This is a genomic window from Kitasatospora sp. NPDC004745 (assembly GCF_042873275.1).
Classification (GTDB): Bacteria; Actinomycetota; Actinomycetes; order Streptomycetales; family Streptomycetaceae; genus Kitasatospora.
On sequence record NZ_JBIALK010000001.1, the window covers coordinates 691278 to 748668 of the forward strand.

A 57391-nucleotide genomic window follows, 5' to 3' on the forward strand; every position below is an offset into this window, starting at 1 on the left:
GGCGGGCCCCGGCACGGCCCGCGCCCGGGTGGTGCAGCCGGTACATCTCGGCGAGTTGGGCGCCCACGCCGTGGAAGGGGCTGAGCGAGGTGAGCGCGTCCTGGAAGACCAGCGCGGCCCGGCCGCCCCGGACGCCGCGCAGCACGGACTCCGGCGCGCCCACCAGTTCCGCTCCGCCCAGCCGGATCGAGCCGGTGACGGCGGTGGTGCGCGGGTCGTGCAGGCCGAGCACGGCCAGTCCGGTGGCGGACTTGCCGGAGCCCGACTCCCCGACCAGGCCGAGGACTTCACCGGGGGCGAGGTCGAAGGACAGCCCCCGAACGGCGGCCACCGGGGCACCGCCGCGCGGATCGGCGAAGGTGACGGTCAGGTCGCGGACGCTCAGCACCGGCTCCACCGCGGGCGGCGTACCGGGCCCGGCGGACCCACGGGACGGGACGGCCCCGGGCGGCCGTACGGCTGCAAGGCGCCGGCCAGCCTCAAGGGAGCGGACGGCCTCAAGGGGCTGAACAGGCCCAAGGGGTTCAACAGGCCCAAGGGGTTCAAGGGGTTCAAGGGCGGACGTCATCGGAATCGGCTCCAGTCAGCTCAGGCGGATACGCGGGTCGAGCCAGGCGACCACCAGGTCGGCCAGGGCGACGAACAGCACCACGAAGCAGGCGGCCAGCAGCACCGCCCCGACCACGGCGGGCAGGTCCTGGCCCGAGACCGCCTCGGCGGCGAACCGCCCGACGCCGTTCAGTCCGAAGACCGTCTCGGTGATCACCGCCCCGCCGAGCAGCACTCCGGCCTCCAGGCCGATCAGCTGCACCAGCGGTCCGGCGGCGCCGCGCGCGGTGTACTTGAGGTGGGCGCGCAGTCGGCCGAGGCCCTTGCCGCGGGCCGTGCGGACGTACTCCTCGTTCATCGTCTCCAGCAGCTGGGAGCGCGAGAGCCGGGCGAACACCGCGGAGTTGACGAAGCCGAGGACGAGCCAGGGCAGCAGCATGCCGCCCGCCCAGGCGGCCGGGTCCTCGGCCGGCGGGGTGTAGGAGGGCAACGGCAGCAGCCCGGTGGAGTAGACCAGCGCCCACTGTGCGACGTACCCGAGGAAGTAGATCTGCACGCTGGCGCCGACGAGGGTGAACCCGGAGAGCAGCCGGTCCGTGCGGCCGCCGTGGCGCAGCGCGGAGACGAACCCGGTGCCCAGGCCGAGCACCAGCAGGACGGCGAGCGCGCCCGCGGTGAGCGAGAAGGTGACCGGCAGGTGGTCGAGCAGCGCCTCGGTGACGGGCTGGTGCAGCCGGTAGGAGTAGCCGAGGCAGGGCGCGGTGCAGTGGATGACCGAGCCGTCCACGTCGCTGATGTCCCGCCCGGCGACGATCCCGGACAGGTAGTCGCCGTACTGGGTGAGCAGGGGCTGGTCGAGGCCCATGCTCTGGCGGACCGCCGTGACCTGGCCGCTGTCGCAGCGCGGTCCGCAGGCCGCGCGGGCCGGGTCGGCGGGGGCGGCGTAGAAGAGGGCGAAGGCGGCGGCGGAGACCGCGACCAGGACGGCGAGCGCCTGGAGGGCCCGTCGCAGGGCGAAGGAGAGCATGACCGGTCCGGGGTCGTCGGGAACAGCGGGCGTCGGGAACAGCGGGCGTCGGGAACAGCGGCCGTCGGAGAGAGCGGCGGTCGGAAACGGGGCCGTCGGGAACGGCGGCCGGGCAGGAGGGAACGGCGGGGGACCGCCAGGGAGAGGCGCCCGCCGGCCCGCCGGCCCGTCCCCGCCACCTCTCGCGACGGCAGCGGGGACGGGCCGGCGGTCGGCTCAGGACTTCAGGTACAGCCAGGCCAGGCTGACCGTGCCGTAGATCGGGTGGATGAACGCCCCGCCGACGTTGGAGCCGTGCAGCTGGTTGACCGTCGGGTAGGCGAACGGCAGCACCGGCAGGTCCTTCATGACGGTCCGCTCCAGCGCGTACAGCTCCTTGGCCTTGGCGCGCGGCTCGCCGATCTGGTTGATCCGGTCGATCTCCTGGTCGACGGCCGGGTTGCGGTAGCGCGCGGAGTTGAGGTCGCTGCCGGCGCGCCCGTCGAAGGAGAACGGGATCAGCGTGGACGGGGTCGGCCAGTCGACGGAGCTGGTCTCCTCGAACAGGTCGTAGGGGGAGTCGGCGCGGTGCACCTCGTCCAGCAGCGCCTTGGGGTCGATCGGCTTGGGCACGACGGTGATGCCGGCCTTGGCGAAGCCGTCCACCAGCACCTGGGCGACGCGCTGCCCGACGGGCGTGTTGGCGTAGCCGTAGGTGAGCGGCGCGGGCGGCTGCTTGGCCGCGGCGAGGGCGGACTTGGCGGCCTCCGGGTCGCCCTCGGGCTTCACGGGGTCGAGGTCGTACTTCTCCCAGTCGAGGAGGGCGGGCGAGCTCAGGGTGGTGGCGAGCTCGCCGACCCGGGAGCCGCCCTGGACCTGCCGCGCCTGCTGGCGCGGGTAGGCGAGGTGCAGGGCCCTGCGGACGGCGACGTCCGGCACCCGCTCGTTGTTGATCACCAGCTGGGTGACGAAGGCGCCCTGGCGGCCGGAGACGACCAGCTCCCTGGCCTTCGGGTCGGTGTCGGCGGTCTGGTACAGCTCGGGGGAGAGGGCGGTGGAGACGGTGGTGGCGTCGGCGCCGCCGTCCCGGCCGGAGAGGATCTCCTGGTTGATGTTGAGCGCCTCCTTGCCGAAGGTGAAGACGAACTTCTCCGGGTACTGGCTGCGGATCGGGTCGGTCTCGGCCTTCCAGTACGGGTTGCGCTCCAGCACCAGCCGGGTGTTCTGGACGTGCTCGACGATCCGGTACGGGCCGCTGGCGAAGGGCTGGCGGTCGTAGTCGGTCCCCGTGTCCTTGTCCTTGCGGACCGGGGAGGAGGAGGACTGCGCGGCCATGTAGGGCACGTCGGCCTGCGGCTGCGGGAAGTGGAGGACGAGGGTGCGGTCGTCGGGGGTCTCGACGGCGGCGAGGTCGCCGTCCTGCGGCCCGGCGTACTTCTTGCGGGCGTCCTCGTAGCTGGCCTCGCCGGTGAGCCACTGCGGCCAGTAGGGCGGGCCGACCTCGTAGCCCTTGCCGAAGCTGCGCTCGATGCCGTACTTGACCTGCTGGGAGGTGATCGGCTGACCGTCCTCCCAGGCCACGCCCGGCTTGAGCCGGTACGTCCAGGTGCGGCCTCCGTCGGTGGAGGTGCCGGTGTCGGTGGCCAGGTCGCCGACCAGCTTGGCCTTTCCGTCGACGACCTGGTACTGCGTCAGCTGCCGGCCCCAGAGCAGCGAGGCGTTGTAGGCGGCGCCCGCGTAGACCTTCTGCGGGTCGAGGTGGCGGAAGTCGGTGGCGTTGTAGACGTTGACGGTGCCGCCGGCCCGGGCGCCGGAGACGGCGGGGGCCGGGCCCGCGCTGTCCTTCTCGCTGCCGAGGGCGGCGGTCAGCGGGGCGGTATCCTTGGCGGCCGCGCCGGCGGGGGCCGGGCCGGTGCCCGCACCGGCCGAGCAGGCGCTCGCCAGCAGGGCGGTGGCGACGACGGCGAGGGACGGTTTGGTCCAGCGCATGGCGAATCTCTCCTTGCCCCCTGACCGGGGGTGGACGCGGGGTGGACGTCGGACACGGGTGTCCGACGGGGGATGACGGGATGGCGGGAAGGCGGGCTGAGGGGAAGGCGGGCTGAGGGGCTGAGGGAATGACGGCAGGACGGTGGCCTGGTGATGTGTTGACCTGCCCGGCCTGGCAGACCTGCCCGGTCAGGCGGACCCGGCGGACCCGGCGGACCCAGCGGACCCGGCGGCCTCGCGGCCCCGCCGTGGGCCGTCCGGACTCAGCGCCCGGAGCGCGGGTCCAGCGCGTCGCGGACGGCGTCGCCGAGCAGGTTGAAGGCGAGCACGAAGACCAGCAGCGCCACACCGGGGAAGACCATGTAGGTCGGGTCGGCCTGGAAGACCTCGGAGCCGCGCGAGATCATCCGCCCCCAGTCGGGGACGGGTTCGGTGATGCCGACGCCGAGGAAGGACAGCACCGCCTCGGAGGCGACGAAGGCCGGCACCGCCATGGTGGCGTGCACCAGGAGTTGCGAGCGGACGTTCGGCAGCAGTTCGTGGACGACGACGTGGAAGCGGCTCGCGCCCTGGGCCCGTGCGGACTGCACGAAATCCCTTTCCCGGAGCGAACGGACGGTGGCCCGGAGGGAAAGTGCCAGCGGAATCCAGCCGAACGCGGAGAATACCAGGATCAGGACCAGGAACTGCATCCACTCCGGTTCCGCGGCGCCCGGGTCGACCAGTCGGGACTGAATGACCGGGCTGAGCGCGAGCAGCAGGAGCAGGGTCGGGAAAGCGAGCAGCACATTGGCCAGGAAACCGAACATCCGGTCGGCGGCCCCGCCCAGGTAGCCGATCGCGACCCCGGCCAGGACGCCGAGCGCGGTGGTCACGGCGGCGGAGGCGAAGGCGATCAGGAGCGAGGTGCGGATGCCGTAGAGCAGCTGGGTCAGCACGTCCCGGCCCAGGCCGGGCTCCAGACCGAACCAGAAGTCGCCGGAGATGCCGCCGTTCGGCAGTACCGGCAGGCCGCCGTCGCTGAGCAGGCCGGGAGCGTTCTGGCCGTAGTGCTCGACCGGGTTCCTCCCGTAGAGGGCGGCGATCAGCGGGGCGGCGAGCGCGAGCAGCAGGAACAGCAGGACGACGGCGAGCGCGGCGGCGCCGACCCGGTCCCGGCGGAGGCGGCCGAGCAGCCCCGGCGCGGCGGGTGCGGGGCGGGGCCCCGCGGGTGTTTCGACCACGGCCATGAGAGGCGTACTCCCCGAATTCTCCGCCGCCCTGTGGGTGAGGGTGCGCTGGTGTGCATTTCCGAAGGGGCCTCCGGGGGTTTCCCGTCGGCCTTCGAAAAGACATCAGATCGGATGCCGCGGGCGCTCCGCAAATCACCCGGACGGAAATTCCTGGGCACTGTTACGGGAAATGTGGCGGCTTCATTTCGCCGCAACACGGGCGTTGCACGAGAAAGGACATAGCCCGCCAAAACGGGCGGCCCGTTCCGCATTCTGAGACCTCCGCCACAGTCCGTCCGATGTTGATACGATCCCGGTGGGCTGCGACTGGCGCGTAGGGATGGAATCAACCATCGGGAAGCGGCTCCGTGGAGTGTCACGTCAAGTTGCCGAGCGCCTGGGCCGTCCGCATCCCCTTGAGGAGACAGCCTTGGCCACTCCGCACGCAGCCCGCCCCCACACCACCGCCGACGCCGCGGCCGACACCGCCTTCCGCAGCGCCCTCGACGTCGTCGCCGGCGTCGAGCCCCGGATCGCCGCCGCGATCGGGCAGGAGCTCGAGGACCAGCGCGCCTCGCTCAAGCTGATCGCCAGCGAGAACTACGCCTCCCCGGCCGTCCTGCTCGCCATGGGCAACTGGCTCAGCGACAAGTACGCCGAGGGCACCGCCGGCCGCCGCTTCTACGCGGGCTGCCGCAACGTCGACACCGTCGAGACCATCGCCGCCGAGCACGCGCGCGCCCTGTTCGGCGCCGACCACGCCTACGTCCAGCCGCACTCCGGCATCGACGCCAACCTCACCGCCTTCTGGGCGGTCCTCTCCCAGCGCGTCGAGAGCCCGGCGCTGGAACGGGCGAAGGTCCGCAACGTCAACGACCTCACCGAGCAGGACTGGGCCGAACTGCGCCAGGCGCTCGGCAACCAGCGGATGCTCGGCATGTCCCTGGACACCGGCGGCCACCTCACCCACGGCTTCCGCCCCAACATCTCGGGCAAGATGTTCGACCAGCGCAGCTACGGCACCGACCCGGTGACCGGCCTGATCGACTACGACGCGCTGCGCGAGACCGCCCGCGAGTTCCGCCCGCTGATCCTGGTGGCCGGCTACTCCGCGTACCCGCGGCTGGTCGACTTCCGCCGGATGCGCGAGATCGCGGACGAGGTCGGCGCGACCCTCATGGTCGACATGGCGCACTTCGCCGGCCTGGTCGCGGGCAAGGTGCTGACCGGCGACCACGACCCCGTCCGGCACGCCCACATCGTCACCACCACCACCCACAAGTCGCTGCGCGGCCCGCGCGGTGGCATGGTGCTCTCCACCGCCGAGCTGGCCGAGCACGTCGACCGCGGCTGCCCGCTGGTGCTCGGCGGCCCGCTCTCGCACGTCATGGCCGCCAAGGCCGTCGCCTTCGCCGAGGCCCGCCGCCCGGAGTTCCAGGCCTACGCCCGGGCCGTCGTCGACAACGCCAGGGCGCTCGCCGAGGGCCTGCTGCGCCGCGGCGGCAAGCTGGTCACCGGCGGCACCGACAACCACCTCGTGCTCGCCGACGTGACGGGCTACGGCCTGACCGGCCGCCAGGCCGAGGCGGCGCTGCTGGACTCGGGCGTCGTCACCAACCGCAACTCCGTCCCGCAGGACCCGAACGGTGCCTGGTACACCTCCGGCGTGCGCCTGGGCACCCCGGCACTGACCACCCGCGGCCTCGGCACCGCCGAGATGGACGAGATCGCCGCGCTGATCGACACCGTCCTGCGTGCCACCACCCCGGCCACCGGCGCCGGCGGCGCCGCCTCCAAGGCCCAGTACCGGCTCGACGACGCGGTGCGCGACGGGATCGCCAAGCGCGCCGCGGACCTCCTCGCCCCCTTCCCCCTCTACCCGGGCGTCGACCTGGTCTGACCGGGCCGCGAGCGGGCCCGGGACCAGGCCCGGACCCAGGCCTGATCCCGGGCCCGCCAGTCCGTCCGTGCAGCTGCAGCCGTTCCCGGGCCCGCCCGCGCAACCGCGGGCGGGCCCGGGAGGATCCCCGCGGGGGCCTGTCCGGCCTAGAACTGAAGCGACTTGTACTGCAGGAACTCCTCCAGGCCGTGGCGGCCGAGCTCGCGGCCGAGCCCCGAGCTCTTGTAACCGCCGAACGGGGCGAGCGGGTTGAACCGGCCGCCGTTGAGGTCGACCTGGCCGGTGTCGAGGCGGCGGGCGAACGCGGCGGCGGTGGCGGTGTCCGCTGCCCAGACACCCCCGGCCAGGCCGTACTCGGTACCGTTGGCGAGTTCGACCGCGTGGTCCTCGTCCCGGTAGGGCAGGATCACCAGGACGGGCCCGAAGACCTCCTCCTGAGCGATCGTCATGTCCGGTGTGACGTCCGCGAGTACGGTCGGCAGGACGTAGAAGCCGGTGGGAAGTCCGGGGACGGGCTCCGCGCCGCCGGCGACCAGCCGGGCGCCCTCGGCGAGCGCCCCCTCGACGTGGCGGCGCACCCGGGCGAGCTGGGCGGCGCTGACGAGCGGGCCGATCCGGGTCCGCGGGTCGGCCGGATCGCCCGGGAGGTACTTGGCGGCGGCCTTGGCGGCCGTCGCGACCGCCTCCTCGTAGTGGTCCCGGTGCACCAGCAGACGGGTCCACGCGCTGCACGTCTGGCCGGAGTTGGCGAAGACGTTGGCGATGTTCACGTTGACCGCCCGGGCGAGGTCCGCCCCGGGCAGCACCACGTTGGCGGACTTGCCGCCGAGCTCCAGGGCGACCCTCTTGAGCCCCCGGCCGGCCGTCTCGGCGACCTGCCGGCCGACGGCGGTGGAACCGGTGAACGAGACCACGTCCACTCCGGGGTGGGCGGCGAGCGCCGCGCCGGCCACCGCTCCGGTACCGGTCACCAGGTTGAACACGCCTGCGGGCAGGCCCGCTTCGTGCACCAGGCGGGCGAACAGTCGGGCCACCAGCGGGGTGTCCTCGGCCGGCTTGAGGACGACCGGACAGCCGGCCGCGAGCGCCGGGACGACCTTGGCGACGATCTGGTGCAGCGGGTAGTTCCACGGCGTGATCGCGGCGACCACCCCGGCGGGTTCGGCGAGCACCAGCGAGTTGCCGATCCGCTCCTCGAAGGGGTGCTCGGCGAGCAGTGCCAGGTACGAGGTCGCGACGGTCAGGGGCAGCCCGGCGTGCACGGCGGCGGCGAAGCCGACCGGGGCGCCGAGCTCGGCGACCACCGTCGCGGTGATCTCCTCCTGGGCGGCGGCGATCCCGTCCCGCAGCGCGGTGAGCAGGGCGAGCCGGTCCTCGCGGGTGGTCGCCGCCCAGGCGGGGGCGGCCCGGCGGGCCGCGGTGACCGCGGCGTCGACGTCGGCGGTGCCGCCGGCCGGGACGGTGGCGAGCACCTGCTCGGTCGCCGGGTTCAGCACCGTGATCGTCCCGGCGCCGTCCCCGCAGGGCCGCCAGGCGCCGTCGATGTACTGGTCGCGGTACTCCGCGTACTGCTGCACCGAGTGTCCTCTCATCCGATCAGCCGATTAACTAACAGTGCTAGTAGGTAGGCCAGTCAAGGCGGCCGGAGCGGCCGCGCGCAAGAGTCAATCCGGTCCGGTGGACCAGCCGGTTACCTCGGTGCGAACCCCGTGCTGCACTCCCCGGACGGCTCGCCCCGCGCCCGGGCGCGCCATCGCGGGACCACCCCGGTCACCTGCGGCCAGACCCTCCGCCGCCGGGCCCACCGCCCCTCGCCCGGAACGGAGTTGACGGACGGGCTGCTGCACCGCCGGCCGATCGGACCGGGGCCCGGCGCCCGCGCCGACCGGCCGGGACCGCGCCGCGCGGACGAGGCCGGAGGGGCCGCCGCGGCGCGGTGGCCGAAGCCTCCCGAAGGCTCCGTGCTCACCCTCCGGAAGCGAACCGACCGATCACGAAACTCATCGCGCGAAAAGCTCCTCACGGTGGCGGGCGTCACTGTAGATTGCAGCGAACTCAGCCACGGGGCACTACTGTTGCCAGTGGTTCGTAGTGGTGTGCATGGCCGGGACACGCGTGTCCGGGGGAGCCGCCGGGATGCTGCCACCGGGCTGAGGTCTGGCTCAAATCCGCAGGTCATCCGTACCGCATAAGGAGCATCCCGTGACCGATGCCGCGTTGAAGGACGAGTCTCAGCGGCCTGTCGAGCCGGCTGTTCTGGACGACGTCCCGGGCTGGTTCTGGGACCACGACCGGCACTCGTTCGACTGGTTCATGGCGCGGCAGGAGAAGGCCGGGGTCACCGGCGACCTGCTGGAGATGGGTGCGTACCTGGGCCGCAGTGCGATCGTGATCGGCGAGCACCTCCAGCCCGGTGAGACGTTCACCGTCTGTGACCTCTTCGACTCGGACGCGCCGGACGACGAGAACGCCGCCGAGATGGACATCTCCTACCGCAAGTCGCTGACCCGCTCCGCCTTCGAGTCCAACTACCTCTCCTTCCACGAGCGGCTCCCGGAGATCATCCAGGCCCCGACCTCGGTCCTGGCCGGCGGGCGGATCCCCGCGGGCGCGTTCCGGTTCATCCACATCGACGCCTCGCACCTGTACGAGCACGTCGTCGGCGACCTCCAGGTCGCGCGCGTCGCGCTGCAGGACCAGGGCGTCGTGGTGCTGGACGACTACCGCTCGCAGCACACCCCGGGCGTGGCCGCGGCCACCTGGGGAGCGGTCTTCAACCACGGGCTGAAGCCGATCATGCTCACCGAGTGCAAGTTCTACGGCACCTGGGGGGACCCGGAGCCGTTCCAGCGGGACCTGCTCGAGCGGGTGGACCTGGCCGCGGGCTGCTACCTGAGCACCGAGACCCTGAACGGGCAGCAGGTGCTCCGGATGACCGGCAGCTCGGAGGGCATCGAGTCCTTCCGTCCGTCGCGGCACCAGCACCGGCTGGCCGCGGAGGCCGCCCGCCGCGAGGCCGAGGAGTCCCGCCGCGCTGTCCAGGAGGCGCAGGAGGAGGCGGCCCGCGACCTCGCCGCCCGCCGCGCCCGTGCGGCCGACCAGCGCCGCCCCGCCAACGTCGCCAAGCGCGCGGCCAGGGACCTGCTGCCCCCGGTCCTCACCTCGGCCATCCGCCGCGCCCGCCGGGGCTGACCGCGTCGGTCAGGGTGAGCGGAGCAGCCGGAACGCCCGGAGCGCCGATGGCGACCGATGGTGGACGGCCGACAGCCGGCAGCTGACAGAATTCAACTGACAGATGTCAGCGAACAGAATATGAAATCTGTCATCTGAAATCTGTTCGCTGAAACCTGTCATCTGTTACTCCCCGCCTCCCCGCCTCCCTACCCCCACCCCCCAGGCCCGCCCCCGAGCCCGGGCCCCGCCAACGCCGAGGGGCCGGTCGGACAATCCGACCGGCCCCTCGACTCCTACAGGGATCAGGGATCAGACCTTCGACGGCTCCCGGCCGCTTCCGGCGCCCTCCACGGTGCCGGCGCCGGCCGCGCCCTCCGCGGTGGCCGCGGTCGCGGCCTCGGCGTCCAGCTCCCGCCGGACGGCGGCCAGCGACGGGTTGGCCCAGGCGCTGGCGACGCCCCAGTAGTAGAAGGCGAGGCCGATGGCGGCGACGACCAGGAGGTCCCAGCCCTCGGGCAGGTAGCCCTGGCCGCCGAAGTCGGTGCTGCCGGCCCAGGAGATACCCGCCATCACGAACAGGTAGGCGACCATCCAGGCGCCCGCCTTCAGGTTCGGCCGCAGCTCGGCCCACGGCTTGCGCAGCTCGTACCAGGCCCAGATCGGCAGGCCGGCGGCCATCAGCAGGATGACCTTGCCGGTGAGCGGCCAGCGGGCCCAGTAGAGGACCAGCGAGCCGAAGACCATCGCGACCGGGGCGATGACGGGCATGGCCCGCAGCCGGACCGGCCGGGGCAGGTCGGGGGCGAGGCGGCGCAGCGCCATCACGGCGACCGGGCCGGTGATGTAGGAGATCACGGTGGCCACCGAGACGATCTCGGCCAGCGAGCCCCAGCCGCGGAAGACGGCGAGGAAGAGGAACGCGACCACCAGGTTGAGGACCAGCGCGGGGCGCGGGATGCCGGTGCGCGCGTCGACCTTGCCGAAGACCTTCGGCAGGTGGCCGTTCTCCTGCACGCCGTGGATCATGCGCGAGGTGGTGGCGGCGTAGATCATGCCGGTGCCGCTGGGGGAGATGAACGCGTCCGCGTACAGCAGCAGGGCGAGCCAGTTGAGGCCCCAGGCGATCGAGAGGTCGGCCAGCGGCGAGGTGTAGCCGAGGCCGCTCCAGCCGTTCGAGAGGTCGGCGGCCGGGATGGCGCCGAGGAAGGCGACCTGCAGCGCGACGTAGATCACCAGCGCGATCAGGATGGAGCCGATGACGGCCTTCGGCAGCGACTTGCCGGGGTCGCGGGCCTCGCCGGCGAGGTTGAGCGGCGACTGGAAGCCGTTGAAGGCCCAGACGATGCCGGACACCGCGACGGCGGTGAACACCGCGCTCCAGCCGTTCGGCGCGAACCCGCCGTGGTCGGTGAAGTGGGCGGTGTCGAAGTGGGCGAACAGCAGGGCGCCGGCGGTCAGCGTCGGCACGACGACCTTGAAGACGGTGATCGCGGTGTTGGTCTTGGCGAACAGCGTGATCGCGAACCAGTTCAGGACGAAGTAGCCCACCAGCAGCACGCTGGCCAGCGCCACCCCGCTGAGGGTGAGCTCCTTGCCGTCGTACAGCCCCTTCGCCCAGTCGAAGTGCCAGGAGCTCATGTACTGGACGGAGGCGGTGGCCTCGCCGGGGATGACCGAGACGATGGCGATCCAGTTGGCCCAGGCGGCGAGGTACCCGGCGAGCGAGCCGTGCGAGTACTGGCCGTACCGGACCATGCCACCGGCCTTGGGGAACATCGAGCCCAGCTCGCTGTAGGTCAGGGCGATGGTCAGCGCGACCGCGGCCCCGATCACCCAGGCCAGGATCGACGCCGGGCCCGCCAGCCGGGCGGCGCGCTCGGCGCCGAACAGCCAGCCGGATCCGATGATCGACCCGAGCCCGACGGCGGTCAGGCTGATGGTGCCGAGCGATCGGCGGTAGTTGTGGTGTGATGCCGTCGGCGACTCTGGCTCACTCAACGTATCGGTCCTCTCGCTCGGGGTTCATCGGGTGGTGTCGGCGTATGTGCGGCTTTGCCTCGGTATTCCGGACAAACGGAAAGCAGCCTATGGGCCGAAATCGGGCGAATACCTCAGGGGAAGCTCAAACCGTCCGATCGTTGCCATCTCGTGTCCGGTTTTCGGTTGTGCCGGACACCTCGGAGGCTCTGCGAACCGGCCCGCCCAGCCCCCACCGGCCGACGCGGCCCGAGCGGCCCGCCCAGGCCTCACCGGCCCACGCAGCCCGAACAGCCCTGAAGATCCCCGGGGAAAACAAAAATTCCCTGTGGGTTCCTTTCGGATCCCACAGGGAATTCGGCTGTGTCCGAGGGGGGACTTGAACCCCCACGCCCGATAAAGGGCACTAGCACCTCAAGCTAGCGCGTCTGCCATTCCGCCACCCGGACAGGGTGTGTGCTTCGGGGTTTTTCTCGGCCCCTCGGCGACAGAGAGAACATTACCAGGGTTCTGGAGTGCTTCTCACCTGCGTTTCCCCGGTGCCGGTCGCGCGCCCGGGGCGCCCGGGCCGGTCGGGAGGTCCGACTGGCTGGGACGGGTCGCCAGGGCGCGCGAACCGCGGCCGAAGCGGTGCCGAGCGCGAAGGAAACGGTCGGCCCCGGTGGCGGGCGCGGTCGGATCCGGCCGGAAGCGGTCCGACACGGGCAAGTTGTCGACGGTGCCGTGGTGCCGCCGACGCCTCTCCTAGCCTCTGTGGACCGAGGGCGCCATGAGCGGAACGCCTGATTCCCGGGTCGCGGACATCCCCGGGTAGCGGACGAAGGGCGGCTGGACGTGGAGCAGATGAGCGGGGCGGCGAAGGCAGGTCCGAGACGTGGCGCCCCGGGCCGCGCTCCGGTGGCCCCCGTGGAGGGCGTGTGGCGCTTCCCGGTGCCGGCGGCCGAGTCCTCGGTGCCGCTCACCCGGCACGCGGTGCGCGACCGCCTGCTGGCGCAGGGGATGGCCGGGGTGCGCTACCAGGAGCTGGTGGACGACCTGCTGCTGATCGTCTCGGAGCTGGTGGGCAACGCGGTGACGCACGCCGCCGAGCTGTCCCCGGAGGTGACCACGGAGCTCTCGGTCCGCCGGGGCTGGGTGCGGGTGTCGGTCGAGGACGGCGACCCGTACCGACCGAAGGCCCTGGAGAGCGACACCGGCCGCACCGGGGGCCGGGGTCTGCTGTTGGTGAAGAGCGTGACGCTGCAGGCCGGCGGGGTGTGCGACGTGGAACGGACCGGGGAGGGCGGCAAGGTCATCTGGGCCTCGCTGCCCATCCCCCCGGAGCTCGACGAGGACTGAGGCGGCGGCCCGCCCCCGGACCCGCCCCGCAACCGACCGGACCCGCGCCACAACGGACCGGGGCCCCGCCCCACAGCGGACCGGGGCCCCGACGAGCGGGTCCCGGCCGGCCACCAGTCCCCGACCGGCTACCAGTCCCGACCGGCGATCTCCCGGATCCCCGGCAGCGCCCCCTCGAGGACGGTGTCGAACCAGACCGAGAAGGGCCGCTCGGCCCGCAGCTCCCGCAGCTCCTGCGCGGTCACGAAGGCGAAGTCCTCGACCTCGTCCGGGTTGGGCGTGACCGGAGCGGTGACGAGCCCCACGAACAGGTGGTTCCACTCCCGCTCGATCAGCCCGGAGGCCTCGTCCGGGAGGTCGTAGCGGACGGTCCCGGCCTCGCAGAGCAGCGCCGGTGCGACGCCGAGCTCCTCCGCGGTGCGGCGGGCGGCGGCGACGAACGGCGGTTCGTCGGGGTAGGGGTGGCCGCAGCAGGTGTTCGACCAGACACCGGGGGAGTGGTACTTGCCGAGTGCCCGCCGCTGGAGCAGCAGCCGCCCCTGGCGGTCGAAGAGGAAGACGGAGAAGGCGCGGTGCAGCCGGCCCGGCTGCTGGTGCGCCCAGTGCTTCTCGGCGGTGCCGATGGTGTTGCCCTCGTCGTCCACGAGCTCCAGCAGGATCTCGGTGCCGGTGGCGTCGCCGGTCCCGGCCGAGATCCCCCGGGCGACCGCCACGTCGGTCTCGACGTCCAGACCGGTGTCGATCTCGGAGTCGAAGTGGGTCGGGTTGGTCGGGTCGGTCGGCAGACTCTGGGGCATGAGGCCTCTTTCGGGAGCGGGAGCAACGGGGGCATCGGGTGCGTCCGGTACACCGGTTGCATCGGACGCAGCGGGGGCACCGGCGCCGGCGTCGGGCTCCAGTCTGCCGTATGGGTGGCGGTCGGTAGGGGTCCCACGCACAACCGGGCGGATCATGACCGCAGGGAGGCCGAATCCGGGCGGAGACGGGCACGGGCCGGCCCCGGAAGGGGCCCTGGAATAGCAGGACTGTTCGGTAGGCGTTCGAATTGCGTTCGATCGACGCTCCGCCATCCTCCCGTCACCTCCCGGCCCCCCGGCCGCGTTCGGGCTGGTCGCCCCGGTCGCCTACCATCACTTACGACACGGTGCCCGCATCTGCGACGGCACCGGCGCGCCGACTCGCGGCCCGGCCGGACGGGGGAGACCCGGACGGGGACGGGCCCGGGAGCCGGACGGGACCGGCGCGCCGGGCCCGGCCGGAGGGCCCCGGACGCAAGCCGGTGCCCCGGCACGCCCGCGCACCGCACGACGGATCAGGAGACCCCGCATGATCGGCCTCGTTCTGGCAGCCGGCGCCGGCCGGCGGCTGCGCCCGTACACCGACACCCTCCCCAAGGCGCTGGTGCCGGTCGACGGGGAGCGGACCGTGCTGGACCTCACCCTCGCGAACTTCGCCGAGGTCGGGCTGCGTGACGCGGCGATCGTCGTCGGCTACCGCAAGGAGGCGGTGTACGACCGCAAGGACGCCCTGGAGTCCCGTTACGGCGTCAAGCTCCACCTGGTCGAGAACGACAAGGCCGAGGAGTGGAACAACGCCTACTCGCTCTGGTGCGCCCGCGAGCTCTTCACCGAGGGCCTGCTGCTGGCCAACGGCGACACCGTGCACCCGGCCTCGGTCCAGCGCACGATGCTGGAGGGCAACGCCCGCCTCGTCGAGGCGGGCCGGGAGCCCGGCATCCTGCTCGCCCTCGACACGGTGAAGAAGCTCGCCGACGAGGAGATGAAGGTGGTCGTCGACCCGGCCGCCGGGGTGCGCCGCATCACCAAGCTGATGGACCCGGCCGAGGCCACCGGCGAGTACATCGGCGTGACCGTGATCAACCCGGCCGCCGCCGCCGACCTCACCGACGCGCTGCGCGCCACCTACGAGCGCGACCCGCAGCTGTACTACGAGGACGGCTACCAGGAGATGGTCGACCGGGGCCTGCGGATCGACGTGCAGCCGATCGGCGAGGTGTCCTGGGTCGAGGTCGACAACCACGAGGACCTGGCGAAGGCGCGGGAGATCGCGTGCCAGTACTGACCCGGCTGGTCCCGTCGCCGCTGTTCGTCGAGGTCCGTCCGGGCGCGCTGGACGCGCTCGGCGGCATCCTCGCCGACCAGCGGCTGTCGGCCTCGGGCCGGATCGCCGTGGCGATCAGCAACGGCTCGGGCGCGGCGATGCGCCGCCGCCTGGAGCCGGCCCTGCCCGGCGCCGACTGGTACAACGTGGACGACGGCAGCCTGGACAGCGCGGTGCGGCTGGCCGAGGCGATGCGCGGCGGGCACTACGACGCGATGGTCGGGCTCGGCGGCGGCAAGATCATCGACGCCGCCAAGTACGCGGCCGCCCGGGTCGGGCTGCCGCTGGTGGCGGTCGCCACCAACCTGGCCCACGACGGCATCTGCTCGCCGGTGTCCACGCTCGATAACGACGCCGGGCGCGGCTCCTACGGGGTGCCCAGCCCGATCGGCATCGTCGTCGACCTGGACGTGATCCGGCAGGCGCCGCCGCGCTTCGTGGCGGCCGGGATCGGCGACGTGGTCTCCAACATCTCGGCCTGCGCGGACTGGGAGCTGTCCCACGCGGTCACCGGCGAGCCGGTGGACGGACTGGCGGTGGCGATGGCCCGTTCGGCGGGCGAGAACCTGCTGCGGCACCCAGGAAACATTCAGGATCAGGACCTGCTGACAGCCCTCGCGGAAGCCCTGGTACTGTCCGGCATCGCGATGAACATCGCTGGCAGCACCCGGCCCTCCTCGGGCGCCTGCCACGAGATCTCGCATGCCCTGGACGTGCTGTACCCCAAGCGTTCCGCCCAGCACGGCGAACAGGTCGGCCTCGGCGCCGCGTTCGCCAGCTTCCTGCGGGGCGAGCGCGAGCTGACCGGTCTGATCGTGGAGCGCCTGGCGCGGCACGGACTGCCGGTGACCGCGGCTCAGATCGGCTTCACCGAGGCGGAGTTCACCGATGCGGTGCACTACGCTCCGAACACCCGCCCGGGGCGCTTCACCATCCTTGAGCACCTCGACCTCTCCCCTTCCGCAATCAGGGACGCGTACGCCGACTATGTCCAAGCCCTCAACAGCTGACCCCTCCACCGCGGGCGCCGAGCGGCCCCCGGTGGACCTGAGCCGCCGGCCCTCGATCGAGGAGCTGCGCGCGGTGATCCACCCGGAGGGCATGCTCCAGCGCCGCAGCGCCGAGCACTGGGCCGGGCGCCTGTACATGCGGAAGATCTCGCTGCGGATCACCCGCGTGCTGTCCACGGTGACGGCGATCACGCCCAACGGCCTGACCTACCTGATGATGTTCACCGGCATCCTGGCCGGTGCCGCGCTGGTGGTCCCGGGCATCGTGGGCGCCGTCCTGGGCGCCCTGCTGATCCAGGTCTACCTGCTGCTGGACTGCGTGGACGGCGAGGTGGCCCGCTGGCGCCGGCAGACCTCGCTCACCGGCGTCTACCTGGACCGGGTCGGCCACTACATGTCCGAGGCGGCCCTGCTGACCGGTCTGGGCCTGCGCGCCACCGACCTGCTGCACCGCGAGGGCGGCGGCTCGCACTGGGAGTGGGCGTTCCTCGGCACGCTGGCCGCGCTCGGCGCGATCCTGATCAAGTCCGAGACGGACCTGGTGGACGTGGCCCGGGCCCGCAGCGGTCTGACGGCGGTCGAGGACAGCGCCTCGGTGCCGCGCTCGTCCTCGGTGGCCAGGGCCCGCCGGGCGGCCTCCTTCCTGAAGTTCCACCGCCTGGTCGGCGCGGTCGAGGCCTCGCTGTTCATCCTCGCGGCCGGGGTCGCCGACGCCGTCCACGGGGGGCTGTTCTTCACCCGGGTCGCGGTGGTCGTGCTGGCCGCGATCGCCATGCTGCAGACCGTGCTGCACCTGCTGAGCATCGTCCTGTCCAGCAGGCTGCGATGAGCGGGCCCGGCGAGTCCGTCCTGGAGGGGGCGCATGAGCGAGCAGAACGAGGTGACCGGGTGAACGCCGGGACGGGTGCCCAGGGGTTCCGCCTCGGCGCCGTGATCATCACCATGGGCAACCGCCCCGCGGAGCTGGCCGCCCTGATCGATTCGGTCCGCGCCCAGGAGGGCCCGGCCGTCGAGCTGGCGGTGGTGGGCCAGGGCGCCAAGCTGCCGCCGCTGCCCGAGGGCGTGCGCAGCGTGGAGCTGCCGGAGAACCTGGGCATCCCGGGCGGGCGCAACGTCGGCATCGAGCTGTTCGGCCGGGACGGGAAGGACGTCGACGCCGTCCTCTTCCTGGACGACGACGGGCACCTGCCGCGCACCGACTCCGCCCGGCTGCTGCGGGAGGCCTTCACGGCCGATCCGGGGCTGGGCATCGTGTCCTTCCGGATCGCCGACCCCGACACCGGCGTCACCCAGCGCCGTCACGTCCCCCGGCTGCGCGCGCGCGACCCGCTGCGCTCCTCCCCGGTGACGACCTTCCTGGGCGGCGCGAGCGCCGTGCGCTGCACGGTGTTCGAGCAGGCCGGGCAGCTGCCCGCGGAGTTCTTCTACGCCCACGAGGAGACCGACCTCGCGTGGCGTGCGGCGGACGCGGGCTGGGGCATCGACTACCGGGCCGACGTGGTGCTGCACCACCCCGCGACGTCGCCCGCCCGGCACGCCGCCTACTTCCACAACATCGCCCGGAACAGGGTCTGGCTCGCGAGGCGGAACCTTCCGGGCCTGTTGGTGCCTCTCTATCTGGGAACCTGGTTCCTGCTGACCCTGGCCCGCCGCCCCTCCTCGGAGGCGCTGAAGGCCTGGTGGGGCGGGTTCCGGGCAGGCTGGCGCGAACCCTGCGGTCCGCGGCGGCCGATGCGATGGCGTACCGTTTGGCGACTGACCAGGCTGGGCCGGCCACCGGTCATCTGATCGAATGATCGATCGCTGCGGTCGGTGGTCACACACCGGCCGGACTTCCCCCGTGATCCCAGTGGATCCCCATCGGCGCAAGGCCGGCGGACCCCCGTCGACCGGCCGCCCCGACCGATCCCGCGTGAAGGACGAATGTGTCGACAGTGAGTGAACCCGTCAGCCTCTCAGCCCCCAGGGGGGCGGACGCGGGCCTGACCCCCAAGCAGCTTGCGGACAAGTACGGCCTGTCGGTCAGCGGCAGACGGCCCGGCCTGATCGCCTACACCAAGCAGCTCTGGGCCCGGCGCCACTTCATCTGGGCCTTCGCCACCGCCCGCCTGGTGGCGCAGTACACCGACGCCAAGCTGGGCCAGCTGTGGCAGGTCGTGACCCCGCTGCTGAACTGCGCGGTCTTCTACCTGGTGTTCGGTGTCATCCTGGCGAGCAAGGACAACTTCCCGCCGGACACCTACATCGCCTGGCTCTGCATCGGCGTCTTCGTCTTCCAGTTCACCCAGAACGCCGTGCAGTCCGGCACCCGGGCGATCTCGGACAACCTCGGGCTGATCCGGGCGCTGCACTTCCCGCGCGCCTCGCTGCCGATCGCCTTCACGGTGATCCAGCTCCAGCAGCTGCTGATCTCGATGGTGGTGCTGGTCGCCACCGTGCTGATCAGCGGCATCGAGCCGGGCCGGACCTGGCTGCTGATCGTCCCGGCGCTGCTGCTGCAGATGATGTTCAACACCGGCATCGCCCTGGTGATGGCCCGGATCGGCGCCAAGACCAGTGACATCTCCCAGCTCATCCCGTTCGTGATGCGGGCCTGGATGTTCCTGTCCGGCGTGATGTTCAGCATCCAGGACAAGATCAGCACCTGGCCGCACTCGATCCAGGTGCTGATGCAGGTGAACCCGGCGTCGGTCTACATGGACCTGCTCCGGCACGCCTTCGCGCCGATCATCTACAACAAGCACCAGCCCCAGCACCAGGACCTCCCGCCGCACCAGTGGGCCTACGGCATCGGCTGGGCGGTCGTGATGTTCGTGATCGGATACGTCTTCTTCTGGAAGGCCGAGGAGGAGTACGGCCGTGGCTGACATCGACCTGAGCAAGACGGCGACCGTCCGCGACACCGACGTCGCCCGCGAGCCCACCGTCGTCGTCGACGACGTGCACATCGTCTACCGGGTGCACGGCGCCGGTTCCGGCAAGGGCAGCGCCACCTCTGCGCTCAGCCGCATCGTCAGCCGCAAGCGCGGCTCGGGCGTGCGCGAGGTGCACGCGGTGCGCGGCATCAGCTTCACCGCCTACAAGGGCGAGGCGGTCGGCCTGATCGGGTCCAACGGGTCCGGCAAGTCGACGATGCTCGCGGCCATCGCCGGCCTGCTGCCGACCGAGAAGGGCGGCATCTACACCAACGGCCAGCCCTCGCTGCTGGGCGTGAACGCGGCGCTGATGAACGAGCTCACGGGTGAGCGCAACGTCATCCTCGGCTGCCTGGCGATGGGCATGCCGCCGGCCGAGGTCCGGCGCCGCTACCAGGACATCGTCGACTTCTCGGGCATCAACGAGAAGGGCGACTTCATCTCGCTGCCGATGCGCACGTACTCCTCCGGCATGGGCGCCCGGCTGCGGTTCTCCATCGCCGCCGCGAAGACCCACGACGTGCTGCTGATCGACGAGGCGCTGGCCACCGGCGACCAGGCGTTCCAGCAGCGCAGCAAGAAGCGGATCGAGGAGCTGCGCCAGTCGGCCGGTACGGTCTTCCTGGTCAGCCACGACAACAGCTCGATCCGCGAGGTCTGCGAGCGGACGATCTGGATCGAGCACGGCGAGCTGGTGATGGACGGCCCGACCGAGGAGGTCGTGGGCCGCTACGAGCGCGGCGAGCGCCCGTAGCACCGAACGGTCCGGGGGGCCGGTTCCGGGGGTTCCCGGGGCCGGCCCCCCGCGTCGTGCCCGCCGCCGGTAACCCGGGTGGCCCGCCGCCGGCGGGGTGAGCGCCCCGTGCGCCGGGCGGGGCGCCCTTCTCCGGCGCGGCCCGTGGTGTCAGGCTGTAGGCGCGGGGGCGGTGTGCCGGACGGGACGCCCCTGCTCGGACGCGTGTCCGAGTCGGGCCGGTGGTGCCGAGCGGTGTAGAACGGGGGAGTGACAGCAGTGTCGGCTTCGGCCCAGCCCAGAGATACGTCGGTGAACCGGTCCGCGGGCCGGACCCTGGACAAGGCGGCCGCGGAGAACTTCCCGGTCGCGCCGTTCTTCCTGCCCGCGGCGTGGCGGGGCGACCTGATGGCCGTCTACGGCTTCGCCCGGCTGGTCGACGACGCCGGCGACGGCGACCTGGCCGATCCGGCGGCCACCGCGGCCCTGCTCGGGGTCGACGGCGGGCCCGGCACCACCCCTTCGGCCCAGTCCGGCCCGCCGACCGCGCAGGAGACCGCCTTCCGCCTCGCCCTCCTGGACGGGCTGGAGCGCGACCTCGACCGGGTGTTCGAGACGGCCCTCCACCCGGGGACGGCCGACGGGCCCCGCCACCCGCTGATGCGCGGCCTCGTCCCGCTGGTCGACCGGCACGGGCTCACCCCGGAGCCGTTCCGCCGTCTGATCGAGGCCAACCGGGTGGACCAGACCACCGCCCGCTACGCGAGCTACGACGACCTGATCGGCTACTGCACGCTGTCCGCCGACCCGGTCGGCCGCCTGGTGCTGGCCATCGCCGGCGTCTCCACCCCCGAGCGGATCGAGCTCTCCGACGCGGTCTGCAGCGCCCTCCAGGTGGTCGAGCACCTGCAGGACGTCGCCGAGGACCTCGCCCGCGGCCGGATCTACCTCCCGACCGAGGACCTCGACCGCTTCGGCGTCACGGAGGCCGACCTCGCCGCCCCCACCGCCTCCGGCCCGGTGCGCGAGCTGATCGCCTTCGAGGTGCACCGGGCCCGCACCCTGCTCGACCGCGGCGCGCCGTTGGTGGGTACGGTTCGGGGGAGGCTTCGACTGCTCCTGGCGGGATTCACCGCCGGCGGTTACGCGGCCCTGGCGGCCGTCGAGGACGCCGGGTACGACGTGCTCGCGCGACAGGCGAAGCCGGACAAGCGCCGCCTCGCAGCGAAGGCGGCGGCCATCTTCGCGAAGGGAAGGTGAACGCCCGCGTGGCGGCATCACCACTGGCGTCGGCCCAGGTCATGGCGGCGTACCGGTACTGCGAGGCAGTCACCGGACTGCAGGCGCGCAACTTCAGCTACGGCATCCGGCTGCTGCCGGAGTCCAAGCGGCTGGCCATGTCGGCCCTGTACGCCCTGGCCCGCCGGGTGGACGACATCGGCGACGGGGAGCTGCCGGCCGACCGCAAGGCGGAGGCGCTGCTGCGCACCCGGGAGCTGGTGGACGAGGTCCGCGCCGGGGTGGTGGCCGACGACGACACCGACCCGATCAAGGTCGCCCTGGCCGACGCGGCCCGGCGCTTCCCGATCCCGCTGGGCGGCTTCGACGAGCTGATCGACGGCGTCGAGATGGACCTCAAGGGCGCCGAGTACCAGACGTACGAGGAGCTGAAGGTCTACTGCCGCTGCGTGGCCGGCGCGATCGGCCGGCTCTCCCTCGGCGTCTACGGCTGCGAGGACCCCGAGCGCGGGGCGCAGTACGCGGACACCCTGGGCCTGGCCCTGCAGCTCACCAACATCCTGCGCGACCTGCGCGAGGACGCCCTGAACGGCCGCACCTACCTGCCGAGCGAGGACCTCGCCCGGTACGGCTGCGAGGACGGCTTCGCGCTGCCCAGGCCGGCCGCGGGCGCCGACTTCGCCGGTCTGGTGGCCTTCGAGGCCGCCCGCGCCCAGGCCGCCTTCGAGGAGGGCCTGCGGCTGCTGCCCCTGCTCGACCGCCGCAGCCGGGCCTGCACCGCCGCGATGGCCGGGATCTACCACCGGCTGCTCGGCCGGATCGCCGCCGACCCCGAGTCGGTGCTGCGCGGCCGGGTCTCGCTGCCGGGCTGGGAGAAGGCGTACGTGGCGCTTTCCGGGCTCGCCGGGGGGCGTTCTTGATTCTCGTCCCAGTTCTGTCACGCTGTGTCAGCGGGGAATCACATGCGGGCCGAGCCGTGTCGACCGCGACCTGGCCGGCCGAGGTGACCGCCGCGGTGCGGTCCAGCGACGTCGAGGGGGAGGGCCGATGACCGGGCGAGCCGATGCCGCGCGCCCGGCCGCCGTCGTGGTCGGCGGCGGCCTGGCCGGGATCACCGCCGCGCTGCGGCTGGCCGAGGCCGGTCACCGGGTCACCCTCGCGGAGGGCCGCCCCCGGCTCGGCGGCCTCGCCTTCTCCTTCCAGCGCGGGGAGCTGACCGTCGACAACGGCCAGCACGTGTACCTGCGCTGCTGCACCGCCTACCGCGGCCTGCTGGACCGGCTCGGCGCGACCCGGTTGGTCCACCTGCAGGAGCGGCTGGACGTCCCGGTGCTCTCCGTCTCCGGGTCCGAGTCGGCCCCGGTGCGCACCCTCGGCCGGCTGCGCCGCTCCGGCCTGCCCGTGCCGCTGCACCTGGCCGGCAGCCTCGCCCGATACCCGCACCTCGGGCCGGCCGACCGCGCCCGGGTCGTCCGCGGCGCGCTCGCCCTGCAGGGCCTGGACCTCGCCGACCCCGCTCTGGACCGGATCTCCTTCGGCGAGTGGCTGCGCGGGAACGGGCAGAACACCGCCACCCTCGCCGCGCTCTGGGACCTCGTCGGGGTGGCCACCCTGAACGCCCGCGCCGACCAGGTTTCGCTGGCGCTGGCGGCGATGGTGTTCAAGACCGGCCTGCTCTCCGACCCCGGCGCCTCCGACATCGGCATGGCCGCCGTCCCGCTCGGCGTGATCCACCACGACCGGGCGCTCGCCGAACTGGAACGCGCCGGCGTGAAGGTGCTGCTGCGCACCCGTGTCGCCGGGCTCAAGCCGGCCGCGCCCCAGCACGCCGTCCTCCTGGAGGACGGCGAGCCGCTGGCCGCCGAGACGGTGGTGCTGGCCGGCGCCCAGGACACCGCGGCGGCCCTGCTGCCGCCGAACGCGATCCCCGGCCAGGACCGGCTGGACGGGTTCGGCACCGCGCCGATCCTCAACGTGCACGTGGTCTACGACCGCAAGGTGCTGCGCCGGCCGTTCTTCGCCGCGCTCGGCTCCCCGGTGCAGTGGGTCTTCGACCGCACCACGCACTCCGGCCTGGCCGGCACGGAGCTGGGGCGCAGCCACCCCGGAGCCCAGTACCTGGCGCTCTCGCAGTCCGCCGTCCAGGACGAGATCGACCTGCCGGTGGCCGAACTGCGCCGCCGCTACCTGCCGGAACTGGGCCGGCTGCTCCCGGCCGCCGAGGGCGCCGGGGTGCTGGACTTCTTCGTCACCCGCGAGCGCACCGCCACGTTCGACCCGGCACCCGGGAGCGCGGCGCTGCGCCCGTCGGCGGCGACGGGCGTCCCCGGTGTGCTGCTGGCCGGTGCGTGGACCGCCACCGGGTGGCCCGCGACCATGGAGGGCGCCGTGCGCAGCGGCCACGCCGCCGCCGACGCCGCCCTCGCCGCGGCCGGCGGCCGGATCCCGGCCGACCGGGGCGACGGGAGGTGGCCCCGGTGACGGCGGGCCCCGCCGCCGGAGAGCCCGCCAGAGCCGTTCGCTCCACCGTCGGCGGTACCGGCCGCCCCGGCCGTGGCGACAACGGCGACACTGGGACCAGCCCCACCGACACCGGCCCCACCGACACCACCCGCACCGACAGCGCACAGACCCGGCCGCCCCGTGCGGTCCGGCACCACGAGGGAGAGGGAACGCACGTGGAGTCACGCACCGGCATCGCCGTCGGAGGCACGGCGCACGCCGAACCGGTCTCGGTGCCGGAGCTGCTCGCCCGCAGCCGTACGCTCTGCACCCCGCCGCTGCGGGCCGCCGTCGCCCGTTTGGCCGCACCGATGGACACCGTCGCGGCCTACCACTTCGGCTGGATCGACCGCGACGGCACCGCCGTCAAGGGGGACGGCGGCAAGGCCGTGCGCCCGGCCCTGGCCCTGCTGTCCGCCCAGGCCACCGGAGCCCCGGCCGAGGCCGGCGTGCCGGGGGGCGTGGCCGTTGAACTGGTGCACAACTTCTCGCTGCTCCATGATGATCTGATGGACGGTGACGAGACCCGGCGGCACCGGGCCACCGCGTGGACGGTCTTCGGCCCGTCCCAGGCGATCCTGGTCGGCGACGCCCTGGCGACGCTCGGCACGGAGGTGCTGCTCGACGCCGCGGTGACCGGTGGCGCGAGCCCCGCCGACGCCGCGCGCGCCGTCCGGCTGCTCACCACGGCGACCCGCCGGCTGATCGACGGCCAGGCCATGGACGTCGCCTTCGAACAGCGCGACAGCGTGACCGTCGCCGAGTGCCTGGAGATGGAGGGCGGCAAGACCGCGGCCCTGCTGGCCGCCGCCTCGGCGATCGGCGCCGTCCTCGCCGGCGCCGACGACAAGGTCGCCGACGCCCTCCAGCGCTACGGCCACCACCTGGGCCTGGCCTTCCAGGCGGTGGACGACCTGCTCGGCATCTGGGGCGCCACCGAGGTGACCGGCAAGCCGCACTGGGGGGACCTGCGCCAGCGCAAGAAGTCCCTGCCGGTCGCCGCCGCGCTGGCCGAGGGCGGGGCCGCCTCGCGCCGGCTCGCCGGGCAACTGGCCGATCCGAAGGGCCGCGGCGAGGAGAGCGAGCCCGAGCTCGCCGCCCGGGCTGCCCTGATCGAGGAGGCCGGCGGCCGGGCCTGGACCCAGGAGGAGGCCCGCCGCCAGCACACGACTGCCCTCGCCGCCCTGGACGAGGTGCCCATGTCCGACGAGGTGCGCGAGCACTTCGTCGCACTCGCCGAATTCGTGGTGGTACGAGAGAGGTGACGTTACGTTGACAGCAACCGCGGACGGCCGGCTCGACCCTGAGTACGATCCCGAGCCGGTCGCGGTGGGCGACCGCCCCCCGGCGCTGTCGGGCGCCGGGCGGTGGCGGCCCGAGGACGGCGAGCAATCCGGGCCGGCCGACGGGGCGGGCCCCGTACCGGCCGACGCGCGGGAGGCCCTGGCCCGCGCCACCACCCACCTGCTCTCGCTGCAGAGCTCCGAGGGCTGGTGGAAGGGGGACCTGGAGACCAACGTCACCATGGACGCCGAGGACTTACTGCTCCGGCAGTTCCTCGGGATCCGGACCGAGGACCAGACCAAGGCCACCGCCGAGTGGATCCGTTCCCAGCAGCGGGAGGACGGCACCTGGGCCACCTTCCACGGCGGGCCGCCCGAACTGTCCACCACCGTCGAGGCGTACGTCGCCCTCAAACTGGCCGGCGACGACCCGGGCGCCCCGCACATGCAGGCCGCCGCGCGGTACGTGCGCTCCGCCGGCGGCATCGCGGCCGCCCGGGTCTTCACCCGGATCTGGCTCGCGCTCTTCGGCTGGTGGCCGTGGGAACGGCTGCCCGAGATGCCGCCCGAGATCATCTTCCTGCCCAGGTGGCTGCCGCTGAACATCTACGCCTTCGGCTGCTGGGCCCGCCAGACCATCGTCCCGCTCACCATCGTCTCGGCCCACCGCCCCGTCCGACCGGCGCCCTTCCCGCTGACCGAGCTGCACACCGACCCGGACGACCCCTACCCCCACCGGCCGCTCGCCCCCGCCACCAGCTGGGACGGCCTCTTCGAACGCCTCGACAAGGTCCTGCACGCCTACCACCGGCGGGCCGTGCGCCCGCTGCGCCGGCTCGCCGTCTCCCAGGCCTGCCGCTGGATCATCGAACGGCAGGAGGCCGACGGCTGCTGGGGCGGGATCCAGCCGCCCGCCGTCTACTCGCTGATCGCCCTGCACCTCGAGGGCTACGAGCTGGAACACCCGGTGATGCAGGCCGGACTCTCCTCCTTCGACCGCTTCACCGTGCACACCGAGGACGGCCGGCGCTGGCTGGAGGCCTGCCAGTCCCCGGTCTGGGACACCTGCCTGGCCACCATCGCCCTGGTCGACGCCGGACTGCCGGCCGACCACCCGGCGCTGGTCTCGGCCGTCGACTGGATGCTCCAGGAGGAGATCCGCAAGAACGGCGACTGGTCCGTCCAGCGGCCCTCGCTGGCCCCCGGCGGCTGGGCCTTCGAGTTCGAGAACGACACCTACCCCGACATCGACGACACCGCCGAGGTGGTCCTCGCGCTGCGCCGGGTCGCCCACCCCGACCCGGCCAAGGTCGAGGCCGCGGCGGAGCGCGGCGTGCTGTGGAACCTCGGGATGCAGTCCAAGAACGGCGCCTGGGGCGCCTTCGACGTCGACAACACCAGCACGCTGCCCAACAAGCTGCCGTTCTGCGACTTCGGCGAGGTGGTCGACCCGCCCTCGGCCGACGTCACCGCCCACGTGGTGGAGATGCTCGCCGAGACCGGCCGGGCCCGCGACCCCCGCACCCGGCGCGGCGTCGAGTGGCTGCTGCGCAACCAGGAGGCGGACGGCTCCTGGTTCGGCCGCTGGGGCACCAACTACATCTACGGCACCGGCTCGGTGCTGCCCGCGCTGGCCTCGGCCGGCGTCCCGGACGAGCACCCCGCAGTCCGCCGGGCCGTCCGCTGGCTGGAGGACCGGCAGAACACCGACGGCGGCTGGGGCGAGGACATGCGCTCCTACGAGGACCCGGCCCGCTGGGCCGGGCGCGGCGACTCCACCGCCTCGCAGACCGCGTGGGCGCTGATGGCGCTGCTCGCGGCCGGCGAGGGGCCGGACGGCCGGGCCAACCCGGCGGTGGAGCGCGGCGTGGACTGGCTCGTGCGCACCCAGCTGCCCGAGGGCACCTGGGACGAACCGCAGTTCACCGGCACCGGCTTCCCCTGGGACTTCTCCATCAACTACCACCTCTACCGGCTGGTCTTCCCGGTCACCGCACTCGGCCGCTACCTGCACGGCAACCCGGTGATCGGCCGGGGCGACGGCGGGGCCCCGGCGATCGGGGCGACGCGGTGACCACCGCACCCCTGCTGGTCCTCTGCGCGCTGGGCCCCGAGGTCTGGGCCCTGCGCGGCGGGGACTGGCGCGGAGCGGCGGGCGGGCCACCGGTGCTGGTGCGCACCGGCATGGGCCGGCGCCGCGCCGCGCTCGCCGTGCGCGGGCTGCTCGACTCCGCCCCGGGCGGGTACGGCGCGCTCGTGGTGGCCGGCTTCGGCGCCGCGGTCGGCCCCGGCGTGCTGCCGGGGGACGTCGTGGTCGCCGACGGCGTGCGCGACGCGGAGGGGCACCTGTACCCGGTCGACTCCGGTCCGGAGCTCGCCCGGGCCCTCAAGGAGCAGGGCCTGGCCGTGCACACCGGGGTGCACCACACCGCCGACCACGTGGTCCGCGGCCTGGAACGCCGGGCCCTGCACCTGCAGGGCGCGCTCGCCGTCGACATGGAGGCGGCCGCGGTGCTCGCCGCGCTGCGCGAGCGGCGGCCGGCCCTGCCCGCCGCCGTCCTGCGGGTCGTGGTGGACACCCCCGAGCGCGAGCTGCTGCGGCCCGGCACCCTCCCGGCCGGGGCGCGCGCCTGGCGGACCCTGCGGGCGACCGTCCCCGCCCTCGTCGACTGGTACCGGCAGGAGGCCCGGCCGGCCCCCGCCGAACCGAACCACCCCACATCCTCGACGCTCCCCCAGGAGGCGAGCTAGCCATGGCCATGCCGTTGCGCCAGACCGTGCGGGTCGGCACCTACCTCATGCAGCAGAGGCTGCTCAAACGGCGGGAGAAGTTCCCGCTGATCGTCGAGCTGGAGCCGCTGTTCGCCTGCAACCTCGCCTGCGAGGGCTGCGGCAAGATCCAGCACCCGGCGGGCGTCCTGAAGCAGCGGATGCCGGTCGCCCAGGCCGTCGGCGCGGTCCTCGAGTCGGGCGCGCCGATGGTCTCGATCGCCGGCGGCGAGCCGCTGATGCACCCGCAGATCGACGAGATCGTCCGACAGCTGGTGGAGCGCCGCAAGTACGTCTTCCTCTGCACCAACGCGCTGCTGCTGCGCAAGAAGATCGACAAGTTCCGGCCCTCGCCGTACTTCACCTGGGCCGTGCACATCGACGGCCTGCGCGAGCGGCACGACGAGTCGGTCGCCAAGGAGGGCACCTTCGACGAGGCGGTGGCGGCCATCAAGGAGGCCAAGCGGCGCGGCTTCCGGGTCACCACCAACAGCACCTTCTTCAACACCGACACCCCGCAGACCATCATCGAGGTGCTGGACTTCCTCAACGACGAGCTCAAGGTCGACGAGATGATGATCTCCCCGGCCTACGCCTACGAGAAGGCCCCCGACCAGGAGCACTTCCTCGGCGTCGACCAGACCAGGGACCTCTTCCGCAAGGCCTTCGCCGGCGGCAACCGGCGCCGCTGGCGGCTCAACCACAGCCCGCTCTTCCTCGACTTCCTGGAGGGCAAGGCCGACTTCGAGTGCACCCCCTGGGGCATCCCCAACTACTCGTTGTTCGGCTGGCAGCGGCCCTGCTACCTGATGGCCGACGGCTACGTGCCCACCTACCGCGAACTCGTCGAGAAGACCGACTGGACCAAGTACGGCCGCGGCAAGGACCCGCGCTGCGCCAACTGCATGGCGCACTGCGGCTACGAGCCGACCGCCGTCCTCGCCACCATGGGCTCGCTCAAGGAGTCGCTGCGCGCCATCACCGAGACCGTCGGCGCCGACCGAGGCCGCTGAACGGGCGGTCCGCGCACCCCGCGGACCGCCACCCGGCCCGGGCCCGCCGCCCGGGCCGGCCCCGCCCCCGCCGGGCGGCGGCACCACCGCACCACTCCGAGTCGTGAGGTGTACCCATGTCACTGCTCTCCAGCGTCACGTCCCCGGCCGAGCTGCGGAAGCTTCCGGCGGCCGAACTCCCGCTGCTCGCCGACGAGATCCGCGCCTTCCTGATCGACGCCGTCACCCGCACCGGCGGACACCTCGGACCCAACCTCGGCGTGGTGGAGCTGACCATCGCCCTGCACCGGGTCTTCGACTCCCCCTACGACCGGATCGTCTTCGACACCGGCCACCAGAGCTACGTCCACAAGCTGCTCACCGGCCGCCAGGACTTCTCCCGGCTGCGGATGAAGGGCGGCCTGTCCGGTTACCCCTCGCGCCGCGAGTCCGAACACGACCTGGTCGAGAACTCGCACGCCTCCACCGCCCTGTCCTACGCCGACGGCCTCGCCAAGGCCGCCCGACTGCTCGGCCAGCACGACCGGCACACCGTCGCGGTGATCGGCGACGGCGCGCTCACCGGCGGGCTCGCCTGGGAGGCGCTCAACAACATCGCCGAGGCCAGGGACCGGCCGCTGGTCATCGTCGTCAACGACAACGAACGCTCCTACGCCCGCACCATCGGCGGCCTCGCCAACCACCTGGCCACCCTGCGCACCACCCAGGGCTACGAGCGCTTCCTCGCCCTCGGCAAGGGGGCGCTGCAGCGCACCCCGCTGGTCGGGCAGCCGATCTTCGACGCCCTGCACGGCGCCAAGAAGGGCTTCAAGGACGCCTTCGCCCCGCAGGGCATGTTCGAGGACCTCGGGCTGAAGTACCTCGGCCCGATCGACGGCCACGACGTCGGCGCCGTCGAACAGGCGCTGCGCCAGGCGCGCGGCTTCGGCGGGCCCGTCATCGTGCACTGCCTGACCGTCAAGGGGCGCGGCTACCGGCCCGCCGAACAGGACGAGGCCGACCGCTTCCACGCCGTCAACCCGATCGACCCCTACACCTGCCTGCCGATCAACCCCAGCAGCGGCGTCTCCTGGACCTCGGTCTTCGGCGACGAGCTGGTCGCGCTCGGCGCCGAGCGGCCGGACCTCGTCGCGATCACCGCCGCGATGCTCCAGCCGGTCGGCCTCGCCCGCTTCGCCAAGGCCCACCCGGAGCGCACCTTCGACGTCGGCATCGCCGAGCAGCACGCCGTCACCAGCGCCGCCGGCCTGGCCACCGGCGGCCTGCACCCGGTGGTCGCGGTCTACGCGACCTTCCTCAACCGGGCCTTCGACCAGGTCCTGATGGACGTCGCCCTGCACCGGCTCGGCGTGACCTTCGTCCTGGACCGGGCCGGGGTCACCGGCAGCGACGGCGCCTCCCACAACGGCATGTGGGACATGTCCGTCCTGCAGGTCGTCCCCGGACTGCGGCTCGCCGCCCCGCGCGACGCCGACCAGCTGCGCGCCCAGCTGCGCGAGGCCGTCGACGTGGCCGACGCCCCCACGGTCATCCGCTTCCCCAAGGGGAACATCGGCCCCGGCGTCCCCGCGGTCGAGCGGATCGGCGGCGTCGACGTCCTGCTGCGCACCGGGCCGGCACCGGAGATCCTGCTCGTCGCCGTCGGCACCACGGCCGCCGCCTGCCTGGACGCCGCCCGGCTGCTGCTCGCCGAGGGGTTCACCGCGACCGTGGTCGACCCGCGCTGGGTCAAGCCGGTCGACCCGGCACTGGCGCGGCTCGCCGCCGCCCACCGGCTGGTCGTCACCGTCGAGGACAACGGACGCACCGGCGGCGTCGGGGCCGCCACCGCCCAGGCGCTGCGCGACGCCGACGTGGACGTGCCGGTGCGGGTGCTCGGCCTGCCGCAGGAGTTCCTCGGCCACGCCGCCCGCGGGGAGATCCTGGAGGAGGCCGGCCTGACCGGCACCGGGGTCGCCGCCCAGACCGCCGTCTTCGCGAAGACCCTGCTGCCGAACCGAGGAGCGAACCAGCGCCATGCCGGCTGAACCCGACCGCCCCGCCTTCGACCGCCCCGCCTTCGACCTCGCCGCCCTGATCGCCGAACGCGGCGCCGAGCGCTACGAGCTGCACGGCCGCTACCTCAACCCGCAGCTGCCGCGGATGCTGCACACCATCGGCTTCGACAAGTACTACGAGCGCGCCGAGGGCCCGTACTTCTACGACGCCGAGGGCAACGAGTACCTCGACATGCTGGCCGGCTTCGGCATCTTCGCGCTCGGCCGCCACCACCCGGTGGTGCGCTCGGCGGTGCAGCAGGTGATGGACCTCGACCTGCCCGACCTGGTCCGGTTCGACTGCTCGCCGCTGCCCGGACTGCTCGCCGAGCGGCTCCTCTCGCACGCGCCCGGACTGGACCGGGTGTTCTTCGGGAACAGCGGCACCGAGGCGGTGGAGACCGCGCTCAAGTTCGCCCGGTACGCCACCGGCCGGCGCCGGATCCTCTACGCCGACCACGCCTTCCACGGTCTGACCGCCGGTTCGCTCTCGGTCAACGGCGAGAGCGGGTTCCGCAAGGGCTTCGACCCGCTGCTGCCGGACACCGCCATCCCGCTCGGCGACCTCGGCGCACTGGCCAAGGAGCTGAAGCGCGGGGACGTCGCGGCGCTGATCGTCGAACCGATCCAGGGCAAGGGCGTCCAGGCTCCGCCGCCCGGCTGGCTGGGCGCCGCGCAGGCCCTGCTGCACGAGCACAAGGCGCTGCTGATCTGCGACGAGGTGCAGACCGGCATCGGCCGCACCGGCGCGTTCTTCGCCTACCAGCACGAGGAGGGCGTGCTGCCCGACCTGGTCTGCGCGGCCAAGGCGCTGTCCGGCGGGTACGTGCCGGTGGGCGCGACGCTCGGCAAGGGCTGGATCTTCGAGAAGGTGTACTCCTCGATGGACCGGGTGCTGGTGCACTCGGCCAGCTTCGGCGCCAACGCCCAGGCGATGGCGGCCGGACTGGCGACCCTGGAGGTGATGCGCGAGGAGAAGGTGGTGGAGAACGCCCGCCAGGTCGGCGACCGCTTCCGGGAGCGGCTGGCCGAGCTGGTCGACCGGTACGAGCTGCTCGCCGAGGTCCGCGGCCGCGGGCTGATGATCGGCATCGAGTTCGGCCGGCCCAGGTCGCTCAAGCTGCGCACCGGGTGGACCGCCCTGCAGGCCGCTCGCAAGGGGTTGTTCGCCCAGATGGTGGTCGTCCCGCTGCTCCAGCGCCACCGGATCCTCACCCAGGTGTCCGGCGACCACCTGGAGGTGATCAAGCTGATCCCGCCGCTGATCATCACCGACCGGGACGTGGACCGGTTCGTGGCCGCGTTCACCGACGTCATGGACGACGCGCACCGGGGGACCGGTCTGATGTGGGACTTCGGGCGGACCCTGGTCAAGCAGGCGGTCGGCAACCGCTGAGCAGGACGCCTGGACCGGCGGGCGAGGTGCGCGGAACGGGACACCGGGATCGGCGGGCGAGGTGCGCGGAGTGGGAAGTCGGGCGGGCCGACTTCCCACTCCGTGGGAGACACCGCGTCAGAGCTCGGTCCGGCGTCGCCGGATGACCACCACGAGATCGACGGCGGCGAACAGGGTGAGCAGCCCGCAGGCGATGGCGAAGCCGGTGAGCGTCCCCCGGCTGGGGGCGCCGTAGGCGGGGGAGGCCGCCGCCCAGACCGCGAAGCCCACCGTGGCCAGCGCGAACAGCGGAGTGAAGGTGAGCGAGAGCAGGTAGCGGAGCTTGAGGTCGCTGCGGGCGGTGGACGGTTCGGTGCCGCTGCGCCAGCGCCGCCGGGGCGTGGTGATGGTGGTGCGCATGCCCTTTCACCTCCGGACCGCGTGGGTGCGGGCTACGATTCCAGCGTACGTCCGAGGGGGGAACGGGGAGGCGTGATGACGGGGTCGGACACGGCGGGCACGGACGCCGAGGGCTACGCGGGCCTGCGGATCGAGCGGGCCAGGGAACTGGCCCGGCGGCACGGCTGGGCGTCGGTCCGGGTGCTCGAACCCGGGGCGATGACGACCATGGACCACCGCGAGGGGCGGCTCAACCTCGCGGTGCGCGACGGTCTGGTCGAGCGCAGCTGGGAAGGCTGACCGCCGGGTGGGGCCGGCCGCCCCGGCGCCGGGCGAGCCGTCGTTCGGCGGCGGTCACCAGGGGTTCCGCCAGGGGCAGCGAGAGCAGCACCAGTAGTCCGGCGGCCCAGCCGGCCAGGACGTCGGTGACCCAGTGGGTGCCGAGGTAGACCGTGGTCAGGCCGATCGAGCAGGCGGTGGCCGCGGCGAGCACGGCGCCGGTGCGCCGCCAGCGGACCGCGAGGTAGGCGAGCACGCCCCAGGTGACGACGGCGTTCGCGGTGTGACCGGACGGGAAGATGGTGCCGCCGGAGAACAGCTCGGGCGAGCCGACGTACTGGGCGTAGTGCGGGCCCAGCCGGCCGGTGACGATCTTGACCGCGCCGACCGTGACGTTCAGCAGGAGCAGGGCGACGGCCATCACCAGCAGCGGGCGCAGCCGCCCCAGCCGGTGGGCGCGCCAGGCGAGCCAGGCGAAGGCGGCGACGGCGGAGGGGCCGCGCTGGCCGGCGACCACCCAGGTGTCGAGCAGCGGTTCCAGGCTGGGCCAGTGCGCGTAGGGGCGGAACAGGCGCACGTCCCAGTCGAGGTCGACCAGGGCGGTGTTGAGCAGGACACCGGCCAGGACCAGCAGGTAGGCGCCGCAGGTGGCGGCCAGGAGGGCGGCCTGCCGGCGGCCCATCGGCGGCCAGCCGGGCTCGTCGCGGTCCGTCCGGCGGCGCAGGTCCGGGTGGGCGGTGAGCTGCTCCGGCCCCTGGTCCGGACGGGGCGCGGGGGTACTCGGGGCTTGCACGGGGGTGACCTTACCCAGCCGGCCGAGCCCATTCCGGGGGTTATTGTCATTTACCCGAGAAATCGACAATCGGAGGTCCGTGATCGCACCCGGGGAGTGATTTCAATGATTCTCATATCGAATGTCCGTGTGGTGTTCGAATGATTCAGCAAAAGCCCCGGTAAAGAAAAGCGGAGCGGGAGGCCGGCCGGTCCGGCTTCCCACTCCGTGGTAACCCTGTGTAGGTTCAGTGCTCAGTCGAGGGGGCCGCCGGCGACGTAGACGACCTGGCCGGAGACGAAGCCGGCGCCCTCGCTCGCCAGGAACGAGATGGTGTGGGCCACGTCCTCAGGCAGACCGACCCGCTGGACCGGGATCTGCGAGGCCGCGGCCCGCTTGAAGTCCTCGAAGTCCATGCCGACCCGGGCCGCGGTGGCCGCGGTCATGTCAGTGGCGATGAAGCCGGGGGCGACGGCGTTGGCGGTGATGCCGAACTTCCCGAGCTCGATGGCCAAAGTCTTGGTGAAGCCCTGAAGCCCCGCCTTGGCGGCCGAGTAGTTCGCCTGGCCGCGGTTGCCCTGTGCGGAAGAGGAGGACAGGTTGACGATCCGGCCGAAGCCGGCGTCCACCATGTGCTTCTGCACCGCGCGGGTCATCAGGAAGGCGCCGCGGAGGTGGACGTTCATGACCGTGTCCCAGTCGGACTCGGACATCTTGAAGAGCAGGTTGTCGCGGAGTACGCCCGCGTTGTTGACCAGGACGACCGGGGCGCCGAGCTCGGCGACCACGCGGTCGACGGCGGCCTGCACCTGCGCGGCGTCCGAGACGTCGGCGCCGACGGCCAGGGCCCGGCCGCCGGCCGCGGTGATCCGGTCGACGGTGTCCTTGCCGGCGGCCTCGTCCAGGTCGAGGACGGCCACGGCGTAGCCGTCGGCGGCCAGGCGCTCGGCGGTGGCGGCGCCCAGGCCGCGCGCGGCGCCGGTGACGACGGCGACCCGGGTGGCGGTGCTCTGCTCGGTCATGCTCGCTCTCGTCTCTCTCGGGAAGGCCTCCGCGGGGAGCGCCCCGGGAGGGTGGCCACACCCTACCGGTGAGTAGGGAGGGCGGCCAGGGCCGGAGAGCCGCAGGTGACGGTCGGTAAGGACCGACCGGTCGGCTTTCTACTGAGAACGGGTTACCGAGAGGGCGTGGCGGGCGCGTAAATATGCCAATGTTGCCGAACCTGCGTCTACTATCCGCCCCTGCCTGCCAGCAAGGGCCCGCCGTTTGTATAGTGTCCGCCAGCAGCCACCGGCTGCACGGCTGGAGCGCCCTCCCTCATAGCTGGACGCCCACTCGCCGTTACTGCCCCACCCGGGTGTCCCACACACACCGGGTGTGACATCGGGACGGATACATGGTGCTGGGGGAGATCCCGACGACCCGCGTGTCCGCGCGACTGCAGCAGTCGCCCGGGCACCTGATTCGCGTTGCACAGCAGGTTCACACCCGGCTGTGGTCGGAGCATGTCGGAGCCGATCTCACGGCTCCGCAGTTCGCGGTCCTGCTGGTCCTGGCCCTCGAGCCGGGCGCCGACCAGCGCACGGTCGGCGAGCGGGCCTCGTTGGACAAGGCCACGATGGCCGAGATGGTCGCGCGGCTGGTCCGCCGCGGCCTGGTGCTGAGGAGGCGAGACCCGGCCGACGGCCGGCGCAAGCTGCTGGCCCTCTCGCAGGGCGGCGCCCAGGCGGTGCGCGAGGCCACCGGTGGTGTGGTCCGCGTGCAGCGCACCCTGTTCGAGCCGCTGACGGCGGAGGAGCAGGTCGAGATCGTGCGGGTGATGGCCAAGATAGCCAGGCTGGAGCCCGCCGCGGTCGCCGTCTTCTCGGACGCGCGGCCGATACTGGACGCCCAGCGGGCGATCGGCTACCTGATCAGGGTGAGCCAGCAGGTGCACACCAAGCTCTGGTCGGAGCACGTCGGAGCGGAGCTGACGGCGCCGCAGTACGCGGTGCTGGACGCGCTGGAGCTGGAGCCGGGCGCCGACCAGCGCACGGTCGGCGAGCTGGCCTCGCTCGACAAGGCCACGATGGCCGAGATGGTGAGCCGACTGGTGCGCCGCGGCCTGGTGCAGCGTCGGCGCGACCCCTCGGACGGCCGCCGCAACCTGCTGTCGCTCTCGCCGGCCGGTCAGGACCTGCTGCACCGTTCGGCGGCCGGCGTCGGCGAGGTGCAGCGACTGCTGCTGGCCCCGCTGGACGAGGGCGAGCACGCGCCGGCCCTGGCGCTCATCGCCAAGGCGGCCAGGCTCTAGCCGTCCTTCTTCGAGCTCCAGCCAAAACGATTCGCCAACGTACTGAGCGGCTCACGTACCGCGGAACGCGGTCGCCGAAGAGCGCGGTCGCCGGAGAACGGTGACCGGGCAGGACGGTGACCGGGGAACGCGGTGACCGCGGAGCACGGGGAAACGAGGACCCGGATCGCCGGGTGCCGAGTGACCCGCGACCGCACGGCCGATCGCAGGACCACCTGCACGACCGATCGCACGACGGACCGCACGACCGGCCTGCCGAGGGGACCCAGGCGGCCGGATCCGGCGGACCGTGACACGACGAGGACCGCCCGCCCCTGCCGGGGAGGGCGGTCTTTCGACGTGGCGGGCCCGTCGTAGTGGTCGGACGGCGGGTGCCGTCAGTTCCAGTCGAACTCCTGCGGGTCCGGACCGATCCGCTTGCCGGTGGCGACGGCGGCGATCGCGGCGAGGTCGGCGGCGTCCAGCTCGAAGCCGGCCACGTCCAGGTTCTCCCGGATCCGGGAGGGGGTGACCGACTTCGGGATCGCGATCACGCCGCTCTGCAGGTGCCAGCGGAGCACCACCTGGGCGACCGTGCGGCCGTGCTTCCCGGCGATCTCCACCAGCGCCGGCTCGGCGAGCAGCTCCTTGCCCTGGCCCAGCGGGCTCCAGGCCTCGGTGGCGATGCCGTGCTTCGCGTGGAACTCCCGCAGCTCGGTCTGCGGGAAGTACGGGTGCAGCTCGACCTGGTTGAGCACCGGCACGACCGGGCTCTCGTCCAGCAGGCGGGTGAGCTGCTCGGTGCCGAAGTTGGAGACGCCGACCGACCGGACCCGGCCGTCCGCCTTCAGCTGCTCGAGGGCCTTCCAGACGTTGGCGTAGCTGCCGTGCATCGGCCGCGGCCAGTGGATCAGGTAGAGGTCGAGGTAGTCGAGGCCGAGCTTGGCCAGCGAGGCGTCGAACTCGCGCAGGACGGCGTCGCGGCCCTGCTCGCCGGACCAGTCCCGGGTGCCCGAGTTCCAGAGCTTGGTGGTGATGTAGAGGTCCTCGCGGGCGACGCCGCCGGCCAGCGCCTCGGCGATCGCCTTGCCGGTGCCGTCCTCGTTCTCGTAGATGGCGGCGGTGTCGATGGAGCGGTAGCCCGCCTCGATCGCACTGCGGACGGCGGCGGTGGCCTCGCCGTCCGGGACCTGCCACACGCCGAAGCCGAGCTGCGGGATCTGGGCGCCGTCGTTCAGGGTGACGCTGGGGATGTTGCTCACGGGAAGGGGTGCCCTCCTGGTCGTCCGTGTGTTTCCAGAAGGGGGCAACTGGCGTTCGGACGGGATTGTTCCCGCCAATCGGGCGAATCCTGCGCCGGCCCGCGGCCGCCGGGGCCCGGAACCGCGGGCCGACGGGCGGAAAACCTGTTGCGCGGATCACATCGCGGTTGGCACGCTCGCTGACATGGCCTCCTGAGATCCGGGCCCTTCGTGCCCCCACCCCCGTCCGTCCGCTCGGCCGGTTCGACCGGTCGGTACGCGTGACCCGTGCTCCCCGCCCGCGGCGCCCGCTCCGGGCGCGGTGAGGTCGCCGTCCCCGGCGCCTCCCGGCGGGCCGGTCCGGCTCCCGGTGCTGTGCGTCCCGCGCCCGGTCCGTCGGCCGCGCCCGTCCGCCCCTATCCGTCCGCACCCGCCCTCGCAGGGCGCATCGCCCTGCCCGCGCGCCCTCCCGCGCGCCCTCCCGCACCTCGCTCGCACCCTCCCGCATCGGAGCGTCATGCTGCTCACCCCCCTGCCGCTGGCCGACCCCGGCAGTCCCGACCTCTCCTCACCCCTGGCCTTCCTGCGCTGGCTCCAGCGCGGCCAGCGGCGCGGGCAGGTGCTCTCCACCTGCTGGGCGCTGCTGGAGATGGGCGGCCAGGCCGCGCTGCCGGTGCCGCTCGGGTGGGGCGTGCAGGCCGCCGTCGACGCCGACGCCGCCGGGATCTGGCGGGCCGGCGCGCTCGCCGTGCTGCTCTCCGTCGTCTCCGTGCTCGGCACCGTGCTGCTGCACCGCCAGGCGGTCTGGAACTGGATCCACGCCGCCTGCCAGGTGCGGCAGCTGGTGGCCCGGCAGGCCTCGCACCTCGGGGCCGGGCTGTCCCGCCGGATCGCCACCGGCGAGGTCGTCGCGGTCGGCAGCGGGGACGTCGAGCGGATCGGCTGGTACGTCGAGCTCGTCGCCCGGGTGCGGGCCGCGGTGATCGTCTGGCTGGCCGTCAGCACGGCCGTGCTGGTCGCCGAACCGGTGCTCGGCCTCGGGGTGCTGCTCGGGGTCCCGGTGCTCGCGGCCGCCGTCTGGCCGCTGATCGGCCCCTTCGAGCGGCGGTACGAGCAGCAGCGCACGCTGGGCGGCAAGGCCACCGAGCTGGCCGCCGACACGGTGGCGGGGCTGCGGGTGCTGCGCGGCATCGGCGGCGAGGAACTGTTCCTCGAACGGTACCGGGCGGCCTCCCAGAAGGTCCGGGCCGCGGCCGTCCGCTCGGCCCGGCTGTGGTCGTTGATGCAGGCGCAGCAGGTGCTGCTCCCCGGCCTGTTCGTGGTCGGGGTCACCTGGTACGGCGCCCGGCAGGCGGCCGCCGGCGAACTCGCCGTCGGCACCCTGATCGCGGTGTACGGGGCCACCGCCTTCCTGGCCGCGCCGCTGCGCATCCTGGGCGAGGCCGCGCACGCCTGGAGCGTCGCCCGGGTCTCCGCCGGGAGGGCCGTCCGGGTGCTCTCGCTCAGCCGCACCACCGGCACGGCCGAGGCGGCGTTGGACCGGCCCGGGGACTGCGACCTGTTCGACCCGGAGACCGGTCTGAGCGCGCGGGCCGGTGAGCTGACCGCCGTCGTCTGCGGGGACCCGGACTTCGCCGGGGCGCTCGCAGAACGGCTCGGCGGGCACGTCCCGGTGGCCGAGGGCGAGCCGCAGCCGCCCTCCGTCCGGCTCGGCGGGACGGACCTGGACGCGGTGCCGCTGGCCGAGGCCAGGGCCGCGGTGCTGGTCCACGACAAGGAGCCGGTGCTGCTCTCCGGCACACTGGCCGGGCTGTTCGACATCCCGTCGTCCGGCCGGGTCCCGGTGGCCGAGGCGCTCGCGGCCACCCGCTCGGACGACGTGCTGGACGCCCTGGTGGACGGCTCGCCGGACTGCGCGGGGGACCCGCTGCGGGCCCGGATCACCGAGCGCGGGCGCTCGCTGTCGGGAGGCCAGCGCCAGCGGCTGGCGCTGGCCCGCGCCCTGCTGGCCGACCCGCCGGTCCTCGTCCTGGACGAGCCCACCAGCGCGGTGGACGCCCACACCGAGTCCAGGATCGCCAGCGGACTGCGGGAGACCCGGGCGGGCCGCACCACCGTGGTGTTCGCGACCAGCCCGCTGCTGCTCGACCAGGCGGACCGGGTGGTGCTGGTCCGGGACGGCCGGGCCGTCGCGGCCGGGCGGCACCGCGAACTGATGCGCACCGAGCCGGCCTACCGCGCCGTGGTCACCCGCGACGAGGAACCGGTGCGGGCCCCGGCCGGGGCCGGTGGGCGCGGGGCCGCCGGGGCCGCCGGGGCGGGGCGCGCCGCGGAGGGCACCCGGGGCGGGGAGGGCGGCCGGGCCGCGACGGGCGGCCGGGTCGCGACGGCGGAGCTGGAGGAGCCGGTATGAGCCGCCCGGGCGCCGGGCCGTCCGGCTCTTCGGGGCGGCCCGCCCGTGCCCGCCGTCCTGCCTGCCCTGCCCGTTCCGCCCGTCCCGCCGCCGGGGACCGTGGCGACCGCGGTCACCGGGCCGACCGTGTCGAGCCGTCCGTTCGATCGGACCAACCCTTGAGGAGCGCGTCATGAAGCCCCCCGTCCAGCAGGAGCAGGGGCCGGCCACCACGCTGCCGGTCGGCTCCCCGGCCGCCGTCCGCGAGTACCTGCGGCTGCTCGCCCGGCGCCACCGCCGCGGCTTCTCCGCGGTGGTCGGCCTGCACTCGGTGGCCACCCTGGCCGGGCTGGTCGGGCCCTGGGTGCTCGGCGCCCTGGTCGAGTCGCTGGCCACCGACACCGCCGGGGCCGCCGTCGCCACCGCGGTCGCCTGGTACCTGCTGGCGCTGGTGGTGCAGTCCGCCTTCACCGGCTGGTCCCGGCTGCGCGGCGCGGTCCTCGGCGAGCGGGTGCTGGCCGACCTGCGCGAGGACTTCCTGGTCCGTTCCGTCGCGCTGCCCACCGGCGTGCTGGAGCGGGCCGGCACGGGTGACCTGGTCTCCCGCGGCACCACCGACGTCGACCGGCTGGACAAGTCGGTGCGCGAGGCCGTGCCCGAGCTCGCCGTCGCCGTCGTCTCGCTGCTCCTGGTGCTCGGGGCCCTGCTGGTCACCTCCCCGCTGCTGGCCCTCACCTCCCTGGTCGGGCTGCCGCTGCTGCTGGCCAGCTCCCGCTGGTACTTCCGGCGCGCACCGCAGTCCTACCGCAACGAGTCGGCCGGGTACGCCGCGGTGAACACCGTGCTGGCCGAGACGGTGGACGCCGGGCGGACGGTGGAGGCGCTGCGCCTGGGGGAGCAGCGGATCGCCCTGACGGACCGCAAGCTGCGCGAGTGGCTGGCCTGGGAGCGCTACACGCTGTGGCTGCGGACGCTCTGGTTCCCGACCATCGACGCGGTGTACGCCTCGGCGGTGCTGGCGACCCTGGTGCTCGGCGGCCTGTTCACCCTCCAGGGCTGGATCACCGTCGGCCAGTTGACCACCGGGGTGCTCTACGCGCAGATGCTGACCGGCCCGGTCGACCTGATCCTGCGCTGGTACGACGAGCTGCAGATCGGGCAGGCCTCGCTGGCCCGGCTGGTCGGCGTCCGCGAAGTGCAGCCGCACGAGGGCGACGAGTCGGCCCGTCCGGACGGGCGCCGGGTGGAGGCCCGGGACGTCCGCTTCGGTTACCGCGAGGGCGCCGACGTCCTGCACGGCATCAGCCTGGACGTGGCCCCCGGCAGCCGGGTCGCGCTGGTCGGGCCGTCCGGCGCCGGCAAGTCCACCCTCGGGCGGCTGCTGGCCGGGATCTACGCCCCCGGGCGCGGCAGTGTGACGCTGGGCGGGGCCGCGCTGTCGCGGATGCCCGCCGAGCGGGTCCGGGCGGAGGTCGCCCTGGTGAACCAGGAGCACCACGTCTTCGTCGGCACCCTGCGGGACAACCTGCAGTTGGCCGCGCCGCGGGCGAGGGACACCGAGCTGCGGGCCGCGCTGGACGCGGTGGACGCCGGCGCCTGGGTGGACGCGCTGCCCGAGGGCCTGGACACCGAGGTCGGCTCCGGAGGCACCGCGCTGACCCCGCCGCAGGCGCAGCAGCTGGCCCTGGCCCGGCTGGTGCTGGCCGATCCGCACACCCTGGTGCTGGACGAGGCCACCTCGCTGCTTGACCCGCGGGCCGCCCGGCACCTGGAGCGCTCGCTCGCCCGGGTGCTGGAGGGCCGCACGGTGATCGCCATCGCGCACCGGCTGCACACCGCGCACGACGCGGACGTGATCGCGGTGGTCGAGGGCGGCCGGATCAGCGAGTACGGCAGCCATCCGGAGCTGGTGGCGGCCGGCGGCCCGTACGCGGCGCTGTGGCGCTCCTGGCGGGACGAACGGTAGCGGCGGCGCGGTAAACCCGTACGGGGCGGGATTGCCCCGTACGGGTTACTCGCCGACCCGCAAGGGCGCGTAGCCGGGCAAATCGGCACCGGCGCCCGCAGACTGCTCCGGTGACCAAGATTTCGGACGGATCGTCCTCCAAGCGCAGCGAGATCGGTGGGGTCCCCACCCGCTACATCGGGATCGGCGTCATCGTCGTCCTCGCGGTGTGGTTCCTGTTCGCCAACCTCGACCGGGTGCAGATCCAGTTCTGGGTCTTCACCGTCACCGCACCGCTGTGGATCGCGCTCCTGGCCACCCTGGTCGCCGGTGCGGCGCTGGGCTGGCTGCTGAAGGGGCGTCGCGACCGGTGATCACCGGACCCGGTCCGGACCCGGCGGGACCCGCGGGCTTCGCACCGCTGATCGAGGTGCGCGGCGTCAACAAGCACTTCGGGGACCTGCACGTGCTGCAGGACATCGAGCTGACCGTCGGCCGCGGCGAGGTCGTGGTGGTCATCGGGCCGTCCGGCTCCGGCAAGTCCACGCTCTGCCGGGCGATCAACCGCCTGGAGCCGATCGAGGCGGGCACCATCCTGATCGACGGCGAGCCGCTGCCCGAGGAGGGCAAGGGCCTCGCCCGGCTGCGGGCCGAGGTCGGCATGGTGTTCCAGTCCTTCAACCTGTTCGCGCACAAGACGGTGCTGCAGAACGTCTCGCTCGCCCAGGTCAAGGTGCGCGGGCGGTCCAGGACGGAGGCGGACACGAGGTCCCGCGCGCTGTTGGAGCGGGTCGGACTGGAGGCGCAGGCCGCCAAGTACCCGGCCCAGCTGTCCGGCGGCCAGCAGCAGCGGGTGGCGATCGCCCGGGCCCTGGCGATGGACCCGAAGGCGCTGCTCTTCGACGAGCCGACCTCCGCGCTCGACCCCGAGATGATCAACGAGGTGCTGGACGTCATGCGCCAGCTCGCCCACGAGGGCATGACGATGGTCGTGGTCACCCACGAGATGGGCTTCGCCCGGGCCTCCGCCAACCGGGTGGTCTTCATGGCCGACGGGCGGATCGTCGAGGACCGCACCCCGGAGGACTTCTTCGGCGCTCCGGAGAGCGAGCGCGCCCGGGACTTCCTGTCCAAGATCCTCAAGCACTGAGGCGGCGCCGTGACGAGGAAGACCAGGCTCGCCGCCGCCCTCCTGACCGCCCTCCTGACCGCCGCCGCGGCCGGCTGCGGCAAGCCGGGGACCCCGCCGCCCAAGGGCCCGCAGGCCAGTGCGCTGCCCGGCTACCCCGTGCAGGACGCCGCCGCCGTCACCGGCTCGCCGACGCTGGACGCCGCCCGTGCCCGCGGCCACCTGGTGGTCGGCGCCAAGGAGGACCAGCCGTACCTGGGCTCGAAGAACCCGGCCACCGGCGAGTACTCCGGCTTCGACATCGAGATCGCCAAGATGGTCGGCGCCGACCTCGGCTTCGCGCCGGACCGGATCCAGTTCCGGACCATCGCCTCCGCCAACCGCGAGACCGCGCTGCAGAACGGGCAGGTCGACTACTACGTCGGCACCTACACCATCAACGACAACCGGAAGAAGCTGGTCGGCTTCGCCGGGCCCTACTACCTGGCCGGGCAGTCGCTGCTGGTGCGCCGGAACGACGACAGGATCCACGGCCCGGAGGACCTGAACGGCCGGAAGGTCTGCTCGGCGGCCGGCTCGACGCCGTACCAGCGGATCCAGTCGCAGTACCCGCAGGCGCGGCTGATCGGCTACGACACCTACTCGGCCTGCGTGGACAACCTGATCACCGGCCAGGTCGACGCCGTCACCACCGACGACACGATCCTGATGGGCTACGCCGCCAAGGTGCCGGACGAGCTCAAGGTCGTCGGCCGGCCGTTCTCCCGGGAGCCGTACGGGATCGGCACGCCGAAGGGCGACACCGCGCTGCGGTACGCGCTCGACGACGCGCTGGCCCGCCACGAGCAGAACGGCGACTGGCGGAAGGCCTACGACGCCACCCTGGGCCTGTCCGGGGTGCCGGCGCCGACCCCGCCGCCGATCGACCGGTACTGAGAGGGCCGCGCCGTGAAAACGCTGATCGACAACTGGTCGACCTACTGGGAGGGCTTCCTCGGCACGCTGCAGCTCTTCCTCGTGAGCGCCGCGGTGTCGCTGGTGCTGGGCGTGCTGATCGCGGGCTTCCGGGTCTCGCCGGTCAGGCCGCTGCGGGTGTTCGGGGCGGTGTGGGTGACGCTGCTGCGCAACACGCCGCTCACCCTGCTCTTCTTCATCGTGGTGCTGGGTCTGCCGCGCTTCGACATCACGCTGCCGTTCTTCACCTTCGCGGTGGCCGCGCTCGGCTGCTACACCTCGGCCTTCGTCTGCGAGGCGATGCGCGCGGGCATCAACACGGTGCCGACCGGGCAGGGGGAGGCGGCGCGCAGCCTGGGGATGGGCTTCGGGCAGACCATGGGCCTGGTGGTGCTCCCGCAGGCGTACCGGTCGGTGGTCGCCCCGATCGGCAGTGTGATGATCGCGCTCGCGAAGAACACGGCGATCGCCGGTTCGTTCAGCGTCACCGAGCTGCTCGGCACCTACCGGACCATCAACGAGCTCGGCTACGGCATCGTCTGGACCTTCGTCTGGATCGCCGTCGGCTACCTGATCATCACGCTGGCCGTCAGCCTCGTCTTCAACCTGCTGGAACGACGGGTGGCGGTGTCGCGATGACGGTCGAATCCTCCGCGCTGTACGACGTCCCCGGCCCCAGGGCGCTCGCCCGGCACCGGCTGTACGGGGGGATCGCGCTGCTGCTGATCGCGGCGCTGATCGGCTGGATCGTCTACATGCTCTTCCACACGCAGCAGTTCACGTACGAGAAGTGGACGGCCTTCCAGTACCGGGGTGTCCAGGAGCTGCTGCTGCGCGGCCTCGGCAACACCCTCAAGGCCTTCGGCTGGACGGTGCTCCTGGCACTGCCCTTCGGCGCGCTGTTCGCCGCCGGCCGGCTGTCCGACCACCGGCCGGTGCGCTGGGTCTGCACGCTGGTGGTGGAGTTCTTCCGGGCCATGCCGCTGCTGGTGATGATCTTCTTCGTCTTCGTGGCGCTCAAGGCCCCGCCGCTGTGGGCGCTGGTGACCGGGCTGGTGCTGTACAACGGCTCGGTGCTGGCCGAGGTGCTCCGGGCCGGGGTGCTCGCCGTGCCCAGGGGGCAGCGGGAGGCGGCCTTCGCGCTCGGCATGCGCAAGACCCAGGTGATGGCCTACGTGCTGGTGCCCCAGGCCAACCGGGCGATGCTGCCGGCCATCATCAGCCAGCTGGTGGTCGCGCTCAAGGACACCTCGCTGGGCTTCCTGATCACCTACGAGGAGTTCCTGCACGCCGGCAAGCTGATCGCCACCAACCTCGACTACGACCTGCCGTTCATCCCGGTGGTGATGGTGATCGCACCGGTCTACATCGGCATGTGCCTGCTGCTCTCCTGGTTCGCCCGCTGGGTCGAGCGCCGCAGCCGGCGCAGCCCGAGCGCCCGGGGCGGCGCACCGGTGGCCAAGGCCGAGGTGGCGATGGGTCTGCCGCCCTCCGTGCAGCAGTGAGGGACCTGGTTCTCCGCGGAACCATAGGTGCGGGTGGGGATCGGCCGGGCGTCTCCAATTTCCTCTTATGATTGCGGAGGCTGGACGACGACCCGACGGAGGGCCCATGGAGCCGGTGTTCGACTCGCGGCACATCAGGACGTTCCACGAGGTCGTCAGAGCGGGCTCCTACTCGGCCGCCGCGCGCGAGCTCGGCTACACCCAGCCCGCCATCACCCAGCAGATGAAGGCGCTCGAACGCACCGTCGGCGTCCCGCTGTTCACCCGGGCCGGGCGCGGACTGCGGCTCACCGAGGCCGGTGAGGCGCTGTCCCGGCACTCCGAACTGATCCTCGGCAGCCTCTCCGCCGCCCAGCAGCAGCTCGCCGCCCTCGCCCGGCTGCGCGCCGGCCGGGTGCGGGTCTGTGCCTTCCCCAGCGCGAACGCCACCCTGATACCGGAGGCTATGGCCCGGCTGCTCGCCGAGCACCCCGGAGTCCGGGTCGAACTGCTGGAGGCCGAGCCGCCGGAGTCCGTCCAGCGCCTGCTGCGCGGGGAGTGCGACATCGCCCTGGCCTTCCGCTACCCGGGCGCCGCGACCGAGGTGCCGGACGGGGTCGACGAGATCCCGCTGATGGAGGACCTGCTCACCGTGCTGCTGCCGGTCGGGCACCCGCTCGGCCGCCGGCACGCCGTCCGGCTCTCCGACCTCGACGGCGAGCGCTGGATCGCCGGGTGCCCGCGCTGCCGGGCCAACCTGCTGCACGTCTGCGCGGAGGAGGGCTTCGCACCGGACATCGTCTTCTCGACGGACGACAACCTGGCGGTGCAGAGCCTGGTCGCCGCGGGCGTCGGCATCGCGCTGATGCCGGCGCTGGTGCTCTCCTTCATGTGCCACCGCAAGGTCACCGGGCGGGCCGTCGAGCCGCACCTGCGGCGGCAGGTGAGCGCGTACGTGCTGCGCGAGCACCGGCGGATCCCGGCCACCGGGCTGGTGCTCGACCACCTGCGGCAGGCGGCGGCGAGCCGGGTGGGGTGCTGAGGGCGACCGATTCCATAAGCTGGAGTTGGGGGAGAGCTTAAGAACCCTCGTTGGACGTGATAGGTGGGTTCGGTCGAACCTGCTGCCATGACACCCTCAGCCACGGTCGGCAGCGACCACCTCACCGAGCGGATGACCGCCCTGATCGGCGAGATCCGTGCCGTCGTCGACCGCGGCCTGCCTCCGGAGCTCACCGCCTACCTGGTCGGTGAACGCCTCGCCCCGCACCTGCACGCCGACCCCCACGGGCCCGACGCGCTGCTGACCCCGGAGCAGACCGAGGGCGACCCCGAGCGCTACCGCCAGCACGTCCTGCACGCCGAGGAGGACGGCAGCTTCTCCGTCGTCGCCCTGGTCTGGCTGCCCGGCCAGCAGACCCCGATCCACGACCACGTCTCCTGGTGCGTGGCCGGCGTCCACCGCGGCCAGGAGAGCGAGACCCGCTACCGGCTGGTCTCCGACGGCCGCACCGCCCGGCTCGTCGAGACCGAGCACGTCGCCGGCCCGGCCGGCACCGTCGCCGCCTTCGCCCCGCCCGGCGACATCCACCTGGTCCGCAACGCCTGTAGCACCACCGCCATCTCCATCCACGTGTACGGCGCGGACGTCTCGCGGCTCGGCACCAGCATCCGGCGCGTCTACCGGCTGCCCGCCGACGAGCAGCAGTGAGGCCGGCGTGGCGCTGACCATCAGGGAGCGGGCCACCCGCACCCGCTCGCTCCCCCCGCTCGGCGGCGACGCCCCCGGGCTGCTGCTCGCCGCCGCCGGAGTGGCCGCCGCGCTGGCCGTCCACGCGGCCGTGCCCGCGGTGCCCAAGCTCACCGCCGCCGTCGTGCTCGGCATGGCCGCCGCACACCTGCCCGGGCTGCGCCCGGTGGTGCGCGGGGTGGCCCGGCCCGGACTGTCCACGGCCGGGAAGCGGCTGATGCGGCTCGGCATCGTGCTGCTCGGACTCAAGCTCAGCCTCGACGACGTGCTCGGCCTCGGCTGGGCCACCGTCGCGATGGTGCTCGCGGTGGTCGCGGCCACCTTCGCCGGCACGATGTGGCTGGGCCGCCGCCTCGGACTGCCCGGCGACCAGCCGCTGCTCGTCGCCACCGGGTACTCGATCTGCGGGGCCTCGGCGATCGGCGCGGTCAGCCAGGCGGCCGGCAGCGAGGAGGAGGACGTCGCCGCCTCGGTGGCCCTGGTCACCCTGTGCGGGACGCTGGCGATCGCCGTGCTGCCGCTGCTCCAGCAGCCGCTCGGGCTCGGGGAGCTGGAGTTCGGGCGGTGGGTCGGCGCGAGCGTCCACGACGTCGGGCAGGTCGTCGCGACCGCCCAGACCGGCGGGGCGGGCGCCCTGCGGGAGGCCGTCCTGGTCAAGCTGATGCGCGTGGTGCTGCTGGCGCCGCTCGTGGCCGGGGTGGCCGTCGCGGTGCGGCGCCGGTCCCGCTGGGGCTCGCCGGCGGCCGGGCGGGACGGGCAGGACGAACCGTCCGGGCGGGACGAGGCGGGCATCGGTGGACATACCGGTAACAAAACGGCCATGGGTGCGAAGCGCCCGCCGATCGTCCCGCTGTTCGTGGCCGGCTTCCTCGCGATGATCGTCCTGCGGACCACCGGGGTGCTGCCGGAGCACGCCCTCACCCTGGCCGGGGACGCCCAGGAGCTGCTGCTGGCCGCCGCGTTGTTCGGTCTCGGCAGCGCCGTGCACCTGCCGACGATGGCCCGCACCGGCGGCCGGATCGCCCTGCTCGGGCTCGGCTCCTGGGTGGTCGTCGCCGGCGTCTCGTACGCGGGGGTGCTGATCACGACCTGACGGGTGGGGCGGCGGACTCGGCTATTGTCGGGCGGGTACTCGTCCGCCGGGACGCTCCTGCACCCGAGTCCGCTGAGGAAGACGTATGTCCACCGCACTGCCCGAACGGGACGCTCGCGAGGCCGTCAGCACCGTCGACCGGCGGGAGGGCCCGTTCGGAGAGGTGGTGCTGCGCCGCCGCGGACGGCACTTCGAGATCATCGCCAACGGGTGCTTCCTGATGGACACCGCCGACGGCCGCTCCGAGCGGCTGCTGATCCAGGCGGCGCTGGACGAACTGGACCGCACCGCCGACGGCGCCACCGCCGGGCGGCCGTCCGTCCTGATCGGCGGCCTCGGGGTCGGCTTCTCGCTGGCCCACGCGGCGGCCGAACCGCGCTGGGGGCGGATCGCCGTCGTCGAGCGCGAGAACGCCGTCATCGACTGGCACCGGAGCGGGCCCCTCGGCGCCTTCTCCGCCGGCGCGCTGCAGGACGAGCGGGTCCGGGTGCTCCACGCCGACCTGCTGGAGTACCTGGCCGCGGCCGACGGCGAGCGCTACGACGCGCTCTGCCTGGACATCGACAACGGCCCGGACTGGACCGTCACCGACTCCAACGCCGGACTGTACGGCGCGGACGGCCTCGCGGTGCTCTGGCACCGGCTGCAGCCGGGCGGGGTCCTGGCGGTGTGGAGCGCGCAGCCCTCCGCGGCGTTCGAGGAGGCGCTGCGCGCAGCCGGCTTCTCCGGCGTCGCGACCCTGGAGATCCCGGTCAGCCGGGGCGTGCCGGACGTCGTCCACCTGGCGCGGCGCGCGGGCTGACCGCGCGCCGCGCCGCGGCGGGCGCTACTTGAGGCCGTTGTCCACCGCGGCCATCAGCTCCCCGCCGGCGGTGTCGCCGTCGAAGGACCACACCATGGCGCCGGCCAGCCCCTGCGCCTTGATCCAGGCGGTCTTGCGGGCGATCTCGGTCGGGTCGTCGTAGGTGTAGAGCACGGTGCCGTTGTAGATGTAGGCGAAGCCGGCCACCGGATCCCGGTAGAGGGTGTAACCGCCGCTCGTGGCCATGTCCTTGAGCTTGTGGTAGTCCTCGAAGCCGTTCTCGTAGCTGCCCGGCGCGGGGCCGGTCGCGCTCTGGAACAGGCCGTTGGTGCTGCCGCGCGGCACGCCCGTCCAGCCGCGGCCGTAGAACGGGATGCCCAGTGTCAGCTTGCTCTTCGGGGCGCCCCCGTTGACGTAGGCGTTGATGGCGATCTCGGAGCTGAAGCGGCGGTCCGGGGTGCTCGGGTCGCCGGCCGCGACCTTCAGCGCGGACTGCTGATTGGTCGTCATCTCCCAGGCGCCGTGGTAGTCGTAGCCCTGGATGGTGGCGAAGTCGAACGCGCCGAACAGGCCCGGGACGTCGATGCCGGCGGCGATCTTCGCCGGGTCGGCGGGGAGGAAGGCGCTCAGCGTGTAGTGCTTGCCGGTGGTGGCGCCCAGCGCGTCCAGCTGGCGGCGAAACTCCTGGGCCAGCAGCGTGTAGTCGGCCTTGTCCTCGGGCCGGAAGATGTTGCCGGTGTGCCCGTCGGAGTTCGGCCACTCCCAGTCGAGGTCGATGCCGTCGAAGATGCCGGCCGCGCTGCCCGGACCGCCGCGGCCGTCGATCACCGGCAGGTTGCCCTTGAGGTACATGTCGATGCAGGAGCTGACCAGCGCCTTGCGGGAGGCGTCGGAACTCGCCGCGTCCGAGAACCACTTGCTGTAGGACCAGCCGCCCAGCGAGATCTGGATCTTCAGGTTCGGGTACTTCGCCTTGAGCTGCTTGAGCTGGTTGAAGTTGCCGGCCAGCTTCTGGTCCCAGGTGTCGGTCGTCCCGGCCACCGAGTTGCCCGCGTCCCAGCCCTTGCCGAAGTCGGCCCAGGCGTCACCGGCGCCGTCGCCCGCGTTCGGGTCGGAGTCGTTGCCGGCCGCCTTGTTGGTGATGAAGCACTGCTTGGTGGTCGGGTGGATGTTGGCGAAGGCGTAGTTCAGCGTGGTGAGCCGGCCCGCCGAGCCGGAGGTGTCCAGCTGCTTCACGCTGTAGCCGCGGGCGTAGATGCTCCACTGGCTGAAGTAGCCGATCTTCAGCGCGCCGCCCGGGGTGCCGCCGCCCGGCTTGGTCGCGGCGGTGACCGGGCCGGAGGCGGGTGAGACGTTGCCGGCCGCGTCGCGGGCCTTCACCGTGAAGGTGTACGAGGTGTTCGGCGCCAGGTTGCCCACCGTCGCGCTGGTGCCGGTGACGGTCACGGCGAGGGCGGTGCCGGCGTAGACGTCGTACGCCACCACGCCCACGTTGTCGGTGCTCGCCGCCCAGCTCAGCGAGATGCTGCTGGAGTCGGAGCCGGTGACGGTCGGGGTGCCGGGGGTGGTCGGCGGCTGGTTGTCCGGTGTGGTCGGCTGGGTCGTGACGCTGACCGGGCCGGCGGCCGCCGAACGGTTGCCGGCGGCGTCGAAGGCCTGCACGGTGAACTGGTAAGCGGTGTTGGCGGTCAGGCCGTTGACGGTGACGGCGGTGGTGGACCCGTCGGTGGTGGCCACCCTGGCGCCGTTCTGGAAGACGTCGTAGCCGGTGACGCCCACGTCGTCGGTGCTGGCCGCCCAGGCCAGCCCGACCGAGGTCTGCGTCACGGAGGTCGAGCGGAGGCCGCCCGGAGTGCTCGGCGGGGTCTGGTCGTTTCCGCCGCCGTCGCACGGCTTGCCGTTCAACTTGCAGTTCAGCAGGGGCTGGTAGCTGCCCGAGTAGGCGATGTTGAAGCCCAGGCCGTAGGTGCCGCCGGGCTGGATCGGGCTCGCCCAGCCGGGGTTCTTCACCGTCACGTGCGAGGCCGCGGTGGTGTACGTCGCGTTCCAGAGCGAGGCCACGGTGTTGTTCGCGGGCAGGTCGAACTCCAGCGTCCAGCCGTTCAGCGGGGCGCTGGTGCCGTTGGTGATCGTGTACGAGCCCTCGTAGCCGCTGCCCCAGTCGCTGCCCTTGGTGAGGGTGGCGGTGGCCGAGCCGGCGGCGCTCGCGGACGCCTGGGGGAGGGCGACGGCGAGCATCGGGACGAGCAGGGTTCCGGCCGCGAGCAGCGGCAGTCTGATCCGACGTCTGCGCATGGAGTGGCTCCTGTCCCGGGGCGGCCGGAGGGGCCCGGATGCCCCGATACCTGTGGGGAGGTGGCAGGTGCGTGCGGGAGCCCGGCCTGGGGGCGGCCGGGACGGAGCCTCGGGCCGTCGGGGTGCGCGGAGGGTCCTGTGCTCCCGAGGGTAGGGAGCCGGTCGCCAACTCGCAATAGGTCTGTACCAGTTGGGTGGGGTGGGTGGGTGCTAGCCTCGGACGGGCTGGTGCACTAGTGCGGTGTGCGGTGTGCGGTGTGCGGTGTGCGGTGTGCGGTGTCGGGTGTCGGGTGTGCGGTGCGGCGTGGAGCCGGGCCGGGCGGGTAGGGCGGAGGAGTGGTGGGCGTGGTGGAGGGCGGGACGCCGTCGGAGCGGATCGCGGCGGAACTGCGGCGGCGGATCGCCTGCGGGGAGCTGGCGCCGGGGGCGCGGGTGCCCTCGACCCGGCGGATCACCCGGGAGTGGGGCGTGGCGATGGCCACCGCGACCAGGGTGCTCACCCGGTTGCGGGAGGAGGGCCTGGTCCGGGCCGTTCCCGGGGTGGGGACGGTGGTGGTCGGGCCGGGTGGTGCTTCGTCCGCGTCGCGGGCGGCAGGGCGGCAGTCCGAGGGGGCCGAGGGGGCCGAGGGGGAGGCCGGGCGGGGCGCCGCAGGCGGCGGTGCGGGCGTCGGGGCGCGGCGGGCCCGGGGTGGTGGCGAGCGGGACCTCACCCGGGCGCGGATCGTCGCGGCGGCCGTCCGGGTGGCCGACGCGGAGGGCCTCGCGGCGCTGTCGATGCGCCGGGTCGCGACCGAACTCGGCGCCGCGACGATGTCGCTCTACCGTCATGTGCCCGGCAAGGACGACCTGTTGCGGCTGATGATGGACGAGGCCTTCCGTGAGCAGCCGCTGCCGGACCGGCTGCCCGGAGGCTGGCGGGAGGGGCTGGAGGAGGTCGCGCGGCTGCAGTGGAGCATCTACCGGCGCCACCCCTGGCTGGCCTCGACGATGTCGTTCACCCGGCCGGTGCTGGCGCCCGACGCGGCCGTGCACACCGAGCGGTCGCTGGCCGCCCTGGCGGGGCTCGGACTGAGTGTCGAGGAGGCGGCCCAGGCTTCCGTCGCGCTGGCGGCCTTCGTCTGTGGGCTCGCCGTCCACTTCGAGCGGGAGGCGCAGGCCGAGCAGGACAGCGGGATGTCGGCGGACGAGTGGATGGACCGGCTGGAGGGGGAGGACCACGATCAGCTGTTGGCGGACCCGGAGCGCTTCCCGATGTTCGACGAGCTCACCCGGGGGCCGGAGGTCGACCTGGGGTTGGATGCGCTCTTCGAGTTCGGGATGGGGCGGATGCTCGACGGGATCGGCGCGGTGATCGAGCGCCGGGCCGGGGCGGCGAACGGCTGAGGGGTGGCAGGTGGCCGTCGGCAGCCGGCTGCGAACAGATAACAGATGACAGCGAACAGATAACAGATTTCGAAATCTGTTATCTGTTCGCTGTCATCTGTTATCTGTTCGCCGCTCCCCGGATGCTCGGGCTCAGCCGAAGGGGCTGGTCTCCGGGGTGCTCGCCGAGGGGTCGGCTGCCGGGGTGTCGTTCAGCAGGGAGGCGACGGCTTCGGGGGAGAAGGGGTCGAAGTCCGGCGGCGGGATCATCACCGGGGTCCCCTTGCGGGGCGCCTCCGCCGCCGGGGCCGCAGGGGCCGCCGGGGCGGGCACGGTCGGTGGCGCGGAGGGCGGCGGCGGGACGGCCGCGCCCTGCGGCGCGAGCGTCGTCCCGAACGGGTCCGAGCGTTCCGCCGTCACGGTGCCGAACGGGTCGGTGGCCGGGGCGGCCGCGACCGGGGCGGGGGTGTCGTTCAGCAGGGAGGCGACGGCTTCGGGTGAGAAGGGGTCGAAGTCCGGCGGCGGGATCATGACCGGCGTGCCCTTCCGCGGAGCCCGCTCCTGCGGTTCGGCGTCGGCCACCGGTGCGTCCGCGACCGGCGCGAAGGGGTCGAAGTCCGCGGGCGGGACCAGCACCGGCGTGCCGCGCCCGCCCACCGGCGCCTGCTCGGGTTCCGTCACGACGGGGTCGGCGGCGGCAGCCGCAACCGCAGCGGCGGCGTCGGGGGCGGCCGCGGGGGTGCCGGCGGAGGTCCGGGCTGGTTCCCCGTCCCAGCCGAACTGCACGCTCTTCAGCAGCTCCGCGAACGCCTCCGTGTACAGCTCCCAGTCCTCCGGCTGCGCGGTGGACAGCTGGACGCAGAGCACGGTGCCGCCGTCCGGCAGCGGGACGAAGGCCTCCACCGCCGAGGTGACCACCCAGCGCCGCTGCCCGTCGCCGGCCAGCGGCCCGGGCACCGGCGCGGTCCGCCCCTCGACCAGGACGGCGGCCGGTCCGGCCGGCAGCAGGACGGTCCACACCTCGGCGTGCCGACGGACGGTGGCCAGTTCGGTGGCGAGCGCGGTGATCGGCTGAGGGTGCCGGGCGAGCGAGACGACGAGGGCGGCCTCGGAGGCGCGGTCTTCGACCTCCAGGGCGCAGACGCCCGCGTAGACGGCGCCCGCGTCGTGGACGAGGTCGACGAGGGTGGCCGCGATGACCGCGAAGTCGCGGCGCGGCTGCGCGCCGCCACCGCTGAACAGCTCCTCGGCGACCTCGGCCAGGTGCGTCGTCAGCTCCTCGGCCGCCGCGACGGTGGCCGGGTCGTCGCCGGCCGCCGCACCCGTCGGCGCGGGCACCGTACGGGCCGAGACCCCGGCGGGGCCGCCCGGGGAGGTCAGGGGGTGGAAGCCGGGCGGGACCACCAGGCGCACCTCGGCGCCGGCGCCGGTGGCCAGTTCGACCGGTTGGCGGGTCTGCTGCCCGGCCGCGAGCGCGGCCAGGGCCGGGGCGAACGGCGGCCGCAGCTTGGGGTCGGCGAACTCGCCGGTGACGGGCAGTTGGAAGAGCGCGGCCGAGGTGGTGCCGCGGTCGGCGATCGCTCCGCGCACGGCGCCGCCGCCGTAGCGGTGGTGCAGCGCGGTGGTCACCCGCTCGGCGACCCGGGCGCCCGTGCCGGGGCGGCCGGTGCCCGCGGTGATCACCGTGCCGAGCCCGTCCAGGGCCGCGTGCACCGGGCCGTTGGGGGCCAGCGGGAGCCCGAACAGTGCCTCGGCGGCGGGGTGTTCGGCCGGGCGCAGGGCGCTCAGGGAGCCCGCCGGGTGGCGGGTGGTGTGCTCGTCGAAGAGGGCGTCGGTGAGTGTGCCGAGGGTCGCGCAGACCTGCTCCGCCGCCGCGAAGGGGTTGGCCTCCGCGCTGAACTGGACGTCCTGGGTCAACTGGTGAGCCCCCCGCTCTGCTCCGTCTGCGGTCGCTGGTTAGGGTCGGTCCTGGCCCGCCCGCAGTGGCGTGCCGCCGGATCCCCGCCCATTCCTATCAGAGCCCGCTGTCGGTGCCGAACCCGCGGATCACCCGACGGGGCCCGCGGCGGATCCCTCCGTGGCCTGCGGTGACGTTTCGCCCGCCGGGGCGGCGGCGAGGGCGGTGACCGCCTCGGTCATCCCGGGGACGGTGAACAGCGCGGCGAGCTCACGCACCAGGCGCCCGGTCGGGCCGTCGGGCCGCTCGGTGGCCAGGAACCCGGCGAGTTCGGCGGCGAGCGCCGGCTCCCGCGCGGCGGTGAGGACGAGGGCGGCGACGAACTCCTGGACCAGGTGAAGCTGCAGCTCCTCCAGCGGCACCGAGCGGTCGGCCAGCCACTCGAGCGAGGTGATCTCGGCATTGGCGATCCAGGCCCGGACGGTCAGCCGCAGCCCTGGACTGGGGGCGGCGATGGCGAGGTGGGAGAGGATCTGGTCGTGGGCCGCCCGCCGGACCTCGTCGATCACCGCCGAGGTGTCCGGGCTGGCCGCGACCGAGCCGCCGCGCAGCAGTGCGGCGAAGCCCGGGCCGTGGCTCTGCACGAAGTCCAGGTAGCGGCCCATCACCCGGTGCAGCCGCTCGGACAGCGGCCCGTCGGAGGGCTCCTCGAAGCGCGCCGAGAGCTCCCGCCCGGCCCGCCGCAGCGACTCCTCGTACAGGGCCTGCTTGCCGGGGAAGTAGTGGTAGACCAGCGGCCGGGAGGCGCCCGCGGCGGCGGCGATGTCGTCGATGGACACGTCCTCCGGCGGGCGCCGGCTGAACAGTTCCAGGGCGACGGCGATCAGCTGCTCGCGCCGCTCGTCCACGCTCAGCCGCCGGCGGGGCCGCTCGCCCGCCGCGGTCCGGTCCGGGTTCCGGTCCGCGGTCCGGCCGGGGGAGCGGTCCGGGGCGGGGGTCCGTTCGGCGCGGGCGGTCGTGGGAGACGGCGTGCGGGAGGCCATGCGGCCACCCTATCCGTCGGGCTGGTCGGGGCCCATGGCGCCGGGGGCGGGGGTGGGCCGGCACGGTGGCGGGCGCCTCCCGGGCGTGGCGACCGCGACCGTGCCCGCCTCCCCCCTCGGGCCCTAGCCGCGGAGCTCCAGGTAGCGGCGGTAGGCCTCGCGGCCGTCGGGGACGAAGTCGTCGCGGGTGAGGCGGTCGGCGAGTTCGGCGGGGGTGAGCCAGCCGTACCAGGCGACCTCGGACTCCTGCGGCGAGACCGGGCCGTCCCACTCGGCCTCGTAGGTGTCGCACCACCAGGAGAGGTCGTCCTCCCGGAACAGGAACCTGAACAGCGGGCGCGGCTCGATCCCGTGCACGCCGAGCTCCTCCTCGGCCTCGCGGACGGCGGCGTCGGCGTACGTCTCGCCGGAGCCGACCACGCCGCCCACGAACATGTCGTAGGCGCCCGGGGCGAACAGCTTGGTGTCGGTGCGGCGGTGGACGAAGATCCGCCCGGCCCGGTCGCGGACCAGGACGAAGACGGACCGGTGGGTGAGCCCCAGCCGGTACACCTCCCCGCGCACCGCGGTCCCGATCACCCGGTCGTGCTCGTCGACGACGTCCAGCAGTTCTTCGGCAGGGTCTTCGGCAGGGTTGGTCATGACGGACAGGTTAGGGTTTCGGGGCCCGTCTCGAACGCTCCTGCGGCAGGTCGAACGCGGGTGGCAGGCGGAGCAACCGGACAGTCTGAGGATGGCGCGCGGTGGAGATCTGGGGCGAGACGGCCGAGGGGTTCGAGCCCGTACGGGAGGCCTTCGCGCGGAACTTCCACGCGTACGGCGAACTGGGGGCGGCCTTCGCGTTGTACGTGCGCGGCCGCAAGGTGGTCGACCTGTGGGGCGGCGACGCCCGGCCGGAGGTCGGCGGGCGGCCCGCTCCCGCGGTGCCCTGGACGGCGGACACCGCGCAGGTGCTGCGCTCGGTCACCAAGGGCCTGACCGCGACCACCGCGCTGCTGCTGGCCGAGCGCGGCCTGCTCGACCTGGACGCACCGGTGTCCTCGTACTGGCCCGAGTTCGCGGCGGCCGGCAAGGGCGGGGTGCCGGTGCGCTGGCTGCTGTCGCACCAGGCGGGGGTGCCGGCGCTGGACGTGCCGCTGCGGCTGGAGGACGTGCTCACCTGGGAGCGGGCGGCCGCCGCCGTCGCCGCTCAGGCACCGGCCTGGGAGCCCGGCACCGCGCACGGCTACCACCCGTACACCTTCGGCTGGCTGGTCGGGGAGGTGGTGCGGCGGGTGAGCGGGCGGACGGTCGGCCGGTACTTCGCCGACGAGGTGGCCCGGCCGCTCGGGCTGGACCTGTGGATCGGGCTGCCGGCCGGGGCCGCGCCCCGGGTCGGCCGGCTGGTCGACCTGCCCGCCCCGGAGGAGGCCAGGACGGGGCCGAGCGGGCTTCGGCTGCGGCCCAAGCAGTCGGTCCGGGACGCCTACCAGGACCCGGCCTCGCTGACCGCGCGGTCCTTCGCCTCGGTGCTCCCCGGGGTGGACCTCAACGACCCGGCGGTGCAGGCCGCCGAGATCCCGGGGGCCGGCGGCATCGGCACGGCCCGTTCACTGGCCCGCTTCTACGCGGCGCTGATCGGCGCCGCGGACCGCCCGGACGGCTCCGGCGCGCTGCTGCCGCCGCTGCTCGGCCCCGAGGTGCTGACCCGTGCCGTCGGGCCGGCGGTGAGCGGGCCGGACCGGGTGCTGATCGTCAACTCCACCTTCGGCCTGGGGTTCTGGCGGCACGGCCCGACGGCGCCGATGGCCTCCCCGGCGAGCTTCGGCCACCCGGGCCGGGGCGGTTCGCTGGGCTTCGCCGATCCGGAGCTCGGGCTGGGCTTCGGCTACGTGACCAACGGCATGCAGCCCGGTGTCACGGGGGACATCCGCTCGCGCAACCTGATCCGCGCGGTGCGGGGCTGCCTGGGGCTGCCGGTCTGACACCCGGACCGGACGGGCTCCGGGCCGCGGGCCGCTCAGGGCCGGGGCCCGGGCCGTGCCCGGGCCGGCGGGTGGGCGGACGGCTCAGGCCTGGCCGGTCTCGAAGCGGCTGATCCGGCCGTCGGCGACGGTGAAGCGCCAGGCGGTGCGCATCTCGCCCCAGGTCTCGTTGGTGAAG

General features: G+C 73.4%; 49 protein-coding genes, 1 tRNA gene and 1 riboswitch (2 of these 51 only partly in view). Of the genes, 33 read left to right on the forward strand and 17 right to left on the reverse strand.

The window, feature by feature from the left end; translation table 11 throughout:
- The 4 genes from ACFYUY_RS03070 to ACFYUY_RS03085 form a co-directional block, all read right to left on the reverse strand.
- Positions 1–397 carry the start of a dipeptide ABC transporter ATP-binding protein gene (locus ACFYUY_RS03070; protein WP_387897370.1) on the reverse strand. The gene continues 1289 nt to the left of window position 1, outside the view, so the window shows 397 of its 1686 coding nt (coding positions 1–397); its start codon is at positions 395–397; its stop codon lies off the left edge, out of view.
- Between the two features lie 186 nt (positions 398–583).
- A complete protein-coding gene (locus ACFYUY_RS03075) occupies positions 584–1576 on the reverse strand; it encodes an ABC transporter permease (protein WP_387897372.1) in 993 nt (330 codons plus the stop codon).
- 216 nt (positions 1577–1792) lie between these two features.
- On the reverse strand, positions 1793–3544 hold the full coding sequence (locus ACFYUY_RS03080) for an ABC transporter substrate-binding protein (RefSeq protein WP_387897374.1): 1752 nt from the start codon (positions 3542–3544) through the stop codon (positions 1793–1795).
- Positions 3545–3807: 263 nt separating this feature from the next.
- Positions 3808–4773 carry an ABC transporter permease gene (locus tag ACFYUY_RS03085; RefSeq protein ID WP_387897376.1) on the reverse strand — a complete coding sequence of 322 codons (966 nt, stop codon included), beginning with the start codon at positions 4771–4773 and terminating at the stop codon, positions 3808–3810.
- 295 nt (positions 4774–5068) lie between these two features.
- Positions 5069–5165: riboswitch (ZMP/ZTP riboswitch) on the forward strand.
- Between the two features lie 20 nt (positions 5166–5185).
- On the opposite strand from ACFYUY_RS03085, the gene ACFYUY_RS03090 reads away from it, so the two are divergent.
- A complete protein-coding gene (locus tag ACFYUY_RS03090; RefSeq protein WP_360210696.1) occupies positions 5186–6655 on the forward strand; it encodes a glycine hydroxymethyltransferase in 1470 nt (489 codons plus the stop codon).
- 146 nt (positions 6656–6801) lie between these two features.
- Here the strand turns inward: ACFYUY_RS03090 and ACFYUY_RS03095 are convergent, their stop codons facing one another.
- Complete coding sequence (locus tag ACFYUY_RS03095) at positions 6802–8247, reverse strand: aldehyde dehydrogenase family protein (protein WP_387897380.1); 1446 nt, start codon at positions 8245–8247, stop codon at positions 6802–6804.
- Between the two features lie 610 nt (positions 8248–8857).
- On the opposite strand from ACFYUY_RS03095, the gene ACFYUY_RS03100 reads away from it, so the two are divergent.
- Positions 8858–9847: a class I SAM-dependent methyltransferase gene (locus ACFYUY_RS03100; protein ID WP_387897382.1), complete on the forward strand. Its 990-nt coding sequence runs from the start codon at positions 8858–8860 to the stop codon at positions 9845–9847.
- Between the two features lie 291 nt (positions 9848–10138).
- Here ACFYUY_RS03100 and ACFYUY_RS03105 read toward each other — a convergent pair whose 3' ends face one another.
- Positions 10139–11827, reverse strand: coding sequence for an APC family permease (locus ACFYUY_RS03105; protein ID WP_387897385.1), 1689 nt, complete (start codon positions 11825–11827; stop codon positions 10139–10141).
- Between the two features lie 343 nt (positions 11828–12170).
- Positions 12171–12255 (reverse strand) — tRNA-Leu (locus tag ACFYUY_RS03110).
- Positions 12256–12649: 394 nt separating this feature from the next.
- On the opposite strand from ACFYUY_RS03110, the gene ACFYUY_RS03115 reads away from it, so the two are divergent.
- A complete protein-coding gene (locus tag ACFYUY_RS03115) occupies positions 12650–13144 on the forward strand; it encodes an ATP-binding protein (RefSeq protein ID WP_360210778.1) in 495 nt (164 codons plus the stop codon).
- Between the two features lie 128 nt (positions 13145–13272).
- Here the strand turns inward: ACFYUY_RS03115 and idi are convergent, their stop codons facing one another.
- Entirely contained in the window at positions 13273–13941 is a 669-nt protein-coding gene (idi, locus tag ACFYUY_RS03120; RefSeq protein WP_387897388.1) for an isopentenyl-diphosphate Delta-isomerase, read from the reverse strand.
- A gap of 529 nt (positions 13942–14470) precedes the next feature.
- Between idi and ACFYUY_RS03125 the strand changes: the two genes are divergently transcribed.
- The 15 genes from ACFYUY_RS03125 (at position 14471) to ACFYUY_RS03195 (ending at position 32161) form a co-directional block, all read left to right on the forward strand.
- On the forward strand, positions 14471–15226 hold the full coding sequence (locus tag ACFYUY_RS03125; RefSeq protein ID WP_387897390.1) for a sugar phosphate nucleotidyltransferase: 756 nt from the start codon (positions 14471–14473) through the stop codon (positions 15224–15226).
- On the forward strand, positions 15214–16275 hold the full coding sequence (locus ACFYUY_RS03130; RefSeq protein WP_360210708.1) for an iron-containing alcohol dehydrogenase family protein: 1062 nt from the start codon (positions 15214–15216) through the stop codon (positions 16273–16275). Before ACFYUY_RS03125 ends, ACFYUY_RS03130 begins: the two co-directional genes overlap by 13 nt.
- 91 nt (positions 16276–16366) lie before the next feature.
- Positions 16367–17104 (forward strand): CDP-alcohol phosphatidyltransferase family protein, encoded by a 738-nt coding sequence (locus tag ACFYUY_RS03135; protein WP_360210780.1) that lies wholly within the window; start codon positions 16367–16369, stop codon positions 17102–17104.
- A gap of 113 nt (positions 17105–17217) precedes the next feature.
- Positions 17218–18063: a glycosyltransferase family 2 protein gene (locus ACFYUY_RS03140; protein ID WP_387897513.1), complete on the forward strand. Its 846-nt coding sequence runs from the start codon at positions 17218–17220 to the stop codon at positions 18061–18063.
- 137 nt (positions 18064–18200) lie between these two features.
- Positions 18201–19142, forward strand: coding sequence for an ABC transporter permease (locus ACFYUY_RS03145; RefSeq protein ID WP_360210710.1), 942 nt, complete (start codon positions 18201–18203; stop codon positions 19140–19142).
- Positions 19135–19944, forward strand: a complete 810-nt coding sequence (locus ACFYUY_RS03150) for an ABC transporter ATP-binding protein (protein ID WP_360210712.1) — start codon at positions 19135–19137, stop codon at positions 19942–19944. Before ACFYUY_RS03145 ends, ACFYUY_RS03150 begins: the two co-directional genes overlap by 8 nt.
- Positions 19945–20202: 258 nt before the next feature.
- Positions 20203–21183 carry a squalene synthase HpnC gene (gene hpnC / locus ACFYUY_RS03155; RefSeq protein ID WP_387897516.1) on the forward strand — a complete coding sequence of 327 codons (981 nt, stop codon included), beginning with the start codon at positions 20203–20205 and terminating at the stop codon, positions 21181–21183.
- Between the two features lie 41 nt (positions 21184–21224).
- Positions 21225–22082, forward strand: coding sequence for a presqualene diphosphate synthase HpnD (hpnD, locus tag ACFYUY_RS03160; RefSeq protein WP_360210784.1), 858 nt, complete (start codon positions 21225–21227; stop codon positions 22080–22082).
- 127 nt (positions 22083–22209) lie between these two features.
- Positions 22210–23643, forward strand: coding sequence for a hydroxysqualene dehydroxylase HpnE (gene hpnE / locus ACFYUY_RS03165; protein WP_387897394.1), 1434 nt, complete (start codon positions 22210–22212; stop codon positions 23641–23643).
- 197 nt (positions 23644–23840) lie between these two features.
- Complete coding sequence (locus ACFYUY_RS03170) at positions 23841–24929, forward strand: polyprenyl synthetase family protein (protein ID WP_387897395.1); 1089 nt, start codon at positions 23841–23843, stop codon at positions 24927–24929.
- A gap of 7 nt (positions 24930–24936) precedes the next feature.
- A complete protein-coding gene (gene shc / locus ACFYUY_RS03175) occupies positions 24937–27021 on the forward strand; it encodes a squalene--hopene cyclase (protein ID WP_360210718.1) in 2085 nt (694 codons plus the stop codon).
- Positions 27018–27698 carry a 1-hydroxy-2-methyl-2-butenyl 4-diphosphate reductase gene (locus ACFYUY_RS03180; RefSeq protein ID WP_360210720.1) on the forward strand — a complete coding sequence of 227 codons (681 nt, stop codon included), beginning with the start codon at positions 27018–27020 and terminating at the stop codon, positions 27696–27698. The genes shc and ACFYUY_RS03180 overlap by 4 nt, the downstream gene beginning before the upstream one ends.
- Before the next feature lie 2 nt (positions 27699–27700).
- On the forward strand, positions 27701–28729 hold the full coding sequence (gene hpnH, locus ACFYUY_RS03185) for an adenosyl-hopene transferase HpnH (protein ID WP_360210722.1): 1029 nt from the start codon (positions 27701–27703) through the stop codon (positions 28727–28729).
- 116 nt (positions 28730–28845) lie between these two features.
- Positions 28846–30756, forward strand: coding sequence for a 1-deoxy-D-xylulose-5-phosphate synthase (gene dxs, locus ACFYUY_RS03190; RefSeq protein ID WP_387897399.1), 1911 nt, complete (start codon positions 28846–28848; stop codon positions 30754–30756).
- On the forward strand, positions 30746–32161 hold the full coding sequence (locus ACFYUY_RS03195) for an aspartate aminotransferase family protein (protein ID WP_387897401.1): 1416 nt from the start codon (positions 30746–30748) through the stop codon (positions 32159–32161). Before dxs ends, ACFYUY_RS03195 begins: the two co-directional genes overlap by 11 nt.
- A 117-nt stretch (positions 32162–32278) precedes the next feature.
- Here ACFYUY_RS03195 and ACFYUY_RS03200 read toward each other — a convergent pair whose 3' ends face one another.
- The gene (locus tag ACFYUY_RS03200) at positions 32279–32560 is read right to left on the reverse strand and encodes a DUF6343 family protein (RefSeq protein ID WP_360210728.1); all 282 of its coding nucleotides are present in this window, start codon (positions 32558–32560) and stop codon (positions 32279–32281) included.
- A 75-nt stretch (positions 32561–32635) separates the two neighbouring features.
- On the opposite strand from ACFYUY_RS03200, the gene ACFYUY_RS03205 reads away from it, so the two are divergent.
- Positions 32636–32839 (forward strand): I78 family peptidase inhibitor, encoded by a 204-nt coding sequence (locus ACFYUY_RS03205; protein ID WP_360210730.1) that lies wholly within the window; start codon positions 32636–32638, stop codon positions 32837–32839.
- Here ACFYUY_RS03205 and ACFYUY_RS03210 read toward each other — a convergent pair.
- Together ACFYUY_RS03210 and fabG are read right to left on the reverse strand one after the other, a co-directional pair.
- On the reverse strand, positions 32790–33611 hold the full coding sequence (locus ACFYUY_RS03210; RefSeq protein WP_387897405.1) for a phosphatase PAP2 family protein: 822 nt from the start codon (positions 33609–33611) through the stop codon (positions 32790–32792). The two genes, ACFYUY_RS03205 and ACFYUY_RS03210, sit on opposite strands and share 50 nt — an antisense overlap.
- A 233-nt stretch (positions 33612–33844) precedes the next feature.
- Positions 33845–34612: a 3-oxoacyl-ACP reductase FabG gene (gene fabG, locus ACFYUY_RS03215; RefSeq protein ID WP_360210732.1), complete on the reverse strand. Its 768-nt coding sequence runs from the start codon at positions 34610–34612 to the stop codon at positions 33845–33847.
- 374 nt (positions 34613–34986) lie between these two features.
- Between fabG and ACFYUY_RS03220 the strand changes: the two genes are divergently transcribed.
- Positions 34987–35883, forward strand: a complete 897-nt coding sequence (locus tag ACFYUY_RS03220) for a MarR family winged helix-turn-helix transcriptional regulator (RefSeq protein WP_387897408.1) — start codon at positions 34987–34989, stop codon at positions 35881–35883.
- A 377-nt stretch (positions 35884–36260) separates the two neighbouring features.
- Here ACFYUY_RS03220 and ACFYUY_RS03225 read toward each other — a convergent pair whose 3' ends face one another.
- Positions 36261–37124 carry an aldo/keto reductase gene (locus tag ACFYUY_RS03225; RefSeq protein WP_360210736.1) on the reverse strand — a complete coding sequence of 288 codons (864 nt, stop codon included), beginning with the start codon at positions 37122–37124 and terminating at the stop codon, positions 36261–36263.
- A 496-nt stretch (positions 37125–37620) separates the two neighbouring features.
- On the opposite strand from ACFYUY_RS03225, the gene ACFYUY_RS03230 reads away from it, so the two are divergent.
- From ACFYUY_RS03230 to ACFYUY_RS03280, 11 genes are all read left to right on the forward strand, one after another.
- The gene (locus tag ACFYUY_RS03230; protein WP_387897411.1) at positions 37621–39516 is read left to right on the forward strand and encodes an ABC transporter transmembrane domain-containing protein; all 1896 of its coding nucleotides are present in this window, start codon (positions 37621–37623) and stop codon (positions 39514–39516) included.
- A gap of 172 nt (positions 39517–39688) precedes the next feature.
- On the forward strand, positions 39689–41461 hold the full coding sequence (locus tag ACFYUY_RS03235) for an ABC transporter ATP-binding protein (RefSeq protein WP_360210740.1): 1773 nt from the start codon (positions 39689–39691) through the stop codon (positions 41459–41461).
- Between the two features lie 110 nt (positions 41462–41571).
- Positions 41572–41814: a LapA family protein gene (locus ACFYUY_RS03240; RefSeq protein ID WP_360210742.1), complete on the forward strand. Its 243-nt coding sequence runs from the start codon at positions 41572–41574 to the stop codon at positions 41812–41814.
- Between the two features lie 47 nt (positions 41815–41861).
- Positions 41862–42590: an amino acid ABC transporter ATP-binding protein gene (locus ACFYUY_RS03245; RefSeq protein ID WP_360210788.1), complete on the forward strand. Its 729-nt coding sequence runs from the start codon at positions 41862–41864 to the stop codon at positions 42588–42590.
- A 9-nt stretch (positions 42591–42599) separates the two neighbouring features.
- Positions 42600–43505, forward strand: a complete 906-nt coding sequence (locus ACFYUY_RS03250) for a glutamate ABC transporter substrate-binding protein (RefSeq protein ID WP_387897414.1) — start codon at positions 42600–42602, stop codon at positions 43503–43505.
- 12 nt (positions 43506–43517) lie between these two features.
- Positions 43518–44162, forward strand: coding sequence for an amino acid ABC transporter permease (locus ACFYUY_RS03255; protein WP_360210746.1), 645 nt, complete (start codon positions 43518–43520; stop codon positions 44160–44162).
- Complete coding sequence (locus ACFYUY_RS03260; protein WP_360210748.1) at positions 44159–45028, forward strand: amino acid ABC transporter permease; 870 nt, start codon at positions 44159–44161, stop codon at positions 45026–45028. Before ACFYUY_RS03255 ends, ACFYUY_RS03260 begins: the two co-directional genes overlap by 4 nt.
- Before the next feature lie 115 nt (positions 45029–45143).
- Positions 45144–46049 (forward strand): LysR family transcriptional regulator, encoded by a 906-nt coding sequence (locus ACFYUY_RS03265; protein WP_360210790.1) that lies wholly within the window; start codon positions 45144–45146, stop codon positions 46047–46049.
- A gap of 87 nt (positions 46050–46136) precedes the next feature.
- Positions 46137–46718 (forward strand): cysteine dioxygenase family protein, encoded by a 582-nt coding sequence (locus tag ACFYUY_RS03270; protein WP_360210750.1) that lies wholly within the window; start codon positions 46137–46139, stop codon positions 46716–46718.
- Between the two features lie 13 nt (positions 46719–46731).
- Positions 46732–47850: a YeiH family protein gene (locus ACFYUY_RS03275; RefSeq protein ID WP_387897520.1), complete on the forward strand. Its 1119-nt coding sequence runs from the start codon at positions 46732–46734 to the stop codon at positions 47848–47850.
- A gap of 85 nt (positions 47851–47935) precedes the next feature.
- The gene (locus tag ACFYUY_RS03280; protein WP_360210752.1) at positions 47936–48652 is read left to right on the forward strand and encodes a spermidine synthase; all 717 of its coding nucleotides are present in this window, start codon (positions 47936–47938) and stop codon (positions 48650–48652) included.
- A 24-nt stretch (positions 48653–48676) separates the two neighbouring features.
- On the opposite strand, the gene ACFYUY_RS03285 is transcribed toward ACFYUY_RS03280, so the two are convergent.
- Complete coding sequence (locus tag ACFYUY_RS03285; RefSeq protein WP_387897419.1) at positions 48677–50947, reverse strand: glycosyl hydrolase family 18 protein; 2271 nt, start codon at positions 50945–50947, stop codon at positions 48677–48679.
- 345 nt (positions 50948–51292) lie between these two features.
- On the opposite strand from ACFYUY_RS03285, the gene ACFYUY_RS03290 reads away from it, so the two are divergent.
- Positions 51293–52330: a TetR/AcrR family transcriptional regulator C-terminal domain-containing protein gene (locus ACFYUY_RS03290; protein ID WP_387897422.1), complete on the forward strand. Its 1038-nt coding sequence runs from the start codon at positions 51293–51295 to the stop codon at positions 52328–52330.
- A gap of 132 nt (positions 52331–52462) precedes the next feature.
- Here the strand turns inward: ACFYUY_RS03290 and ACFYUY_RS03295 are convergent, their stop codons facing one another.
- The 3 genes from ACFYUY_RS03295 to ACFYUY_RS03305 all read right to left on the reverse strand — a co-directional run bounded on the left by ACFYUY_RS03295 (position 52463) and on the right by ACFYUY_RS03305 (position 55891).
- Complete coding sequence (locus tag ACFYUY_RS03295) at positions 52463–54226, reverse strand: hypothetical protein (RefSeq protein ID WP_387897425.1); 1764 nt, start codon at positions 54224–54226, stop codon at positions 52463–52465.
- A 129-nt stretch (positions 54227–54355) separates the two neighbouring features.
- On the reverse strand, positions 54356–55249 hold the full coding sequence (locus ACFYUY_RS03300; protein WP_387897428.1) for a TetR/AcrR family transcriptional regulator: 894 nt from the start codon (positions 55247–55249) through the stop codon (positions 54356–54358).
- Positions 55250–55372: 123 nt separating this feature from the next.
- Positions 55373–55891 (reverse strand): NUDIX domain-containing protein, encoded by a 519-nt coding sequence (locus ACFYUY_RS03305; protein WP_360210758.1) that lies wholly within the window; start codon positions 55889–55891, stop codon positions 55373–55375.
- 101 nt (positions 55892–55992) lie between these two features.
- On the opposite strand from ACFYUY_RS03305, the gene ACFYUY_RS03310 reads away from it, so the two are divergent.
- The gene (locus ACFYUY_RS03310) at positions 55993–57213 is read left to right on the forward strand and encodes a serine hydrolase (protein ID WP_387897431.1); all 1221 of its coding nucleotides are present in this window, start codon (positions 55993–55995) and stop codon (positions 57211–57213) included.
- An 84-nt stretch (positions 57214–57297) separates the two neighbouring features.
- Here the strand turns inward: ACFYUY_RS03310 and ACFYUY_RS03315 are convergent, their stop codons facing one another.
- On the reverse strand, positions 57298–57391 hold the 3' end of the coding sequence (locus tag ACFYUY_RS03315; RefSeq protein WP_360210762.1) for a nuclear transport factor 2 family protein. The gene runs 230 nt beyond the window's last position; 94 of the gene's 324 nt are visible here — the last part of the coding sequence; the start codon falls outside the window, past its right edge; it ends in the stop codon at positions 57298–57300.

Coding starts and splice junctions, on each gene's coding strand:
- ACFYUY_RS03075 (WP_387897372.1), bottom strand. CDS start 1,576: ATGCTCTCCTTCGCCCTGCGACGGGCCCTCCAGGCGCTCGCCGTCCTG.
- ACFYUY_RS03080 (WP_387897374.1), bottom strand. CDS start 3,544: ATGCGCTGGACCAAACCGTCCCTCGCCGTCGTCGCCACCGCCCTGCTG.
- ACFYUY_RS03085 (WP_387897376.1), bottom strand. CDS start 4,773: ATGGCCGTGGTCGAAACACCCGCGGGGCCCCGCCCCGCACCCGCCGCG.
- ACFYUY_RS03095 (WP_387897380.1), bottom strand. CDS start 8,247: ATGAGAGGACACTCGGTGCAGCAGTACGCGGAGTACCGCGACCAGTAC.
- ACFYUY_RS03115 (WP_360210778.1), top strand. CDS start 12,650: ATGAGCGGGGCGGCGAAGGCAGGTCCGAGACGTGGCGCCCCGGGCCGC.
- idi (WP_387897388.1), bottom strand. CDS start 13,941: ATGCCCCAGAGTCTGCCGACCGACCCGACCAACCCGACCCACTTCGAC.
- ACFYUY_RS03125 (WP_387897390.1), top strand. CDS start 14,471: ATGATCGGCCTCGTTCTGGCAGCCGGCGCCGGCCGGCGGCTGCGCCCG.
- ACFYUY_RS03135 (WP_360210780.1), top strand. CDS start 16,367: ATGCTCCAGCGCCGCAGCGCCGAGCACTGGGCCGGGCGCCTGTACATG.
- ACFYUY_RS03140 (WP_387897513.1), top strand. CDS start 17,218: ATGGGCAACCGCCCCGCGGAGCTGGCCGCCCTGATCGATTCGGTCCGC.
- hpnD (WP_360210784.1), top strand. CDS start 21,225: ATGGCGGCGTACCGGTACTGCGAGGCAGTCACCGGACTGCAGGCGCGC.
- hpnE (WP_387897394.1), top strand. CDS start 22,210: ATGACCGGGCGAGCCGATGCCGCGCGCCCGGCCGCCGTCGTGGTCGGC.
- hpnH (WP_360210722.1), top strand. CDS start 27,701: ATGGCCATGCCGTTGCGCCAGACCGTGCGGGTCGGCACCTACCTCATG.
- dxs (WP_387897399.1), top strand. CDS start 28,846: ATGTCACTGCTCTCCAGCGTCACGTCCCCGGCCGAGCTGCGGAAGCTT.
- ACFYUY_RS03195 (WP_387897401.1), top strand. CDS start 30,746: ATGCCGGCTGAACCCGACCGCCCCGCCTTCGACCGCCCCGCCTTCGAC.
- ACFYUY_RS03200 (WP_360210728.1), bottom strand. CDS start 32,560: ATGCGCACCACCATCACCACGCCCCGGCGGCGCTGGCGCAGCGGCACC.
- ACFYUY_RS03205 (WP_360210730.1), top strand. CDS start 32,636: ATGACGGGGTCGGACACGGCGGGCACGGACGCCGAGGGCTACGCGGGC.
- fabG (WP_360210732.1), bottom strand. CDS start 34,612: ATGACCGAGCAGAGCACCGCCACCCGGGTCGCCGTCGTCACCGGCGCC.
- ACFYUY_RS03220 (WP_387897408.1), top strand. CDS start 34,987: ATGGTGCTGGGGGAGATCCCGACGACCCGCGTGTCCGCGCGACTGCAG.
- ACFYUY_RS03230 (WP_387897411.1), top strand. CDS start 37,621: ATGCTGCTCACCCCCCTGCCGCTGGCCGACCCCGGCAGTCCCGACCTC.
- ACFYUY_RS03235 (WP_360210740.1), top strand. CDS start 39,689: ATGAAGCCCCCCGTCCAGCAGGAGCAGGGGCCGGCCACCACGCTGCCG.
- ACFYUY_RS03260 (WP_360210748.1), top strand. CDS start 44,159: ATGACGGTCGAATCCTCCGCGCTGTACGACGTCCCCGGCCCCAGGGCG.
- ACFYUY_RS03270 (WP_360210750.1), top strand. CDS start 46,137: ATGACACCCTCAGCCACGGTCGGCAGCGACCACCTCACCGAGCGGATG.
- ACFYUY_RS03280 (WP_360210752.1), top strand. CDS start 47,936: ATGTCCACCGCACTGCCCGAACGGGACGCTCGCGAGGCCGTCAGCACC.
- ACFYUY_RS03285 (WP_387897419.1), bottom strand. CDS start 50,947: ATGCGCAGACGTCGGATCAGACTGCCGCTGCTCGCGGCCGGAACCCTG.
- ACFYUY_RS03300 (WP_387897428.1), bottom strand. CDS start 55,249: ATGGCCTCCCGCACGCCGTCTCCCACGACCGCCCGCGCCGAACGGACC.
- ACFYUY_RS03305 (WP_360210758.1), bottom strand. CDS start 55,891: ATGACCAACCCTGCCGAAGACCCTGCCGAAGAACTGCTGGACGTCGTC.